Genomic DNA, 57671 nt, shown 5'->3' with positions numbered 1-57671 from the left:
TGCTGCAAAACTTTATGTTTAAAAAAGTGGTTTACTTTTACATCATCAATAGTTTCTAATACTTTTAAAGTATCTTTTACTTTTTTATTTATTTGTTCTTGCGATTTCATCTTATAATTTTGATAAAATATTTTATTTATTTAGATGCTTTATTTTTTAAAAACTTGCGTTAAAATTTTAAAAAGCTAAATTTGATCATTTATATTGTTTTTACGACGTGTTATTTTTATAAAAATCGGCTAACTTCTTTTTTAAAGTTTTCTTAGCTCTAAATAGTACAGATTCTACAGACGACAAACTTTTACCTGTAATTTCTACAATTTCTTGATAACTTTTTCCATCAATCTTTGCCAAGGTAAAAATTACGCGTTGAGTTTCTGGCAAGGTGTTAATCGCCTTAAAAATAATAGCCGATTTTTCTTTGTTTTCTAAAACTACACCTGGATGATTAAATTCTGTAAAATAACTCGTTTTATCTATAGGAATTTCAGTACCCATAATAGCTTGCATAAATGCAAATCTTTTTTTGGTGTTTTTTTTTCTGATAAATTCTAAACATTTATTGGTAGCTATCCTGTAAATCCATGTAGAGAGTTTAGAGTTTCCTTTAAATTTAGCAATAGATTTAAACACCTCTAAAAACACATCTTGTGCAATATCTTCGGCATCTTCTTTATTAGGCACAAAAGAAATGCATGTACTAAAAACGCGCTGCTGATAATCATCTAATAGTTTGCTAAACGCAGCTTGTTTACCCTGTTGTAATTGATGTATGAATTCTTTATCGGTCAAATTAATTTTTCAAAAACAGTAAACATACAAAAACTTAGAAAGAAGCTTATATAATAATAGAGAGATTTTACTATTTCTACTATAATTTGTACATTTGTATTATGAAATTACTTTTTATTACTTTAGGGTTGCTAGCGCTTGGTTTTGCTGGAATTGCCATAAAAATTTGGGCAAAAAAAGATGGTGAATTTGCAGGTACTTGTGCAAGTCAGAATCCGGCATTAAATAAAACAGGAGAAGCATGTGGTTTTTGTGGCAAAACACCAGATCAGTTTGACTCTTGTGCAGAACCAGAACATAAATAAAATTGATGATTTTACCTGTAGTTTTCTACATTTTTGTAGCCCTTACAGCCATACAAATCATTTATTACATTAGTTTTTCGTTACCACTGTTCAATAAAAAAAATAAAAAGCAAACTTCAGAGCAGCATCCTATATCCGTAATTATTTTTGCAAAAAATTGTGCAACTGCTTTAGAGAAAAACTTGCCTTTTATTTTAGCTCAAAATTACCCTAATTTTGAAATTGTTCTTATTAACAATGCCTCTACAGATCATACTCTGGAGGTTATCGAAAAATTTAGAGCCAATAACAATAATATTAAAATTTTAGACGTTGAAAATAATGAAGCCTTTTGGGGTAACAAAAAATACCCACTAACTTTAGGTATTAAAGCTGCAAAACACGAACGCTTGTTATTTACCTCTGCTGATACTGAACCTGTTTCGGAATTTTGGATTGCTGAAATGAGCAAACAATTTAGAGGAAAAAGAACAATTACTTTAGGGTACACAAAGTTTAAAAGTAAAAACACTCTAGCAAATTTTTTTATTCGTTTTCATAATTTAGTAACTGCTTTACAATGCTTTTCTTTTGCAAAATTAGGCAGTCCGTTTATGGCTTTCGGAGACAATTTTGGTTATCAAAAAAAAACATTTTTTAAAGTAAAAGGCTTTATTAACCATATAAAGTTAAAGTATGGCGAAAATGACTTATTCTTAAAAGATGCTGCCACTAAAAAAAACACTTCTTTTACCATTAGTAAAGAAAGTTTTATAGAAAAAAACCCACCTTCATCTTTTAGAAATTGGTTTCAGCAACAACGTAAAAAACGTATTTTAAAAAAACAATATAAATTAAAACATCGTTTTTTGCTATCATTTTTCACAGTCTCGAAGTTATTATTTTATGTGTGTGCATCTCTTTTAGCATTCTTTTATCCTTGGCAAATGATCTTACCAATTGTACTAACTTACTTTTTAGTGCAATATATAATTGTAGGCATAGCTGCAAATAAATTAAAAGAACCTTATCTTATTTTTGTATTACCTTTTTTAGAAATTGGATTATTATTGATTCAAATTAGTATATTTAGTGCTAATTTGATTTCAAAACCTAACGATTGGAAATAAAGGATAAAATTCAATTTAATATCGCAAAAGCAAAAAAAGGCAACCAAACTGCTTTTCGATTTTTATTGGACACTTTTTGGGGAGACGTATTTAACTATCAACTTAAACGCACAAAAAGCGAAAATGATGCAGAAGATATTGCTATGCAAACATTTGCTAAGGCTTTTGATAAAATTCATACTTTTGATGATACTTATGTTTTTAAAACTTGGTTAATTGCCATTTCTAAAAATGTTCATATCGATTTACTCCGTAAAAAGAAAATATCGATTACAACAACTACTACCAAAGAACAACAAGAAAAAGTATATTTGGTAGTTGATGAAAACCCAACGCCAGAAGATAAAATAATCCGAGAGCAAAATTTAGCTAAATTATTAAGAGATATTAAACAATTAAAACCTAAATATCAAGAGGTAATTCAATTGCGTTATTTTCAAGAATTAAGTTACAAAGAAATTGCTTTGCAAATTAACGAACCCATAAACAATGTAAAAGTTAAATTATTGCGTGCAAAAAAGTTATTGGCAGCGATTATTAAAAAGCATTAAAATGAATAAAAAATCATTCTTACAATCTTTAGGACCTGGTTTACTATTTGCAGGTGCAGCTATTGGGGTTTCGCATTTAGTACAATCTACAAAAGCAGGTGCCGAGTTTGGTTTTGGATTACTTTGGGCATTATTGTTAGTACATGTTTTTAAATATCCTTTTTTTCAATTTGGCCCAAGGTATGCGGCTGCTACTGGAGAAACTTTATTAGATGGTTACCAAAAATTAGGAAAAAGTGTTTTAGCCATTTATTTTATCATCAATTTTGCAACAATGTTTACCATTCAAGCTGCAGTAACAATTGTTACAGCTGGTTTGGCTGCTCAGCTGTTTGGTTTTACTAGCAACTTGGTTACTTGGAGTACCATTTTAATGTGTATTAGTTTAATTTTTTTAATAATAGGCAAATACAAGTTACTAGATAACTTAATGAAATACATTATCATTATTTTATCAGTTAGCACTATTATTGCTGTTGCTGTGGCCTTATTTAGTTCTACAGAAGCTTTTGATGTTTCACAAATTTTACCTTCTGGAACCATAGAAATTACCTTTTTAATTGCTTTTTTAGGTTGGATGCCTGCTCCTTTAGATGTTTCTATTTGGCATTCTATTTGGTCTGTAGAAAAAAGCAAAAGCACTTTTATAAAAATAGAACCTAAAGATGCCATTTTCGATTTTAATGTTGGTTATATTGGCACGTTAATTCTGGGTATTTGCTTTGTGCTTTTAGGGGCATTGGTAATGTATAAATCTGGCGAAACCTTTTCAAATAAAGGTGGTGTTTTTGCAAGTCAGCTGATAAATTTATACACCAAAAACTTAGGCAATTTCTCTTATATTTTTATTGCAATTGCTGCATTTACAACCATGTTTAGCACTACACTTACAACTCTAGATGCCTCACCTAGAGCAATGAATAAAACCTCTAAATTGTTATTCAACAAAGCCTTTAAGCTTGGGTATTGGTTTTGGATTATATTTTTGTTTGCGGGTACGTTTATTATCTTACAATTTTATTTAGACAATATGGGTAGTTTGGTTAAGATAGCCACAATCTTATCATTTTTAACAGCACCTTTTTATGCTATTCTTAACTTTGTTTTGGTTACGGGTAAACACATGCCAAAAGAACATCAACCAAATTTATTTACCAGAGTTTTAAGTATTGTAGGAATCGTTTTTTTAATTGGTTTTAGTTTTTGGTTTTTATTCAATATTTAAAAACTACTATTGTTTTTATTAGAATTTATTTTACCGATATTTTATATGATGATTTCTTAAAGTTGATAAAATATGTAGTAATTTTAAATCATTTTACAGCTAGTGTATTTAAATTTTAAATTCCTTAACTTTAGAATAATTTAAAAATCGAACAAAAAATGTAACAAAACTTATAAATTAGTCGTCTAAAATAAAGAATCATTTTAGCCAAAAACCATGAAAAAACTGTTATCTCTTACCGTACTTTTACTAGTTTTAGTGAGTTGCACATCACAAAAAAATTCTGAAGAATTTATAAAAGCCACTTCTGGGCGCTACTTATTTAATGCTAATGAAATTTTAGAAATTTATTTTGAAGACGCAGAAATGCATGCAAAATGGCGTGGAAATGATAATATTGAACTGCTAAAAATAAATGACAGTTCTTTTTACATGAAAGAGTTAAACGAAAAAATGTTATTTGTTAGCAAACCAAAAATGCATATAGAACTTGCACCTAAAACCGAACATAAAGGTATAGTGTACCACTTTAAAAAATTAAAAGTTGATGAAAAAACGGCTGGTGAATATTTTAAGGCAAAAGAATATGACAAAGCTTTAGCCGCTTTTAAAGACATTCAAGCAAAAGATTCTACAAACATCAACATTCGTCAACGAAATTTAAACAGACAAGGTTATGATTTTATCAGAAATAAAGATTATGACTCTGCTTTAGAAATATTTAAAATAAACACGCATTTATATCCAAAAAGTTCTAATGTTTTTAATAGTTTGGGAGAAGCTTATTTTTTAAAAAAAGATACTACAAATGCTACTTTAAACTTTAAAAAATCTTTAAACATCAACCCTGAAAATAGAAATTCTAAGCGATTTCTAAAACGATTAACAAAAAAGTAAAATGACTTTAGAAGAATTAAAATATCCTATAGGTTTAGCCAATATTCCTGAAAACATCACCAAAAAAAATATTGAAATTTGGATTTCTGACATCGAAAGGTTTCCTCACGAATTAGAATTTTTGGTTAGAGATTTATCAGAAAATCAATTAGAAACTAAATACAGAGAAGGTGGCTGGACAATTAGGCAAGTAATACATCATTGTTATGACAGTCATCACAATTCTTACATCCGTTTTAAATGGGCTTTAACTGAAAATCAACCCATTATAAAAGCCTACAATGAAAAAAGTTGGGCAGAATTATTAGATGCTAAATCTAGCCCAATACTATTAACTATTGATGCTTTAAAAGGGTTACACGCAAAATGGGTGTATTTATTAAGAATGTTAACAGATAAAGATTTAGAGAAGTCTTTTATTCATCCTGATGGAAATAAAAATGTTAGTTTGAAAAAAAATATTGGCATGTATGCCTGGCATTGTCAACACCATTATGCGCATATAGAGCAGTTAATGATTCGTAAAGGTTGGAAATAGTAGTATAAATGCTATTGGTATTTTTTTATTTAAAAATATGTTATCTTTAAAGGTCTAATATATAGGATAATGAAAACTGCACAAGAATATTTTGATGAGTATGCTTTAAGCCATCAGCATAAAACCAACCAAACCATACACTATATTTGTGTACCCATAATATTTTTTAGCGTTATTGGTTTGTTGATGAGCATACCAACATCATTTTTAGAAAATACTTTAGGTTTGTACAATCCGCTTATAGAAAATTGGGCCATTGTAGTTACCCTTTTGGTTTCTCTTTTTTATTTAAAACTTGGCTTTTGGCATTTTATAAATATGCTTTTTGTAATTCTACTATGTGTGATTGGTAATTTTTGGATTGGCAACAACTTCCACCTACTTTACGCTTCTATAATTATTTTTGTTTTGGGTTGGATGGGTCAGTTTTACGGTCATAAAATAGAAGGCGCAAAACCATCTTTTTTAAAAGATTTAGAATTCTTATTGATTGGCCCTCTTTGGGTGATTGAAAAATTAGGGAAGAAAAAAAACAGTAAATAGCTTTTTTATAGTGGAAATGAAATACTGCAAGCTTTATTCAAAAGATGATGTTATACTCTAAAAATAGCTTAAAATAAAATATGAAAGCAGAAATTACCTTCGATGATTTTTTAAAAGTTGATATTAGAGTAGGCACTATTATTGAGGTTAACGATTTTCCAAAAGCAAGAAAACCTGCGTACCAATTAAAAGTTGATTTTGGTAATTTAGGCATTAAAAAATCGAGTGCGCAAATCAAAGATTTATACACAAAAGAAGCGCTTTTACAAAAGCAAGTTACTGCAATTGTAAATTTTAAACCCAGACAAATTGCTAATTTTTTAAGTGAAATCTTAGTTTTAGGTATTTACAATGCTGATGGAAATGTGGTTTTACTTCAACCTTCTCAGCCCATTAAAAACGGAGCACAGATAAGTTAACTTTTAGGATTATTTAAAATTACTAAAGCTCCTATAATACCCGGAATCCAGCCACAAAGCGTTAATAAAAAAATGATAATAAAAGAGCCACAACCTTTGTCTATCACAGCAAGTGGAGGAAAGATTATGGCAAATAATACTCTAAAAAAACTCATTTATATGTTCAATTGGTTACATAAATAAGACGTTTATCTGTTGATTTTGTTACAGATTCTTTAAAAACAGCTGTTTTTAATGCTATAGAATTTTAAATCGTAACCCAGCATAAATTGATCTTCCAAAAATAGGTGCATACACAATAGTACTATCAAAATTAGGTCCAAAAGGGGCGTCGTTGCCCAAAATAGGATTATTCTGTTGTACATTGGTTAGGTTTTCACCTCCAAAATACACTTCTAAAGTATCAGAAAAAACTTTAGTTACTTGTGCATTTAATAACTGAAATGGGTTAGAAAACTCAGGCAATTGATATTGAGCAGGATTAGCACTTGTATTTGGTAAACGCTGTTTTCCTATATGATTAAATGTCAAATCAAACTTCCATTGTGCTAATTTTTCTGACGCTGTTGTTTCGTAAGAAATATTGGCAAAAAATCGATCTTTAGGTTGAATAGGTTTTTGCAAATTTCCACTTTTGTAATCTGTAGCAATGTCAAAATACTTATAGGCTGTTCTTACATTTAAATTTTTAGCTAAACTGTAATTCAGCTCTACTTGAAAACTATTGGCAATACTTTTACCTTCTAAATCGTAAAAAGAAATGGCTCTTGGATTTTCCCAATCTACCACTACTTGATTTTGAAAATTGGTTTGATAAAAATCAATAGTAACATCACCTTTTTTATCAAATACATTAAATTTTTGCAAGTAAGAAACGCCATAGTTCCATGCAATTTCAGGGTTTAAATCATAAATATTTCCTCCATTATTATCAACTTGAATTTGTCTTGAGCTGGCAAATACTTGCTGATTTTCTGCAAAGATATTCGCACTTCGTTTTCCTCTACCAATTGATGCTCTAAACACTCCTTTTTCCCAAGCTGCATAGCGTAAATGCAATCTTGGTGTTATAAAGGTTCCTAATAAATTATGGGTATCAATTCGCAATCCTGCTGTTAAACTAAAATCATTTAAATTATCAAAAGCGTACTCAAAAAAACCGCCAAAAGAGTTTTCGTTTCTATTGTAATTTAAGGTATTTACCAATTCATTGTATTTGTCATAGGTAAAACTTATGCCTGTTTTAAATTTGTTTCTAGTATCTCCTATAATGGAATTGAATATCAAATTAGAATAGACGCTTTCATGTTGAATATCATAACTATTTACACCAAAGTAAGAATCTTGTTGATGATTGCTATACGCCATTTGAAAACCAATACTTTGATAAGGCAACTCAGGAAAAACATAGCCTAACTTTGCAGATGTATCAAAACGTTTGGTAGCTATTTCACTTCCCCATAACTCATTTCCAACTAAAGTAGTTTCTGGATAAACTCTATCTGTAGAGGGGTTAAAATTAATTTCGCCAGTTTGTTTTTCATCATTTAAAAAACGAACATTTATAAAACTTACCCAGCCTTTTTCGGCATCTGTAAATTGCCATCTATTCATAACATTAATTTGATTCGATAAAGGCATATCTAAAAAACCATCCTCATTTCTATCAAATTTTTGCCCTCTATAATTTCCATGGATGTACAACCCTGTTTGCCATTTTTCAGAAATTTTTTTATTGAAATGTGTATTGGCTTCAAAACGCCCCATTTGAGAACCAAAAAGGTTTACAAATAGTTTATTATCTGTTAAAGGCTTCACCAATTCTGCATTAATTTGCCCAGAAATGCTTTCAAAACCATTAACCACAGAACCTGCTCCTTTGGTAATTTGTATGCTTTCTACCCAAGTTCCTGGTGTAAATGTGAGTCCGAAAACCTGGCTTGCACCCCTAACTGAGGGTATATTTTCTTGTGTAATTAGCAAGTAAGGACTTGTTAAGCCCAGCATTTCTATTTGTTTTGTACCTGTTAAAGCATCTGAAAAACTGATGTCTATTGATGGATTTGTTTCAAAACTTTCTGCCAAATTGCAACATGCTGCTTTTAGCAATTCTTCTTGATTTACGGTAAACACATTTACCGTTGATAAAAATGATCTTTGAATTGGTTTTCGTTCGCTGGTAATGGTTACCTCTTCCAAATTATTTTGAGGAGTAATAAAATGATGAAAAGTTTGTGCACTTGTTATGGTTAACGTATCTGTTTTATACCCTAAATAACTTACCACTAATTTTTTATATGCTGGCTTATACGCAATGGTAAACCAACCTTTTTTGTTGGTTACAGAACTTACATTTGTGTTTAACCAATGTACAGTAACATCAGCAACACCCAAATTATCTTTTGGATTGTCTTTATCCATAATCATCCCTTTTAAACTAGTTTGAGAGAAAATTACAAATGGCATCAATAGCATTATGCTATTTAAAAAATATTTTTTCATGATGATTTTGATTTTATAAATTGAAGTATCTAGTTTCTTTTTTAGAAACCTTGTTTGATTGTCAATTATAAAATCAAATTAAAAAGGATTGATATACTACTTGATAATCAAGTGGAATATCAGGTGGAGAAAAATCTTTATAAAACTTAGTATTTGCTTCTGGTAAAACAAATAAATCTTGATAAGAAATTACAAATGCTGTTAAAAATTGTTGTTTTTGAAAAGTGATACTCTCAACATCTTGCAATTGCAATTCGTCTTGCCCTTCAATTTGGTGCACTTCGTCTTTACAGCAGTTTTTCTTTTGGATTGTTGCGGTTTTGTTCATTACCATTCCACAACCTTCTGTGTTACCTGTAAAAGAAACATCTACTAAAAAATCGCCACAATAATGTTTTTCTACCGTAAACGAAAGGGTAGAAAATAGCATTAAAAACGCCAATAAACTAGATGATATTTTTAAGAAAAGATTATTCATTTACAGCTACAAATTTACATAAATTTGTTTTCACAAAATCTTATAGTCTATAATGTTTAGGTATTTATTAACTTTCTTTTTATTTACACCTTTTTTTTTAAAAGCTCAAACAGAAACATTTTCTGAAAAAAATATTGGAGGTACAGGTGATTTTACTTCACAGCCAGTTAGTTTACAGTCAGAACTTTCACATTCTCAAACCATTTATTATCAAAAAGATTTAGAATTTAAAGGCGAAATAAATGAGATTCGTTTTACATCTGCTTTTTATCAATCTAAATCTGAAAATTCTGGAAATTGGGTGGTAAGAATTGGCCATACCACTAAAGAAGAATTTGCAATTGGTGATCCTTTTATTGACATTAACAACTTAACAGAGGTGTTTAATGCTGGTGTAGATATTGATGGTTATGATGTTATTGTACGTTTTGCTACTCCTTTTTTATATGATGGAATTCAGAATATAATTTTAGATGTAGAAGATATTGATAGTGGATTTACAACAAGCGCAACTGCGGGTTTTAAAGGTGAAGAAAATTTTAACAACCCACCTACTCGATCTAAAATGACTTTTACGCATAAAGGAAGTACAACTGGTGTTTATGAAAATTCTTTTGCAAACACTCGTTTTATTGGAAATTTAGAAAGATGCCCTATTCAATTTTCTATTGATGGAGATGTAATTGGCGAAACGACTGCTTCCTTTATTATAGATAACCCCAATAATACTAATGCATTCGATTATAAAATAGGGCTTTTAAATGCTGATGAACCTTCAGATTACGAAACGACATCAAGTAATTTTTCCATCAACAATTTAATTCCTGGTAAAGATTATATATTGTATTACAAATCTAATTGCGCTATTGTGCCTACATCCTATAAAAAATTATACTTCCATACGCAACCATTAGCATTACAAATTCCGTCAACCATAGATTTTGAAACAGAAAACAACAACTATTACATAGAAAATAATAGTGCTGGTTTTATAACGATTTCTGAGGATGCAGGTTTAAACACATCAAACAAGGGCTTACTTTTAAACGGATCTGACGATTTTTCTGTGTACAATTGGTGGGATAACACCAATGCTCTTTGGAAAGATAATGTTGATTTTATAAGTCGACTTCATTTTGTAGTTGATTTAACTGAAATCCCAAAACAACCCGTTTTTGAATTTGGTTTACAACAAACCATTTATCAATCTAAACTACGATTAAAAATTGATGGGCAAATACAAGAATTTGAATACGATAATACTGATGTTACCTATGATACAAGCAGAACAATTTCGGTTGATTTATCAGATTTTACAGGAAAAAAAGTTGCACTAATCATTGAACATTTAGGAAAAAGTTATTTACATAAATCTTATATTGATAATATTAAATTAAAAGAGGCAAGTTGTAATATTCCTAGTAATATTAATTTTTCTACAACAGAAAATGGCATGACTTTAAATTGGGATGCTACTGCCAATAGTTGGGAGATTGCTATAAGCGAAGATGATAAAGGTTTTAAAAACAGCGGAGAAACTACAACTGCTGCATCCTATACATTTTCAGGTTTAGAGAAAGCAAAACCCTACACGATTTTTTTACGCTCTACATGCGAAGATTCAAATTCACCTTGGCTAAAACTTTACAAATCTACCAAATCCGAAATTTTACAAGTACCTTATGAAAATGATTTTAAAAGATCTGATGCTTTAAACAATTCAAATTTTGTAATCAACCATAGTAGGTATTCAAAAGTTTATCAAGATTTTAATAAATTGCTGTATTTAGATCAAAAATCATCAAGAGAAACTTATGGTTGGAAAGGTAAATTTGAAACTACCGAAAACCAAGCATGGAATGATAATAGAAACTTTATTAGCAGTGTTTCTTTTTATATTGATGCTACGAACCTCAAAGATTTAATAGCGGATATTATTTTTAAACAGCATTACTATTACAATTCCAATACATCTTGGTTTAGAGTTAAAGTTGATGGAGAACAGATAGGTAAGAGTTACAATCCGAATTCTGTTCGATTTGATTCTTATACAGAATTATCTCTAGATTTAACTGAACATGTTGGAAATATAATTGAAGTTACCTTAGAACAAGTTGGATTAAATGGCCCCACTAACAAAAATTCTATTACAAATGCTGGAGATTTTACTATTCTAAGATCAATAGCATTTAAAAGCGCTACATTAGGTGTTAACGAATCTAATCTAGAAGAAAACATTATTTCTCCAAATCCTGTATCTAAAACTTTATATATAAACACGAATCAAAAAGCACAGAAAATATCCATATACGATATAAGTGGAAAGTTACTTATTTCTAAAAAAACCAATACAAACCTTATCGATGTTTCTTATTTAAAAAATGGCATTTATTTTTTGCAGATTTTATTTGAGAATAACTCCATTTTACATCAAAAAATTATCAAAAGATAACGTACTTTTGCAAATCAAAATTTAGATATTTAAATAGCCTTTATCAAATACACAAAAAAGATGAACTTCACATATTTAAAGCAAGAAATTGACAATATAATAGCATCTTCAACTACCATTGAAAAAAAATTACAAACAATTTGTGATTTCTTAGAAAGTGAAATTTCTTACTATGATTGGGTAGGTTTTTATTTTAAAAATGGTGATAAAGAAGAACTAAAGTTAGCCCAATTTACTGGTGAACCGACAGAACACACTATTATTCCGTTTGGAAAAGGAATTTGTGGTCAAGTTGCAGTAAGTAATAAAAACTTTGTGGTACAAGACGTCACCGAACAAGACAATTATATTTCTTGTGGTTGGAAAGTAAAGTCAGAGATTGTAATTCCTATTTTTGTAAATGGCGAAAATATTGGTCAAATTGACATCGATTCGCACACTGCAAATACATTTTCTTCAAAAGATGAGGAGCTTTTAGAGTATATCTGTGAAAAATTATCAGTAATTCTTTAATTTTATTGATTTTTATTTGTTTTTTACTTAAATTTGATGAGATAAACTCAACTACCTAATTATCAAACTTATAAAAATGAGAAAACAAGAGTCTTCAACGGTCATAACAAGTACAAACAGACACCAAAATTACGGCACAAAAAAAGAGTCTATTATTAATCAATTTGTAACTTGGTTTAGAGATTTTTTAGAAAACGCAGAATAAAAGATATTTTTACTAAAATAAATTCAATTCGTTTTTTTTGTTAATTACTCCCTAATTTTGTTACTATCTTTTTATTGTAAATTCTTTTGTGATTGTGTAGTTTTGCACGCTTAACAATACAACACAAAATGAGCACTTCAAAAACAATTAAATCTGCATTAATTTCTGTATTTCACAAAGATGGCTTAGCACCAATTGTTCAGAAATTAAACGAATTAGGCGTAACTATTTATTCAACTGGAGGAACAGAAAAATTTATAAAGGAATTAGGCATAAATGTAGTTCCTGTAGAAGATGTTACCTCTTATCCTTCTATTTTAGGAGGAAGAGTAAAAACTTTACATCCAAAAGTTTTTGGAGGAATCTTAAATAGACAAGATCATGAAGGTGATGTTTCAGAAATGCAAGAATATGAAATTCCTCAAATCGACTTAGTTATTGTAGATTTATATCCGTTTGAAAAAACTGTAGCTTCTGGAGCTGCAGAACAAGACATTGTAGAAAAAATTGATATTGGAGGTATTTCTCTAATAAGGGCATCAGCCAAAAATTTTAAAGATACATTTACAGTTTCTTCTATGGATCAATATGAAGAATTCTTATCGATTTTATCAGAAAATAACGGAGAAACATCAATAGAACAAAGAAAGAAATTTGCTGCAAAATCTTTTAATATTTCTTCACATTATGATACTGCAATTTTTAACTATTTTAATGAAGATGAAGTAGTTTATAAAGCCAGTGAACAAACCTCTAAAGTTTTACGTTATGGAGAAAATCCTCATCAAAAAGGATATTTCTTTGGAGATTTAGACGCAATGTTCGACAAATTGCATGGTAAAGAATTAAGCTACAACAATTTGTTAGACGTTGATGCTGCCGTAAATTTAATGAATGAATTTATTGGCGAAGACCCAACTTTTGCCGTTTTAAAACACAACAATGCTTGTGGTTTTGCACAACGAAGTACAATTAAACAAGCGTATGTTGATGCTTTAGCTGGAGATCCTGTTTCTGCTTTTGGTGGTGTACTAATTGCAAATACCAAGATTGATGCTGAAACTGCAGAAGAAATTCATAAATTATTTTGTGAAGTGGTTATTGCACCAAGTTATTCTGATGAAGCTTTATCAATCTTAAAAGGAAAGAAAAATAGAGTAATTTTAATTCAAAAAATAACGGAATTGCCAATTCAAAATGTGAGAACTGCTTTAAATGGTGTATTGGTTCAAGATAAAGATGCTAAAACAGATACCGTAGAAGATTTAACTTATGTTACCAATTCAAAACCAACTGAAAGTGAGATAAAAGATTTATTATTCGCTTCTAAAATTTGCAAGCATACAAAATCGAATACGATTGTTTTTACAAAAAACAATCAGTTATTGGCAAGTGGAACAGGACAAACATCTAGAGTTGATGCACTAAGACAAGCAATTGAAAAAGCAACAAGTTTTGGTTTCGACTTAAATGGAGCAGTAATGGCAAGTGATGCATTTTTCCCTTTTCCTGACTGTGTAGAAATTGCTGGTAAATCAGGAATTACAAGTGTAATTCAACCTGGTGGTTCTATAAAAGATCAACTTAGTATCGATTATTGTAATGCTAATAATATTGCAATGGTAATGACTGGAACAAGACATTTTAAACATTAATAAAATTAACATTTTTACAGATTAATTTCACTAAATTTGTAGAAGTACACACTTTAAATAATAAAGTAATTTATGGGTTTTTTTGATTTTATGACGGAAGATATTGCGATTGATCTTGGAACCGCAAATACGTTGATAATTCACAATGGAAAAGTGGTTATTGACAGTCCTTCTATAGTTGCTAGAAATAGAATTTCTGGTAAAATAATTGCAATTGGTCAAGAAGCCAATTTAATGCAAGGAAAAACACATGAAAACATTAAAACCATTCGTCCTTTAAAAGACGGTGTTATTGCAGATTTCCAAGCATCCGAAGAAATGATTAAGGAATTTGTAAAGAAAATTCCATCTATTAAAAAGAAATTGTTTCCACCAGCATTGCGTATGGTGATTTGCATACCATCTGGAATTACAGAAGTTGAAAAAAGAGCGGTTCGTGATTCTGCAAAGCACATGAATGCCAAAGAAATTTATTTAATTTACGAACCAATGGCAGCCGCCATTGGTGTTGGCATTGATATTATGGAACCGAAAGGAAATATGATTATAGATATAGGTGGTGGTACTACTGAAATTGCTGTAATAGCTTTAGGTGGTATTGTTTGCGACCAATCTGTAAAAGTGGCTGGAGATTTATTTACGAGTGATATTATGTACTACATGAGAACTCAGCACAACTTACATGTAGGTGAAACTACAGCCGAAAAAATAAAAATTACTATTGGGGCTGCTACTGAAGATTTAGATACGCCTCCAGAAGAAATGTTGGTTCAAGGTAGAGATTTATTAAGTGGTAAACCAAAACAAGTACAGGTTTCTTTTAGAGAAATAGCCAAAGCATTAGACAAATCTATTTTAAGAATTGAAGATGCAGTTATGGAAACTTTATCTAAAACACCACCAGAATTGGCTGCAGATATTTATAATACAGGAATATATTTAGCAGGTGGTGGCTCTATGCTTAGAGGTTTAGACAAACGTTTGTCTCGTAAAACAGATTTACCTGTTTATGTTACTGAAGACCCTTTAAGAGCTGTAGTTCGTGGAACAGGAATTGCTTTAAAAGAATTAAATAAATACAAAAATGTATTAATGAATTAGCATTTTTAAGTTTTAACAATGCAACAACTTATCTACTTTTTTCAGAGGTTTAAAAATTTTCTGTTTTTTCTTTTGTTAGCATTTGTTTCACTTGTATTAACATTTAATAACCTAAATTTTCATAAAAGCAAGTTTGTAAATTCTGCAAACTATATTACAGGAGGATTATATTCTCAAATATCTAACATTTCTGAATACTGGAATTTAAAATCAGAAAACAAACGACTATCTGAAGAAAACACATATTTAAAAAACCTGATAGAAAAAAATAATTCTTTTGTTTTAAATATAGATTCTATACGTATTGACTCTACAAAATACCATCAAAAATATACCTTTACATCTGCCAAAATCATCAACAATAGTTACAGTAAAGATTTTAATTTTTTAACTATAAATAAAGGAGAAAATCAAGGTATTGGTAAAGAAATGGCAGTTATAAATAGTAAAGGTATTATAGGTTTTACTGAGCAAACTTCTAATGAATATGCTAGAGTACAGTCTATCTTAAATAGAAATAGTAAAATTAATGCACGTTTAAAAAACAGCAACTATTTTGGAACGTTAGTTTGGAATGGTAAAGATTATAATACAGTTCAACTTTCTGACATTGCAAGACAAGCACCTCTAAAAGTTGGAGATACTATTGAAACAGGTGGAATGTCAACTATTTTTCCTGAAGGCATTTTAATAGGCACCATTACTAAAATTAACAAAGGCAATACTGCAGATAACACTGTAAATGTTACTTTATTTAACGACATGAGCAACTTGGGTTATGTGAAAGTAATAAAGAATTTAGACAAACTTGAAATAAAATCTCTAGAACTATTAGAAGATGAATAAGCCTTTAAACATACTAACTTCATTTTTTAGTTTGCTTTTACTACAAGTTTTTGTGCTAAACAATGTTCTTTTTCTAGGCTTTATAAATCCATATTTATATATCGTTTTTGTTTTTATATATCCATTAAAAGAAAATAGAATTCCCTTTTTATTTTACTGCTTTCTATTAGGTATTTCTATTGATTTTTTCTCTGATTCTGGAGGTATTCATGCATTTTCTATTCTCTGTATAGCCTATTTGAGATTATTTTTTGTGAAGCTGTACTTTAGAAAAGTAGCTGCTGATTATCCTTTTTTTAAATTAAAATCAGAATCTTTTGGTAAAGTTTTTAACTATACAGCAACTTTAACAGTTATACATCACTTTATTTATTTTTCATTTGCTAATTTTAGTTTTAATAATTTTTCTAATGTATTGCTAAATACACTTTATTCAAGTATTTTTACACTACTACTCTATTTTTTAGGAACAACTATTTTTACTACAAAAGAATAATGCAAAGAAGTTTTTTATTATATTTTTTGATAAGTGCCATTGGAATTATTTTTATTGGGCGTTTGTTTCAATTACAAATAATTAAGCACGAAAGCTATGATCCTATTCATAATGCCGCCGTAAAAATTGTTTACGACTACCCCGAACGTGGTTATGTTTATGATAGAAACGGAAAACTATTAGTTGCAAATCAACTCTCTTATGATGTTATGGTACAACCAAATCAAGTTAAACCATTAGATACCTTAGAGTTTTGTAAACTATTAAAAATAGACAAACAAGATTTTATAAAAAGATTCAAAAAAGCACAGAGATATGCATCTTATCTACCATCCGTTTTTTTAAAACAATTGGCCAAAGAAGACTTTGCATTTTTACAAGAAAAATTATACAAATACAGCGGCTTCTTTATTCAAAAAAGAATCATTAGAGATTACCCAATAAAAGCTGCAGCTAATGTTTTGGGATATATTGGTGAAGTAAATGAAGAAAAGGCACGTAAAAGCTCTTATTACGAACAAGGAGAACTCGAAGGAAAAGACGGTATAGAAAGGCAATATGAAAATGTTTTAAGAGGCCGAAAAGGAAAAAAATACCTGCACAGAAATCGGTTTAATAAAGTTACTGGCTCTTATAAAAATGGTAAATATGACACTTTAGCACAAAACGGAAAAGATTTAATGCTAACTTTAGATATAGATTTACAAGTTTATGCACAAAAGCTAATGAATGGAAAACGAGGTGGTATCGTAGCTATTGAACCTGCTACAGGTGAAATTTTAGCCTTGGTTACAGCACCTTCTTACGATCCTAACATGCTAGTGGGTAGAAAGCGCTCTAAAAATTCAGTTTTATTATTTAATGATACTATAAGCAAACCAAGTTACGATAGAGGTTTATTGGCTGCTTATGCTCCTGGTTCTCCTTTTAAAATGATGAATGCCTTAGTTGCTTTACAAGAAAACGTTATCAATCAACAAACTTCATTTCGTTGTTATGGTGGTTATAGATATGGAAATAGAGCCAATGAATTTATGAAATGTCATTGCGATATTTATGGTGTTCCCATTAAATTAAAAACTGCAATTGCAAAATCTTGCAATAGCTATTTTTCTAATACCTATAAATTAATTGTTGAAAAAAATAATATGCCAACTCAAGGAATGAATGAATGGAACAGGCACGTTACCAGCTTTGGCCTTGGCAATTATTTAGGCTACGACTTACCTGCTGGGCAAAAAGGATTAATACCTGATGGAAACTATTATGATAAAAGATTAAATTATCGTTGGAATGGCTCCTCAATTATCTCTAATGCAATTGGACAAGGAGAAATATTAACAACACCAATTCAATTGGCAAATTTTACAGCTGCAATTGCAAATAGAGGCCATTTTTACACCCCACATATTGTTAAAAAAATCGACTCAAGTTTTATTGATAATCCAAAATACACACAACCTAAAAAAACAACTATAGATAAAAAACACTTTGAACCTGTTGTAGAAGCAATGCACGAGGTATTTAAAACAGGTACAGGAAAATATAGCCAGGTAAAAGGTATCGAAATCTGCGGAAAAACAGGAACCGCAGAAAACTTTGTTATTATTGAAGGTATTAAAAAACAATTAGAAGATCATTCTATTTTAGTTGCTTTTGCACCCAAGGATAATCCTAAAATAGCTTTAGCTGTTTTTGTTGAAAATGGTGGATATGGATCTACAATTGCTGCACCAATAACCAGTTTACTTATAGAAAAGTACATCAATGGAGAAATATCACCAAGAAATAAATACAGAGAATTAAATATGTTAAACAAAAGTCTGCAAGACATTTATGATATTCAATTACAAAAACCGATAGAAATTGCGTCAAGAACGAAATAATATTTTTGCAGGTATAGATTGGCTTTTGGTTTTTCTGTACATTATTTTAGTTGGTTTTGGTTGGGTAAATATTTTTGCTGCTTCTAAAACTGATGAAGATGTTCAGTTATTAAGTTTTTCTACAAAATATGGTAAACAACTTATTTTTATATGCTGTACCATTCCTTTAATCATTAGTATTCTATTTTTCAATTCAAAGTTTTATGAAAAGTATGCTAGTATATTTTACCTACTTTCAATTTTTTCTTTATTATTATTATTCCCTTTTGGAAAACAAATAAATGGTGCTAGGTCTTGGTTTAATTTTGGCGCTTTAGGTTTGCAACCTTCTGAATTTGTAAAAGCTTGTACAGCCTTAGCTGTAGCTAAATTACTAAGTGATAGGCAGTATAACTTTAAACTAATAAAGAATCAAATAAAAGCTTTTATTATTGTATTCTTTCCTGCCTTTTTAATCTTTTTACAACCAGATGCTGGTTCTGCAGTCATCTACTTATCTTTCTTTTTTGTATTAAACAGAGAAGGTTTAACGTTAAATTACATTCTTTTAGGTTCTGGTTTTATTATCCTTTTTATTTTAACTATTTTCTTCGGATTTAAATGGGTATTACTAACTACATTTTTACTAATAACTATTTTAGTTATTTATTTTTTGTATCGAGGAGGAAAACGTTTCTTACGTTTTAACTGGCATAAAGTAATTAGTATCTACCTAGTATTAGGCCTTTTTATATCTGGTACAGGCTATATTTATAAAAATTTATTACCATCTCATCAAAAAGATCGATTTGATATATTATTGGGTAAAAAAGTTGATAATAAAGGTATTGGTTACAATTCTTATCAATCTGAATTAACAATTAGTTCTGGTGGTTTAAAAGGCAAAGGGTTTTTAAAAGGAGATCTTACCCAAGGAGATTTTGTACCTGAACAACATACAGATTATATTTTTAGCACAGTTGGAGAAGAGTGGGGTTTTTTAGGGTCTAGTTTTGTTGTTATTATTTTTATGATTTTACTTTATAGAATAATCTATCTAGCAGAAACTCACACTAACAAATTCGGACGAATTTATGGCTATGGATTAGCTTCCATCCTATTTTTTCATGTAATTGTAAACATTGGTATGGTTATAGGCCTGTTACCAACAGTAGGTATACCTCTACCCTTTTTTAGCTATGGAGGTTCCTCTCTTTGGGGTTTTACCATTTTGCTTTTTATCTTTATAAGACTAGATGCTCATAAAAACTACGATTTTTAATAAAAAACTTAAAAATTGAGCACAAAAAAAACTCTGAAATAAATTATTTCAGAGCCTTTAAATGTTTTAATTTAAAATCTTATATAGCAGCTACGTGCTTCGTTAATTTAGATTTTAAGTTAGAAGCCTTATTCTTATGAATAATATTATTCTTCGCTAATTTATCGATCATAGAAATTACATTTCCTAATTTCCCTTCTGCTTCAGTTTTATCTTCAATAGCACGTAAATCTCTCACAGCATTTCTTGTTGTTTTATGCTGATATTTGTTACGTAATCTCTTAGCTTCGTTACTTCTAATTCTTTTTAATGCTGACTTATGATTTGCCATAATTTTATTTTTCGTTTTTTATTAAAACTTTTGTAGTCCGTACGGGAATCGAACCCGTGTTACCAGGATGAAAACCTGGCGTCCTAACCCCTAGACGAACGGACCATAACAATCAAATATCTCTCAATTGCGGATGCAAATATACAACGTTTTTTAAATTCTGCAACCTTTTTTTATTTTTTTTTCAAAAAATTAATATGCCTTTGCAAAAAGCACTCTTTTTGTTGATGGTTTACCCGTTAAAACACAAGCTCCAATTTCTTCTTTTGCGTCATTTGGTATACATCTAATGGTTGCTTTTGTGTATTCTTTTATTCTGTCTTCTGTTTCTTCTGTTCCATCCCAGTGTGCAGAAACAAAACCTCCTTTTTTAATTGCTTTTTTAAATTCTTTGAAATCGTCTACAACTGTAGTATATTCTTTTCTATACTCAATAGCTTTATTAAACAAGTTTTCTTGAATTTCTTCTAAAAGATTTTCTACGTAAGCAATAACATCATTTTGAGAAACAGTTTTCTTTTCAAATGTATCTCTTCTGGCAATTTCTAATGTTCCATTTTCTAAATCACGGTTACCAATTGCAATTCTAATTGGAACTCCTTTTAATTCATATTCTGCAAATTTAGCTCCTGGTCTAAAAGTATCTCTATCATCAAACTTAACAGAAATCCCTTTTTTTCTTAAATCTTTTACAATTGTCTTTACTTTTTCAGAAATTGCTTCTAACTGCTCATCATTCTTATAAATAGGAACAATTACTACTTGAATTGGAGCTAATTTAGGAGGCAAAACCAAACCATTATCATCTGAATGCGTCATTATTAAACCACCTATTAAACGTGTAGAAACTCCCCAAGAAGTAGCCCAAACATATTCTTGTTTTCCTTCTTTAGATGTATATTTTACATCAAAAGCTTTGGCAAAATTTTGCCCTAAAAAGTGCGATGTTCCTGCTTGTAACGCTTTTCCATCTTGCATTAATGCTTCTATGGTATACGTATCTTCTGCACCTGCAAAACGTTCACTATCCGATTTTACACCTTTTACAACTGGCATAGCCATAAAATTTTCTACAAACTCAGCATAAACATCTTGCATTTGTTTTGCTTCTGTAATTGCTTCAGTTCTTGTTGCGTGTGCTGTATGCCCTTCTTGCCATAAAAACTCTGCTGTTCTTAAAAACAATCGGGTTCTCATTTCCCAACGTACAACATTTGCCCACTGATTTATTAATAAAGGTAAATCTCTGTAAGATTGAATCCATCCTTTATAGGTATTCCAAATAATTGCTTCAGAAGTTGGCCTTACTACTAATTCTTCTTCTAATTTAGCTTCAGGATCTACTCTTAATTTACCTTCATTATCAGGATCATTTTGCAAACGATAATGTGTTACAACTGCACATTCTTTAGCAAAACCTTCTGCATTTTTTTCTTCTGCCTCGAACAAACTTTTAGGAACAAATAATGGAAAATAGGCATTTTCGTGCCCAGTTTCTTTAAACATTCTATCTAATTCAGCCTGCATTTTTTCCCAAATCGCAAAACCATAAGGTTTAATCACCATACAACCTCGTACTGCAGAGTTTTCTGCTAGATTTGCCTTTACTACTAATTCATTATACCATTTAGAATAATCGTCAGTTCGTTTTGTTAAATGTTTACCCATAATCTATACTTTGGCACAAATATTGTTATCTTTAAAGTGAAATTTGTGTTAAATGATTTATTTTATAAAAACAGATACAAAACTACTATAATTTAACGTTTATAAAGCAAAATTTCATCAATAAAAAGAACCGCAAAAACATAAGATTATGAAACTACAATATAAAAACACAAACTTTACACAATTGATTTTATTTGTAATGGCTAATGTTCTATTAGTTTCTTGCGGAACATATCAAAGTGTATATAATAATGATGGAATTTATGGTGATACACTTCCTCCAAGACAAGAAGAAAAAGTAGTAATTGTAAACGATAGTGAATACAATGATTATGAAGATAATTATTTTTCTAAAAGATTAGACGAGCTTCAAAATATAGAAAGTGATGAAATTTTTACGGATATTGATTCTTACAACCCAAATGAAGTTGCTATTGATGATGAAAACGTAACCTATGATGAAAACCAACCTTGGGGATACGAAGATAATGATGTTGTTGTAAATCTTAATTTGTATAACGATCCTTTTTGGGGTGGTGGTTTTAATAATTGGGGTTGGGGCTTTAACAATGGTTGGGCTTTTGGCGGCTGGAATGCGTGGGGAGATCCTTTTTGGGGTAGTCCTTTTTGGGGAAATGGATGGGGACCTAATCGTTTTTGGAGAGGCAATCCTTTATGGTGGCATCCTTACCATAATAACTGGGCTTGGAATGTTGGTTTTTTTGGAAATCGTTGGAACAATAGATTTTGGAATAACAACAGATTTTACAGAAACAACAGAGGCCTTGTTTATAATAGCAGAGGAACTGGTTTAAGCACAAGAAGAAGCTTTAATACAAGTAGACGAAATAGCAGTATAAGCAGAAGATCTTCGTCTATAGCAAGAAGAAGCAGCTCTACTATTAATAGAAGAGTATCAACAACAAATAGAAGAAGTAGCGTTACAACTAACCCATCAAGAAGAAGTGCTACTTCAACTCGAAATTCATCTACTGTAAGAAGAAGTACACCAACCTCAAGGAGAAGTTCTTCAACCAGAAGTAGTAGTACTAGGTCTAGAAATAGTAGCTCTAATGCCAGAAGGTCATCATCTTCATCTGCAAGAAGAAGTAGTTCATCAACAAGAAGAAGTGCCATACCTTCAAGAAGCTCTTCAAGTTCTAGTAGAAGTTCTAAATCTTCATCAACAAGAAGAAGTAGTACATCTAGAAGTTCTGGTTCTACAAACAGAAGAGGAAACTAAAAATATATTCTTCAGAAAAATTTTAACAATATGAAAAAATTATTTATCACAGCGATTCTATTCGCAGTAACGTTTACATCTTTTTCTCAAAATTTAAGATACCAAGATTTGGGAATTTTATTTTCTCAAGACGATAACAATGGAACAGCGCGTTTTACTGCAATGAGCGGAGCATTTGGAGCTTTAGGAGGCGATATTTCTTCAATGAACATAAATCCTGCTGGTTTATCTGTTTTTAATTACAGTATGCTTACAGGTACTATTAATTCAAGAAGTCAAGATATTGCAACTTCTTTTGGTGATGCCGCTTTTAATGATAGAAGAACTTTAATAACAAATAATGAAAATTTAAACCTATCTCAAGCTGGTGCTGTATTGATTTTTGACAGTGCGTTTAGTAAAGAGTGGAGCAAATTTGCAATAGGTTTTAACTATAGAATAACAAAAGATTTTTCTAGAAGCTTTTCTGCTGGTGGAAACGAAGCTGTAACTAGATTTGACAGTAATCCAAGAGATGAAAATGTTTATAATTTTACCGAAGGTCAATTTTTTGATAACACCTATGATGGAGAAATTTCAGAATTAAACTTTGCGTTTTCTGCTGTGCATCAAAAAAAATTACATGTAGGGCTAGGTTTAAATTTTTATGAATTAAATTTTTCTCAACAATCTGTATTAACCGAATTAAATAGTGATATTGATTTTAATATTTTAGATGTTGAATTATTTCAAGATAATATTACAACAGGTACTGGTTTTTCTGCAAATTTAGGTTTTATCTATAAATTGCATCCGGCATTTAGATTCGGTGTATCTTACCAAACACCAACTTGGTTTACAGAAATTCTTCAAGATTCAAACTATAATCAAGATAGTAATGTAGATATTGGAGAAACCACTTTTTTTCCTGGAAATGGTGGTACTTTCTCTGAGTTTAATGATTTTCAATTGATATCTTACAGATTAAGAACACCAAGTAAGCTAACAGGTAGTGCTGCATTTGTGTTTGGCAAAAACGGATTATTAAGTATAGATTACATCAATAGAAATTACAGTGGTATTAGATTATCAGATGGTGTATTTACCAACGAAAACCAATTCTATCAGCAAAACTTAAGGAACACACATAGCTACAACATAGGTACTGAATGGCGTTTTGATAATATTAGCATAAGAGGTGGTTACAGCTTTGAACAATCTCCGTTTATAAACAACAACTTAAATACTACTACAATCTCTAACTTTTCAGATGTTGAAGGGTATTCATTGGGTGCTGGTTATAATTTTGGGAACTTTAAAGTAGATTTTGCTTTTACCGATAATAATAGAACCGCAGGTTATAACTTTTACCCAGGTCTTAATGTAAACCCAGCAAACTTAAACATCGATAATCGAGTTTTTACAGCAACTGTTTCGTTAAGTTTGTAATCGAAAATATTTATAGTAAGGGCCTTGTATTTGCAAAACATACAAGGTCTTTTTTGTTGCAATTCAGTTTTTTGCCGTAATTTTGCATCTCATTTTAAGAATATGCAAGAGACAATAATTACCATTCAAGAAACAACTAATAATACCATATTAAAATTCAATAGCACAAAAATTTTAATTAATGGTGGAAGTTATGAATTTTCAAATATAGACGAAGCTAAAAACTCACCTTTAGCGCAACAATTGTTTTATTTACCATTTGTAAAAAAGATATTTATTACAGCTAACTTTATTGCCATTCAACGTTTTGACATTGTAGAATGGTCAGACGTTCAAGATGAAGTTGCCGAACAAATTCAGGCCTATATTACTGACGGTAACGTGGTTGTAAACGAGCAGGTTTCATCAACAAAAAAAGAAGCTATAGAAGTTTATGCAGAAGTTACACCAAACCCAGCTGTTATGAAATTTGGCACTAACAAAGCATTAACTCAAACTGATGTTGAGTATAAAAACATAGAGGAAGCCAGCAAATCATCGCCTTTAGCACAAGCTATTTTTAATTTTCCTTTTGTAAAAGAAGTTTTTATTTCTGATAATTATATTTCTGTAACAAAATATGATATGGTAGATTGGAATGAGGTTTTCTCTGAAGTTCGATCTTTTATTCGTGAATATTTAGTTGATGGAAAAACAATTATTGCAGCATTACCGAATCAAACATCAACAGAAACAAAAACAGAAAATACAGCTCCAAAAGTAGCGTTAGAAGGCGTACCTGCACAAATTGCAGATATTTTAGATGAATATATAAAACCTGCTGTTGCTGGTGATGGAGGTAATATTGCATTTCGTTCTTATGATGAGCAAAACAAAGTTGTAAGTGTTGTTTTACAAGGCGCTTGTAGTGGTTGCCCTTCTTCTACTGCCACTTTAAAAAACGGAATAGAAACTTTATTAAAAGAAATGTTACCCAATCAAATTAACGAAGTTGTAGCAATTAACGGATAAGAATGTCAGCAGAAAAAATAAATCCATATAAAGATTCTAAACTCGGTAAAAAAGAACAAGTTGCCCAAATGTTCGATACTATTTCTGGAAATTACGATGGTTTAAATCGTGTAATTTCTTTAGGAATTGATGTGAAATGGCGTAAAAAGGTTGTTGAAATTGTTGGTAAAAACAACCCGAAACAAATTTTAGATATTGCAACTGGAACTGGTGATTTGGCTTTAATGATGGCCGACTTAAATCCTGATAGAATTGTGGGTTTAGATATTTCTGCAGGAATGTTAGAAGTTGGTAAGCAAAAAATTGCAAAAGCCAATTTGTCTGATAAAATAGAAATGATAGTAGGCGACTCTGAAGCCATGCCTTTTGATGACGCTACTTTCGATGCTATTACAGTTTCTTTTGGGGTACGTAATTTTGCAAATTTAAATAAGGGATTAAAAGAAATTGCAAGAGTTTTAAAACCTACAGGAGTTTTGGTGATTTTAGAAACCTCTAATCCTGTAAAATTTCCTTTTAAACAGGGCTATAAATTATACACTAACTTATTCTTACCAACAGTTGGTAAACTTTTTTCTAAAGACAAAGCTGCCTATTCTTATTTATCAGAATCTGCAAATTCTTTTCCTTTTGGAGAAGCTTTCAACAATATTTTACAAAATAATGGGTTTACATATACAAAAGCCAATCCTGTAACTTTTGGAGTGGCTACAATTTATACTGCAAGAAAATAAAAATGATAAAAAAAACACTTCTTTTTGGTTTTTTGTTGATGATTTCTGCAACGTTTTTTGCACAGAGAGAACGTGTTGAAAATCTACCCACTTTTGATGATAGAAAAATTCATTATGGTTTTTATTTAGGTTTGAATCAAAATGATTTTAAATTAAATATCAGAAATAGCAACGTTTTTGATGCTGGTTACACTGTAGAACCAACCTACGGTTTTAATGTTGGTTTAATTGCTGAACTGCGTTTACATAAAAATTTAAGTTTTCGTTTTGAGCCTGGTTTAATGACCAATTCTAAGAACATCATTTTTAATCATCTTACAAACGCAAGTAACCCTAGAGATAGTATTCGTGAGGTTGGCTCTACATACTTGCATGTTCCTGTAGTCTTAAAATTTAGTACAGATCGTTATAAAAATATTCGTCCTTATGTGTTGGCTGGTATTTCTTACGATCATAACTTTTCGAGTAATGAAGCCAATCAAGATGACAATTCTGCAGGGCAGTTTCGTATGAAAACTAGCAATTTTATGTACGAAGTTGGTATGGGAATCGATATTTATTTATCATTTTTTAAATTCTCGCCTTCAATTCGTGGTGTTTTTGCAATTAATAATGAAATAAAATACGATGACGACCCTAATAGTCAATGGACTTCTCCTGTAAATTTTATGGGAACTCGTGGTTTATTCCTAAACTTAGCTTTTGAGTAAAAATTAGTCGCAAAGTTATTTGTTAACTGAGAAAACTAATACTACCCACTAAAAACTTCGTTTAAATTCACTCAATAAAACTGCAGTAGCTGTAGCAACATTTAGGCTTTCTGTTTCTTGAATTTCACCAAATCTTGGAATGCAAATCTTATTTTTTATCATACTTTTCACTTTATCAGAAACACCATTTGCCTCATTGCCCATAATTAAAATGGCTTCTTTTGGTAATTCAGATTTGTAAACATTTTTACCATCCATATCAGCAATAAAGGTTGGCAAAGTAGTTTCATTTAAATACGTTTCTAAATCTAAATATTTTATAGAAACTCTGGTTAAAGAACCCATACTTGCTTGCACAACTTTTTGGTTATAACAATCTACAGTGTTTTTAGAGCAAATTAATTGCGATACTCCAAACCAATCGCACAAACGAATAATTGTACCTAAATTTCCAGGATCGTTAATGGCATCTAAAGCAATGGTTAATCCATTATTTTGAAGCGGTTTTTCATCCGGAATTTTAAATAATCCTAAAACTTTATTGGGCGATTTTAACTTGCTTATTTTTTGTAATTCAGTATCGGAAATTCGGATAATTGTATCATTATAAATCGAAGTTTCAAAATCATCAGTAGCAAATAAAACATCAACCTTAAAAGAAGAGTTTAGCAATTCGTTTACCACTTTTACACCTTCAGCTACAAATAATTGCTGCTTTTGTCTATACTTTTTTTGCGATAAACTTGTTATAACTTTTAGTTGATTTTTTGAGATGCTCATTAATTGCTGCTAAATGAAAATAAACCGTTGAAAAATACTATTTTTGATTTCCTTTGGAGTGCTAAAATAATGAAAAAATTTTCTTACTTATTTTTATTCATTGTATTTTTGGCTGCATGTAATTCTACAAAACATGTAGCCGAAGGCGAACATCTGCTGACCAAAAATTACATTTTTATTGATAGTACAAAAACCAATAGCCCCGATTTACAAAAATATATTCTTCAAAAACCAAACCCTCGTTTTATAGGAATGCCTTTAGGGTTATATTTTCATAATTTAGGAAATCACAACAAACCCAAAACCCCTAGTGAGTGGGCAGAAAAAAACCCAAATTCTTACAACACAGTAAAAAAAATATTTTCAGAAAAACAAAGCATTGCTTTTGCAAATTCTTTTATAAACTTAAATAAATGGTTTTTAAATTTTCAAACTCCAGAGATTGTTAAAGAGCTTAAAGTTAAAAGAACTGCTAATAATTTATCTGCGTTTTACAAAACGCAAGGTTTTTTTAAATCTTCTGTTACATCAAAAATAAAAAGAGACTCAACACATAAAAAAGCTACAGTAACCTATTACATCAACAAAGGAAAGCCAACCATTTTAGACACCATAAATATAAAAATAGAATCTAAAGTTTTAGACTCTATTTATAAAAATTCAGACTTACAAAGTGTATTAAAAACAGGTAAACAATACAAAGAACAGGTTTTTAGAAATGAAGCTGCAAATGTGGTTAAACTTTTTAGAAATAGCGGAATTGATAATTTTACAGAATCTGCTTTAGGCTTTTATGTTGATTCTACTCGTGCAGATTACAAGGCAAATATAGATTTTATAATCTCTGGAAATAGATTGATTGAAGATAATGGCCAATACAAAGAAAAGCCCTATAAAATTAGAAAAATTAAAGAAGTAAATGTATATACAGATTACTCTTTTACCAAAAAAGGTGAGGCTATTAAAGACACCTTAACCTATGGTGGTATTAACTTTTTGGCACACGACAAAGTAAAATACAGTACCAAGTATTTATCACAATCTTTATTTTTAAAGCCTAATGATATTTATAGAGACACCTTAATAAGTTTAACTAGAAAACATTTAAAATCTTTACAGAATTTTAAATCTACCAATATCAATTTTTCTTTGATTAATGGTTCTGATGATGCGTTAAAAATGGATATATTACTATCTCCTTTAGAAAAATACACATTAGGCTTTGAAACAGAGTTAACACACTCTAATATTAGAAATATTGGAACTTCTGCAAAATTTTCTCTTACAAATCGAAATACTTTTAAAGGAACTGAGCTTTTAAAACTATCGTTTTTAGGTTCTTGGTTTAATTCTAACACTGGCCCAGGTTGGGAAATTGGGGCAGATGCTTCTGTAGAAATTCCAAGGTTTGTGGCTCCTTTTGGCTTAAGTAAACTTGTTCCTAAAGAAATGTCTCCAAGAACCTATTTTTCTTTAGGTTCGAGTTTTCAAAAAAATATTGGTTTAGATAGGCAAACCTTTACTTTTTTAACAGATTACAAATGGCAATACAACCCACAAAAAACCATTCAATTAGAAGTACTAAACACGCAATACGTACAAAATCTTAATGTAAGTAGTTACTTTAACATATACAACTCAGAATATCAAAGTCTGAATGAAGTGGCTCAAATTTTTGATAATTTCAATTACAACAACTCTAACAGAGAGTTAGATGTGCCAAATGAAGCATTGCGTTTTATGAATGCTGTTGCAAACGATACTAACTTTAGAACCTCTAATCCAGAAGAATTTAATAATACTTTAAACATTTTAGACAGGTATAATATCATTACATCAGATTTCTTAATCCCTACAATTGCTTATACATACACTTATAATGGGCAAACAGATTTTAGAGATAACGACTTTTCTTTTTTTAGAGTAAGACTAGCCAATTCTGGAAATATTTTAGGATTGCTCTCAAACAAAATAAACAATAAAAACAAAAAAACTTTTCTAAAAATACCTTTAGCTCAGTATTTTAAAACTGATATTGAATACAAGAAATTTTGGACTCTTGGCTCAGGAAATTCTGTTTTTGGATTTCGATCTTCTATAGGTGCAATTTTTACGTATGATAATTCCGATATTCCTTTTACCAAAAGTTATTTTGCAGGTGGTTCTAATGATATTAGAGCTTGGCAGACTTACGAATTAGGCCCAGGAAGCAGAAATACTGGCCTAGAATTTAATATTGGTAGTTTTAAGTTTTTAACAAGTGCAGAGTATCGCTTTGATGTAGTAAGCATGCTTAAAGGCGCTTTGTTTATCGATGCTGGAAATATTTGGGACATCTCTAGCTCTAGTTTTATAGAAGATGATGCAAAATTTACAGGTTTTTCATCCTTAAAAAACATCGCTGTAGGCTCTGGTATTGGTGCAAGACTCGACTTTAATTTTCTAATTGTTCGTTTAGATATTGGCTTTAAAACCTACGAACCCTATTTAAATGGCAATAAATGGTTTAAAAACTATAATTTTAATAGTGCTGTTTACAATATAGGTATTAACTATCCTTTTTAAAATAGACAACGTTTTCGTTATTTTTAATTTCTATTTACCGTTAAAACTACATTTTTTATTATTTTTACATCATATAAATAATTATTAAATACAACATAATGGGTCATAATATTAAACCTGGTGTAGCAACTGGAAAAGAAGTTCAAGAAATTTTTAATTACGCAAAAGAAAAAGGATTTGCTTTACCAGCAGTTAATGTAATTGGTTCTAATACAATTAATAGTGTTTTAGAAACAGCTAAAGAATTAAATTCGCCTGTAATTATTCAATTTTCTAATGGTGGGGCGCAGTTTAATGCTGGAAAAGGTTTATCTAACGAAAATCAAAAAGCTGCTATTGCTGGCGGTGTTGCTGGTGCAAAACACGTTAATGAATTAGCAGTAGCTTACGGAGTTCCTGTAATTTTACATACAGATCACTGTGCTAAGAAATTATTACCTTGGATTGATGGATTATTAGATGCATCAGAAAAACACTTCGAAGAAACAGGAAAACCTCTATACAGTTCTCATATGATTGATTTATCTGAAGAACCTATAGAAGAAAATATGGAAATTTGTAAAACATACTTAGCTAGAATGAGCAAAATGGGTATGACTTTAGAAATTGAATTAGGTATTACTGGTGGTGAAGAAGATGGAGTAGATAATTCTGATGTAGATGCTTCTAAATTATATACACAACCAGAAGAAGTAGCTTATGCTTACGAAGAGTTAATGAAAGTATCTCCACAATTTACTATTGCAGCTGCATTTGGTAACGTGCATGGAGTTTACAAACCAGGTAATGTAAAATTAACACCAAAAATCTTAAAGAATTCTCAAGAATTTATTACTAAAAAATACGGTGTAGAAGAAAATCATATCGATTTTGTTTTTCATGGTGGTTCTGGTTCTACTTTAGAAGAAATTAGAGAAGCTATTGGTTATGGTGTAATTAAAATGAATATAGATACTGATTTACAATTCGCTTTTACAGAAGGTATTAGAGATTATATGCAAGGTAAAGCAGATTATTTAGCAACTCAAATTGGTAATCCAGAAGGTGCAGACCAACCAAACAAAAAATATTACGACCCAAGAAAATGGTTACGTTTAGGTGAAGAAACTTTTAAAGCTCGTTTAAAGCAAGCTTTTGCAGACTTAAATAACGTAGATACACTATAATATTTTATAAATAAAATTATTAAAAAAGCATTTTGATTAAATCAAAATGCTTTTTTTTTATTTGCTATAAATACTTCATAAAAAATCTTTTACATTTGTAATCCGTTTCTTTTAAAAAAGAAACCATTAAACAAATATAATTTTAAACAAACAAATCTATGAGCGCTTGGTTTAAAAGAACTGATAAAGGAATACAAACTGCTACAGAAGATAAAAAAGACACACCCAAAGGTCTTTGGTACAAAACACCTAGTGGTAAAATTATAGATACAGAAGAATTAAAAAAGAACTTATATGTTAGTCCAGAAGATGGTTACCATGTAAGAATTGGCAGTAAAGAATATTTCGAATTATTTTTTGATGATAATAAGTTTGAAGAATTAAACGAAAAATTGACTTCTAAAGACCCTTTAAAATTCGAAGACACTCAAAAATATCCAGACAGATTAAAAGCGGCACAAGAAAAAACAAAATTAAAAGACGCTGTAAGAACTGCAGTTGGTAAATCTTTAGGAAAAGATATTGTTATTGCTGCTATGGATTTTGCTTTTATTGGTGGTTCTATGGGTTCTGTTGTTGGAGAAAAAATTGCACGTGCAATTAATTACTCTATAGAAAATAGAATTCCTTTTTTAATGATATCTAAATCTGGTGGAGCAAGAATGATGGAAGCATCGCTTTCTCTAATGCAGTTGGTAAAAACATCAGCAAAACTAGCACAATTAGCAGAAGTAAAAATACCTTATATTTCTTTATGTACAGACCCAACAACAGGTGGTACAACTGCTTCTTATGCAATGTTAGGCGATATTAATATAGCAGAACCAAATGCATTAATTGCATTTGCTGGGCCAAGAGTGGTAAAAGATACAACAGGTAAAGAATTACCAGAAGGTTTCCAAAAATCTGAATTTGTTTTAGAACATGGTTTTTTAGATGCAATTTACGAACGCAAACACCTAAAGAAACAAGTAAATCTATATATCGATTTAATACAAAATTTACCAATAAGAAAAGAAGTAGAAGCTTAAAAACATAGAATTTAGAACACACCAAAACCAATAAAAGAATATTCTTTTATTGGTTTTTTCTTGAAAAATAATTCTATATTTGCACCTTCAATGAAAAATATCATTGATATACATAAAAATCATTTAAATAATATTGGCATGTACTTAACAAAAGAAATTAAAGAAGGTATCTTCGAAAAACACGGTAAAGGAAAAAATGATACTGGTTCTTCAGAAGGTCAAATTGCATTATTCACTCACAGAATCAACCATTTAACTGAACATTTAAAGAGAAATCGTAAAGATTTTAACACAGAGCGTTCGTTAGTAATGATGGTAGGTAAACGTAGAAGTTTATTGGATTATTTAAAGAAAACAGATATTGCAAGATATCGTGCAATTATTAAAGAACTAGGAATTAGAAAATAATTTCTTAAAAAGAGGCACTATAAACGTGCCTCTTTTTTATTTGTTTTTGTATGAATTTGCAAAGCAAACATTTTTATTTCGAGCGAAATGTAATGAAGTCGAGAAATCTTAAGATCTCTCCACAAGGTAGAGATGACATCAAGTAGAATTATTTTTGCACAAACAGAAATCTACAAATTAAATGAGTTACGCTTCACAAACGTAATTCAAAAAAAATCAAAAGAACTAACAACCCTTTTGAATTTCCATTGGAAAAAACACACAACAGCTATTTTTACTGAACTTGTTTCAGAACAACACAACAACAAACAAATTAAACATTAAGAATTTTAAAAATTTATGATTCCAAAAGTATTTAGAGAGGTCATTGACCTTGGAGATGGAAGAACCATCTCATTAGAAACCGGTAAATTAGCAAAACAAGCGCACGGTTCAGTTGTTGTTCAATCAGGTAAATGTATGTTGTTATGTACAGTAGTATCAAATTATCATCAAGCAGATGTAGATTTTTTACCCTTAACTGTAGACTATAGAGAAAAATTTGCTGCTGCAGGTCGTTACCCTGGAGGTTTCTTTAAAAGAGAAGCAAGACCAAGTGATGGTGAAGTATTAACCATGCGTTTAGTAGACCGTGTTTTACGTCCATTGTTCCCAAAAGATTACCATTCAGAAACACAAGTTATGATTCAGATGATGTCTCATGATGATGATGTTATGCCAGACGCAATGGCTGGTTTAGCTGCATCTGCTGCTATTCAATTATCAGATTTACCATTTGAATGCCCAATCTCTGAAGTGAGAGTTGCAAGAGTAAATGGTGAATTTGTAATCAATCCAACAAGAGCTCAATTAGAAGAAGCTGATATTGACATGATGGTTGGTGCTTCTGCAGATTCAGTGATGATGGTAGAAGGTGAAATGGATGAATGTTCTGAAGAAGAAATGGCAGAAGCTATTAAAGTGGCACACGAAGCAATTAAAGTACAATGTGCTGCTCAAGTTGCTTTAGCTGAAGCTTTCGGGAAGAAAGAAGTTCGTGAATACGAACCAGCTGTTGAAAATGAAGAATTAGAAGCTAAAATTAAAGAATTAGTATACGATAAAACGTATGCTATTGCTAAAGCGGGTTCTGCAAAACACGAAAGAAGTGCTGCATTTAGCGAAATTAAAGAAGAAGTCGTAAACTCTTTTTCTGAAGAAGAGCAAGAGGAATTCGGAAAGTTAATTTCTAAATATGTTGCTAAGGCACAAAAAACAGCCATTCGCGATTTAACCTTGAAAGAAGGTTTACGTTTAGATGGCCGTAAAACTACAGATATTAGACCAATTTGGTGTGAGGTAGACTATTTACCATCAACACATGGTTCATCAATTTTTACAAGAGGAGAAACACAAGCATTGGCAACTGTAACTTTAGGTACTTCTAGAGAAGCAAACCAAATAGATATGCCTTCTTTTGAAGGTGAAGAAACTTTCTATTTACACTATAACTTCCCTCCTTTTTCAACTGGAGAAGCACGTCCAATTAGAGGAACGTCTAGAAGAGAAGTTGGTCATGGTAATTTAGCGCAAAGAGCATTAAAAGGAATGATTCCTGCTGATTGCCCTTATACAGTAAGAGTTGTAAGTGAAGTTTTAGAATCTAATGGTTCTTCTTCTATGGCAACTGTTTGTTCTGGAACAATGGCATTAATGGATGCTGGTGTACAATTAAAGAAACCTGTTTCTGGTATTGCTATGGGATTAATTTCTGATGGTGAAAACTACGCAGTTTTATCTGATATTTTAGGTGATGAAGATCACTTAGGTGATATGGACTTTAAAGTTACAGGTACTGCAGATGGTATTACAGCTTGCCAAATGGATATTAAAATCAAAGGATTAAGTTATGAGATTTTAGTAAACGCGTTAAAACAAGCTAGAGAGGGTCGTTTACATATCTTAGAAAAACTAACAGATACTATAGAAAAACCAAATAGCGATGTTAAAGCTCACGCTCCAAAAATGATTACCAGAAGAATCCCTAACGATTTAATTGGTGCATTTATTGGTCCTGGAGGAAAAAATATTCAAGAATTACAAAAAGAAACAGAAACAACCATCGTAATTAACGAAGATCCTGTAACTGAAGAAGGTATTGTTGAAATTTTAGGCACTAATCCAGCAGGAATGGATGCTGTAATTGCTAAAATAGAATCAATGTTATTTAAACCAGAAAAAGGTTCTGTTTACGAGGTTAAAGTAATTAAAATGTTAGATTTTGGTGCAGTTGTAGAATATACAGAAGCTCCAGGAAACGAAGTTTTATTACACGTAAGCGAATTAGCTTGGGAACGTACAGATAATGTAAGCGATGTTGTTAATTTAGGTGATGTTTTAGATGTAAAATATTTTGGAATAGACCCAAGAACACGTAAAGAAAAAGTTTCTAGAAAAGCAATTTTACCAAAACCAGAAGGTTTTAAAGAAAGACCACCTAGAGATAACAATCGTGGAAGAGATAACAACAGAGGTAGAGATAATCGCGGGCGTGATAACAGAAGACCTAGACAAGAGAAAAAAGAAGATTAAGTAAATACTGAAATTGTTTCAGTACCTAAATCAAAATGTTTATAAATCGCCAATTAATTTTGGCGATTTTTTTATGCTTTTTTGTTTCTTTGTAAAACATACAGACCTCACAGAATTTTAAACCTGTGAGGTCTTTTAAACTCATTTTTGAAGAATCAAACCACAACATATCTCTCATTAGGTACAAATCAAGGTAATAAACTTGATAATCTGCAAAATGCAATTCATAAAATAGCTGATGAAATTGGTACTATTTTAAAAATTTCATCAGTTTACAAAACAGCTTCTTGGGGTTTTGATAGCAATGATTTTTTTAATATTTGCATAGAACTTACCACAAATCTTTCTGCCGAAAAATTAATTACAACGCTACTAAATATTGAGTATAAGTTAGGAAGAGAGAGAAAAGACACCCAAAGTTATACTGATAGAAATATAGATATTGACATTTTATTATATGACAATGACATTATTGTTTCTAAAACTTTAACTGTTCCACACCCAAAAATGTTAGAACGTAAATTTGTGCTAGTTCCTTTAGCCGAGATTGCAAGCACCGCTATTCATCCTATAACAAAAACAGCTATTGCAATTTGCTTACAAAATTGTAACGATAATTCTGCAATTGCTGCGATACATGAACAATTAAAACTACCAATTCCTATTTCAGAGAAATACAATTATATTGCTATTGAAGGTAATATTGGTGCTGGTAAAACATCTTTAGCCAAAATGATGTCTGAAGATTTTAATACAAAACTGGTCTTAGAACGTTTTGCAGACAATCCTTTTTTACCAAAATTTTATACAGATAAAGAACGTTATGCGTTTCCTTTAGAAATGAGTTTTTTGGCTGATAGATATCAACAATTATCTGATGATTTAGCACAATTAGATTTGTTTAAAAACTTTGTTATATCAGATTATTACATTTTCAAATCTTTGATTTTTGCACAAATTACTTTACAGCAAGATGAATATAAATTGTACAGAAAAATGTTTGATTTGATGTACAAAGAAATTACAAAACCCGATTTGTATGTGTATTTATATCAAAATACAGATCGCCTTTTAGAAAATATCAAAAAAAGAGGTAGAGTTTATGAACAAAATATTGAAGCCAATTATTTACAAAAAATTCACGACGGCTATAAAAGTTTTATAAGTACACAACAAAACTTAAATACTCTTGTTATTGATGTATCTGACATTGACTTTGTAAATCATCCAGAAGATTACCAATCAATCATTCATCAAATTAAAAAAGCTTAACAATTTATTTTTTCAATTCTAATTTATCAGCAAAATATTCGCAAAAGTCTCGCATTGTAGCACTCATTTTTGTATCATCGGTTGCTCTTTCAAATGTATCTGCCATAGATACTAGGGTTTGATGAAAAAATTGTTTCATCTCGTCTACAGGCATATCTTTTGTCCATAAATCCATACGTAATGTATCTTTTTGCTTATGATCCCAAACAGATATCATTACCGCTTTTGAGGGATCGTTATCAATACCACCATCTTTTGCAGACCAAGAAATTACTTCAGGAACTTTATTTTCATCTAAACCTACTTTAAATTTTATTTCAGAATTGTGTTTAACTGCCATTACTTTTTGGGTTTGTATTTCGATTTTGTGAAGATTTCACCTTCATCCGTTTTTAATAATTCTTGCAAAGATACATCATTATGTTGCATATAGGCTTTAACAATTTGCCAACCCAACCAAACTCCAATTCGGCCAGGAGATAAATTATCCTCTGCCATATAAAACTTAGAGAAAGGTGCATTTTCTAAAAATCGTTTATTTAATTTTGTATCAGTACTAAACAGTATTTTTTTATCAATAAAATACATCCAAACTTGTTCTTCATTTGCAATTGCCCAGTTGTATTTTTCTGATGTATAGCCTATCTTTTCTTGATCTGACAAAGCTGGTAAATACCTATCTAATAAGTACATTTTTTTACCTTCGTAAATCATCTTATCAATAAATCTTCTTTTATGTAAAGGTGGGTTTTGTTGGTTTATTATGGCTTCTGCAACAGCTACTATTAAATGTTCTTTGGTATTATTTTCTTTGATGTACTTTGGATAATCTGCATAAAAAGGGTGATTTTTACCCAAATAAACATCTAAAGAAACAAGCAACAAACTGTCGGCATAAATTACCCTACTTTCATAATCTATATTAGTTAATATGGTTACTACATTTGGAGCCGTAAAATTTGAATTGTAATATTTTATATGTTTAAAAAGTAATTGCAACCGATTTTCTTGTTCTGTAAAGTCTTTGAAAATTTTTTGGGTTTCAGCAAACAACTCTTGCTCTTCATTGTTATTAATTTTTGACAAAGACAAGCTATCCGTAAATTGTTTGGGAAATAAGTACGGATATTTTTCTTTTACTATAGGTAAGGTTTCTTTGTTGGCTTTATAAAAATCTACATCATATCTTTTTATAGAAAAATCAACTTTTATCTCAGAAACATCTATTTGAGGTTGTTTTTTATCAATACATGAAAAAAACAGACACAAAACCGTTAAAACTGCAAAAAAAAATCTCATATTCTTCGTATCTTAGTAACTCAATTTAAGAACGTTAAAAATACTAAAATAGTTTATCAATGAATACCGAAAAAGTAGCTGAATATATTATAAATTGGTTAAAAGATTATGCCATTAAAGCTAAAGTAAATGGATTTGTTGTAGGAGTATCTGGAGGAATAGATTCTGCATTAACATCTACATTATGTGCTAAAACTGGCTTACCAACATTATGTGTAGAAATGCCAATTCATCAAGCTCCTAGTCAAGTATCTAGAGCAGAAGAGCATATTAAACAACTAAAAGAAAGGTTTGATAACGTTTCTGAAGTTAGAGTAGATTTAACCTCAACTTTCGAAGATTTTAAAAATGCTACACCCACTATTGAAGATCAAGATAAGGTAAATTTAACTTTAGGAAACACAAGAGCGCGCTTACGAATGACAACCTTATATTATTTGGCTGGTATAAATAGTGCTTTGGTGGCTGGTACAGGCAATAAAGTGGAAGATTTTGGTGTTGGTTTTTATACCAAATATGGTGATGGTGGCGTAGATATAAGTCCGATTGCAGATTTAATGAAATCTGAAGTTTATGCACTAGCAACTCATTTAGGTGTACCCAACTCTATACAAGTGGCACAACCAACTGATGGTTTGTGGGGTGATAATAGAACAGATGAAGATCAGCTAGGTGCTTCTTACGACGAATTAGAATGGGCAATGCAAATGCAAGATGCTGGTAAAACTGCCGCTGATTTTTCTGGAAGACAGCAAGATGTTTTTAAAATTTATGTTCGCTTAAATACCATTAATCAACATAAAATGCAACCAATTCCTGTTTGTAAAATTCCAGTAGCCTTAAAATAAGGTTTACATAATGAAACGTATTTTTAAAAATCATTTATTATATAAGCAAAAAAATACCTTAACTTGATTTAGTTAAGGTATTTTTTTTAGTTTTAGGTTAATGTTTTTACAACAGATTTGCAGCAATCATCATTTTCTTTATTCTTTGTTGCGCTCTTCTTTTTGATCCTTTAGAGATTTCAAATGGAAGAGAAATAAACATCATAATGATTTTTAAAATTTGTAATAATTTTTTCATAATCTACCTTTTTTGTTCTTTTTCTTGCACCAAATGTACATAAAAAGAATTTAATCTTTCAAATTAATTTACAGGAAAAACCCTTTTTATGAAATTTTAAAAAAAGACAAACAATTGAAAACCAGTTTTTTTTACTCGTTTAACCTATAAAAAAAGGGTTTTTAATGATTAAAATTTGTGGTAAACATTTTATATTTTTATGAATTTCATAAAAAAACTAAAAAAAAATTAAAATTTAATATCAGTATTTTAACCCAATCCTATTCTTATTTTATTAAACTACTCTATTTAACTTTTCAAAAAGTCTCATCTTTAAATCTGTGTAGTTTTTAATAACTTCTAAATCTATGGTTTTAGAGTTATTTTCTGAAGCTTCTCTCATTAAATCAGTAATTTTTTCACCTATTAAAATTCTTCTTAAATTAAAAATCGAATCATTTACTGCTTTTTTTAGCACCTCTACAGCTTGGGTAACAAAAATATTTTTGCTTTCCCAATTACTCAATTGATGTTTTTCTTCGTCCATTAAAATAGAGGTAACTGTTTTTGAAATTTCGTTATTACTGTGATTAATTAGTTGTTCTATTTCAACTTTTTCTGATTGATTTAACTGATGAATGATTTCTGTATATATTTCTTGAAAAATTGTATTCGAAAACTCAATTTCATCATCTTGTAAATGCAAGTAAATTTCTGCAGAAACTGTATTTTGGTATTTTCTTACCTCAATTGTTTCTTTACCATCTTCATTAACCGAAATTATTTCTTCAGAAAACTCTACCTCTTCATTACCATACAATAATAAGATTCTAATAATTTCATTTTCTAAAATAGACAACTGGTTTACTTTTTGAGACGAAACATTTGCGGCTTTTACCACCCCCATTTGTGCTTGCTCTTGCGCTATAAAGTACTCTGGTGGTGGTTGATTTGGATCTTGTTGTGGTGCGTTTTGTCTTTTATTTGTTTTACTTTTTTCTTGACTATTTTTCTTTAACAATTGCGCCAATTCACTAAACAAAACTCGTTCAGAAATTTCCATAATTCTAGAACATTCTTGCACATATACTTCTCGCTGAATAGAATCTGGAATCTTAGAGATACTGGTTACGATATCTCTTATAACACTTGCTTTTTTTACAGGATCTTTATCTGATTCTTTTAATAAAAGTGATACTTTAAAGTTGATAAAATCTTGAGCTGAATTTTCTAAATACGCTTTTAACTCAGTATCTGAATGTGATTTGGCAAAACTATCTGGGTCTTCTCCATCAGGAAATTGAACCACTTTTACGTTCATTCCTTGTTCTAAAATTAAATCTATACCTCGAATTGATGCTCTAACTCCAGCAGCATCACCATCAAATAATACCGTTATATTTTTAGTAAGTCTATTTATTAAACGAATTTGATCTGATGTTAATGCAGTACCAGAAGAAGCCACCACATTTTCAATACCAGATTGATGAAAAGAAATTACATCTGTATAGCCTTCTACCAAAAAACAATTGTCTTGCTTGGCAATTTCTTTTTTAGCTTGATAAATTCCGTAAAGGATTTTACTCTTATGATAAATTTCACTTTCTGGAGAGTTTAAATACTTCGCTGCTTTTTTATCTGCTGTTAAAATTCGACCACCAAAACCCAATACTCGTCCAGACATGGAATGAATAGGAAACATTACACGCCCTTTAAAACGATCGAATTGTTTGTTTTCTTTAACAATGGTTAACCCTGTACTTGCTAAATATTTAATATCGTAACCTTTTGTTAAAGCTGCATTTGTAAAGTTGTCCCATTCATCAATACAATATCCTAAATCAAACTTTTTAATGGTATCGTTTCTAAAACCTCGTTCTTTAAAATAACTCAACCCTATTGCCTTACCTTTATTAGTATTTAACAGAAGGTCATGGAAGTATTCTTTGGCAAAATTAGACACCAAAAACATACTTTCTCTTTCATTCATTTGTGCTTTTTCTTCTGATGTTTGCTCAGTTTCTTCAATTTCTATATTGTATTTTTTGGCCAACCATCTTAAAGCTTCTGGATAAGTATAGTGTTCATGCTCCATTAAAAAAGAGATGGCATTACCTCCTTTTCCTGTAGAAAAGTCTTTCCAGATTTGCTTTACAGGAGACACCATAAAAGAGGGTGACTTTTCATCTGCAAACGGACTTAATCCTTTAAAGTTGCTACCTGCTTTTTTTAGTTGTACAAATTCGCCAATTACCTCCTCTACTCTTGCAGCTTCAAAAACTCGGTCTATAGTACTTCTTGATATCATTATTTAAATTATTGGAAAGTGCCACAAATATAAGGAAGATGTAAACTTTATTAAAAGAAAGACCTCTTCTGTTTTTAAAAAGCTATTGGTAAATTTTTATAACATAATTACTGATTTTGCCATATGCGTTAGGGATTGGAACGGCATCCTTTTTTGCTTTTTTCTGCAAAAAAGATATAGTGGAAAGCCCGTTAAAACGCCCAAATAAAAATTATCGTGTAAATAGTAGTTCTCTATATTTTGTTAACGGCCATAAATTATCATCTACCATAGTTTCTAATTTATCGCAATGATATCTAATCTCGTCAAAAAACGGCTTTACTTTATTACAATAAACTTGTGCAGATTTTAGGCCTTGCAATGCATTTGCTTTTCTTCTTTCATCAATCATTTTATGAGATAAAGCATTAATTTCTTTAATATGATTAGAAATTACCATAATTAGTTCTATCTGTTCTTTTGCAATATCTTTATAGGCATCACCAAAAATTTCTTTTAGGTTTTTGGTGTTTTCTAACAATGTATTTTGATAATTTATAGCTGTTGGTACAATATGATTTCTAGCCATATCTCCTAGAACCCTACTTTCTATTTGTATACGCTTGGTATATTCTTGTAAGCTAATTTCATACCTTGCTTCTAGCTCTACATTATTCATAACATTCATTTCTTCGAACAAATCAATTGTTTTCTTAGAAATGTTTACTTGTAAAGCTTCTGGAGTTGTTTTATTATTGCTAAGCTTTCTTTTTTTTGCTTCTTTTTCCCAAGCTTCTCCATAACCATCGCCTTCAAAACGTATATTTTTTGAAGCTTTAATATACTCTCTAAGCACGTTAAAAATCGCTTCATCTTTTTTAAGGTTTTTTTCTTCTATCAATACGTCTACTTCTTTTTTAAATTCTTTTAATTGCTTGGCTACAATAGTATTTAAAATGGTCATTGGTTTTGCGCAATTGGCCCAAGAACCTACAGCTCTAAACTCGAATTTATTGCCTGTAAATGCAAAAGCTGATGTTCTGTTTCTATCTGTATTGTCTAATAAAATTTCTGGAATTTTACCAATAATATTCAGTTTTAAATCTGTTTTTTCTTTAGGTGATAACTTTCCTTTGGTAACATTTTCTAATTCGTCTAAAACTCTAGATAATTGACTGCCAATAAATACTGATATAATTGCAGGTGGTGCTTCATTGGCTCCTAACCTGTGATCGTTACTTGCAGATGCAATTGATGCTCTTAACAATTCTTCATTTTCATGAACTGCTTTTATAGTGTTTACAAAAAAGGTTAAAAATTGTAAGTTTTTCATTGGTGTTTTACCAGGACTTAGCAAGTTTGTGCCTTCAATTGTAGACAAAGACCAATTGTTGTGTTTGCCAGAACCATTGATACCTACAAATGGTTTTTCGTGAAATAGAACTTTGAAATGATGTCGTTTCGAGACCTTTTCCATAACATCCATTAATAAAGAATTATGATCTACTGCCAGGTTGGCTTCTTCAAAAATAGGTGCTAATTCAAATTGATTAGGAGCCACTTCATTATGTCTTGTTTTTACAGGAATACCTAATAACATACATTCTTGCTCTAAATCTTGCATAAAACTCATGGCTCTAGCAGGAATACTTCCAAAATAATGGTCGTCTAATTGCTGTCCTTTTGCAGGTATATGACCAACTAATGTTCTACCCGTCATTAAAATATCTGGTCTAGACAATGCAAGTGCATCATCAATTAAAAAATATTCTTGCTCCCAGCCCAAAGTTGCATTTACTTTTGTGGCATTTTTATCAAAATACCTACAAACCGCAGTTGCGTGTGTATCTATAGCTTGTAAAGCTCTTAATAAAGGAGTTTTATTATCTAAAGCTTCGCCAGTGTAAGACACAAAAATAGTAGGTATGCACAAAGTTGTTTCGTAAATAAAGGCTGGTGATGTAGGATCCCAAGCTGTGTAACCTCTGGCTTCAAAAGTATTTCTGATGCCTCCGTTAGGAAAACTAGATGCGTCTGGCTCTTGTTGCACAAGCTGCTCTCCATCAAATTTTTCCATTGCTAAACTACCGTTAATAGATTCAAAAAAAGCATCATGTTTTTCTGCAGTGGCTCCAGTTAATGGTTGAAACCAGTGTGTATAATGTGTTGCACCTTTAGCAATTGCCCAATCTTTCATACTTACAGCAACCTGATCTGCAATTTTTCGGTCTATTTTGGTACCTTTTTCGATAGCATTCATAACACTTTGATAAGCGGTTCTTGTAAGATATTGTTGCATAGCACGCGTGTTAAATACATTTTTACCGAATAAAACTGATCTTTTTTCATCTTCGTTTACTTTTATGGCTGTTCTATGTTGGGTTTCTTGTAAAGCAGAAAATCTAATTGTTGACATAATATGATTTTTTACGGTTTTTTTTTATTTTTTAAACAAATATACCCTATAAAAAATAGGGATAAAATTATTTTTTATTGATTTTCAATTTTTTACCCCCATTTTTTTTGATATCTATTTAAAATATTTCATTTTTGTGTAATTAACATTTCACATTATAATAACAATTATGGCAAAAATTAAATTAGAATACATTTGGTTAGATGGATATTTTCCAACTCAAAACATGAGAAGTAAAACCAAAGTTGAAGAGCATGAAGATTTTAAAGGAACTGTTGAAGAATTAGGGATGTGGTCTTTTGATGGCTCATCAACAAAACAAGCCTCAGGAGGTTCTTCTGACTGTTTATTAAAACCAGTTGCTATTTATCCAGATCCTGCAAGAATTAATGGTTACTTAGTAATGACAGAGGTTTTAAATGCAGATGGTACTCCTCACGTTTCTAATGGTAGAGCTACTATTGATGATGATGATAATGATTTCTGGTTTGGTTTTGAGCAAGAATACTTCATTATGGATAAAGCTACTCAATTACCTTTAGGTTTCCCTGTAGGTGGTTATCCTGCTCCACAAGGAATGTATTACTGTTCTGTAGGTGGTAGAAATACTCATGGTAGAGGCTTAGTAGAAGAGCATGCAGATTTATGTATTGATGCTGGTTTAAACTTTGAAGGTATTAATCAAGAAGTTGCATCTGGACAATGGGAATTCCAATTGTTTGCAAAAGGAGCTAAAAAAGCTGGAGATGAAATTTGGATTGCGCGTTATTTATTAGATAGACTAACTGAAAAATACGGTTACTACATAGATTATCATCCAAAACCATTAGGTAAAGATATGGACTGGAATGGTTCTGGTATGCACGCAAACTTCTCTAACTCTATTTTAAGAGAATGTGGTTCTGCAGAGAAGTATGCTGAAATTTGTGAAGCGTTTAGACCAGTTGTAGACGAGCATATTGCTGTTTATGGTGAGTTTAACGATCAACGTTTAACTGGTTTACACGAAACTGCTGCAATTACTGATTTCTCTTGGGGAGTTTCAGATAGAGGAGCATCTATCCGTATTCCAATTATCGCTGTAGAAAAAGGATATAAAGGTTGGTTAGAAGATAGAAGACCTGCTTCTAACGCAGATCCATATAAAATTGCTGCAAGAATTATTAAAACGGTTAAGCCAATTAAATAATCTTACGTTTTTTTTTAAAACAAAAGAGGTCGTCTAAAAAGTAATTTTTAGGCGATTTTCTTTTTTGTATATTTTAGTTTCTTGCTTTAATTTTTCTTTTGTTTTTTTTTAAAAGTTTAGTTTAAAAAAAGTAAAAGTGATTTTATATCGCTAAACTGAACTTATTCAAGTTATGTGCTATTGCAATTAACCCTATTTCTACACATAGAGCTTGTTCTATTTTACGTGAGGTGTATAAATTAAGCAAATAGGCATAGATAATTACTTTGAGTAACATTCTTAGATGATAACCTGAGGTGCCTCCTCCTTTATAACTTTGCGTTAAACTACTAATATCAACTTGGTCTATAATTGTATTTACAATTCGAAGGGGAAGATTTTTGGGGACTAAATCATCATAACTGGATGGTAAAAGATTTGGTTGTTCTTGAGTATAGGTTTTAAAAACTACTTTTCTATTGATTATTAAAAATAAGAAATATCAAAAAAACACAAAAAAAAAGACTATCTTTTCAAAAGGCCTCTTTTTTTTGTAAGAATAAATATTATTATTTTAAAACATTTGAACAATGTTTACCATAACCTAGTTCTTTTAAAATCAAATACCACTACTATTATAAAATCATAAATTCTTAAAATATTCATGTTAAATTAAATAAAACGCTTTACTTCCATTCATTTGGGACTATAGCGTTTTTTTTTAGATCAAAAACGCTAAACTTAAAATAGGTTAAAAATTAAATTTGTTTTTCTATTTTGAGCAACTCAAAAAGATAATTTTAGCGTATTTGAACATTTAACTTTAACTTACTACACCTTATGAATAAGTGCATTTGTTTCTTTAGATATTTTTTCCTGATTTTTATTTCTTTTAATGTCTTTTCTCAAGAAAACTTAAATTTTAATAAAATTCTTCATGAAAGAGGTTTGGCTCACTCAGATGTTACTTCTATCATTCAAGACAATCAAGATTTTATCTGGTTTGGTACTTTAGGAGGTTTAAATAGATTTGATGGATATGACTTAAAAACATATTCAAATCAAAACTCACCATTTGAAAGTGTATATAAAAATAGAATCCAAAAAATCATTCAATCCAAAAAACTACTTTGGTTGGTAACAGAAGGAGGTGTAGAATGTTTTAATAAAATTAAAGAAAAATACCTTAATCTCGAGTGGAGGTTTAATGATAATTCATCCTTAGAAAACACAAAATTATCGTCTGTTTATATCTCTAAAAATAATATTTTGTATGTACTTTCAGACAAATACTTCAAGGCATTTCAAATTCAAAAAAAAGAAGATGACTCATTAGTTTTAAATGAAAAATTTTTGAAAGGTGTTCAAGAAAACACCAATTATGTAGACATGCAAGAAGACTCTAATGGATTACTTTGGGTGGTATCTAACAAAGGGTTGTTTAATGTAAATGAAAATAAAGGAAATATTGATATTAAAAAAATTATCGTTCAAGGTATTGTTAAAAACTACCAGCAATTTACAGGTATTTCTACTCAAGAAACAAATTACCTACTTTTAGGTACACAAAACGGATTTATAAAAGCAAACACTTCTGTTTTTGATAAAAAAGAACAGAAATCTGTTTCGGCAACTTACTATCAAATAAATTTTCCTGTTTTAAGCGCAAATATTATTCCAGACGCACCATTTTTTGTAAGTTCTTTTCAAAAAGGATTAAATAAAAATTATTGGATTGGAAGTACTTATGGCTTAGTAAAAGCAACGTTAAAAGGTAATGAATATAATTTTACTTTTTTTAATGAAAACAATTCAAATTTGTCAACAAGTACAGTTGTAGGCTTGTTAAAGGATAAGGCTAATTGCTTGTGGGTTTCTAACTATGAAGGTGGAGTTTATTATCTAGACTTAGGAAAAAAAGGTTTTAAATCTATAGTTCATAACCAGAATTCAGAGAATTCAATTTCAGAAAATTATGTTAGGGCAATAGTAGAAGATAAAAAAGGAAATGTATGGCTAGGCACAGAAAAAACAGGTTTAAATTACTATGATTTTAAAAACAATAAAGTAACTAAATTTAAGCAATCTAGTGATGCTAAATCACTATCGAGTAATAAAGTAAGAAGTTTATTAATTGATCAAAAAGACAGATTGTGGGTGGGTACTTTTGAGGGGATTAACATCTATTCAAAACAACAAAATTCATTCTTTAAAATATCGTCAGATAAACCAGGAAACAAAGGACTTTCGCAAAAAATAATTTTTAGTATGGCCGAAGATAAATTTGGCAATATTTGGGCAGGTTCTTGGGTAAATGGTTTAAATAGAATTCGCTATAACAACCCAAATGATTACGAAGTTGAAAAAATTTACAAAAAAGAAGGCGATTCTTATGGACTATCATCAAGCGTTATTACTTTTATTTATGCAGATGATTTTTACCCAGAAGTTTTAGTTGGCACAAATAATGGGTTAAATCATATTTTTTTAAAGGAAGATGGTAGTATAAAAGAAATTTTACATTACGAAGGAAATGAGTCGTACAATAAATCCATTAGTTCTAATTGGGTTTGGCCAATTGTAAGACAAAATGATTCTATTTTTTGGGTGGGAACTTTAGGTGGTGGCTTAAACAAACTAACTGTAAATTCTAAATTAAAAAATGGTTACTCAGCAAAGCACTATTCTATAAAAGAAGGCGCATCGTCATCAGATATTGAAACCATTTTATTAGATGCAAAGAAAAACGAATTATGGCTTGGAGGTAAGGGTATTTCTAGATTTAACATAGAAAAAGAAACCTTTATCAATTACGATAAAACAGATGGTTTAGTAGGGAATAGCTTTAAAGTTGGGGCTTCTTGTAAAGGCGATAGTGGCCGATTTTATTTTGGTAGCACAGAAGGGGTAAGCTATTTTTATCCTAATGAAATACAAACCAATAATTTTGATACAAATGTAGTTTTAACCAACTTATATGTAAATAACGAATTAGTAGAAATTGGCGATACAGATTCTGATCATCAAATTTTTAATCAAACGTTTAACACATTAGATGAAATAGAATTAAATCATTTAGAAAATAATTTTCAGATACAATTTTCTTCATTGCATTATGCAAACCCAAAGAGAACACAGTTTAAATATAGATTGATAGATTATAATAAAGATTGGATTTTTACAAACTCAACAGATAGAAAAGCTAGCTATTCTAATTTACCTTATGGAGATTATTTGTTTGAAGTTAGTGCTACAAATAATGATGGTGTTTGGTCTAAAAACATTAAGCAATTAAAAATAAAAATATTAGCACCTTGGTGGTTTACAAATTTTGCTCTAGTATGTTATGCACTTTTATTCTTATTAATTTTACTACTAAGCTACTACCTAATAATCAGATGGTTTGGATTAAAGAAAGCGTATGAAGTATCCGTAATTCAAGACCAAGAAAAAGAAAAGCTATATCAATTAACAGGGCAGTTTTTTACAAATATTTCTCACGAATTTAAAACCCCATTAACATTGATTTTAAATCCTTTAGAAAAATTGATAAACGAAAGTGATATCAACAAGTATAAAAAAGAAAAGTACTACCAACTTATGTACAAAAACGCAAAACGTTTGTTACGATTAATTAACGAATTGGTAGATTACAGAAAAGTAAATTCAACTGCATTTAAGTTAAATGCAAAACCTTATCATCTAAATCCTTTCTTTGAAGATATTAGAGAATCTTTTAAATCAGCCATAGAAAAAAAAGAAATTAACTACACTTATATCAACAATTTAGAGTCAGATAAATTACAATTTGACAGAACAGTTTTAGAAAAAATAATTTTCAACATTCTTGGCAATGCTATAAAATTTAGTCCAGAAAACAGTAAAATTACTATTAAATTAAACTCAAAAGACGAAGAGAATCATCATGAGAAGTATTCAAATGTAAAACATATTAAAAATGAATTTGTGGCTAATTCTTACATTTATATGTCTATTGAAGATGAAGGAAAAGGAATTGATGAAGTATCTATAATGCATATTTTTGATCGGTTTTTTCAAGGTGATAACAATGCAGATATCCAAGGCTCTGGTATTGGTTTAACATTAGTAAAAAGTCTGGTAGACATTCATAAAATGAATCTCTCTGTTTATAGTGAAGAAGGTGTAGGAACTAAATTTGTAGTAGAAATTCCAGATATTGATTATAGAGAAATCTTTGGTTATGCTAATAATCATTCATCAGTAAAATTATCTAAAAGTGCTTTGAGTCCTTTAATTCCTAATGATGATGTAGAAATCAATAGCAAAGTAGAATTGTTCGAAAACTTCACAAAACCAAAAGTTTTATTAGTAGAAGACAATGTAGAATTAAGGGGTTTTATTAAAGACGATTTTGATGCTGATTATCATATAATAGAAGCTTCAAACGGAGCAGAAGCTTTAGAATTATTAGATCAACATCAAATTCAGGTAATAATAAGCGATATAATGATGCCTATTATGGATGGTGTTTCATTCTGTGCAGAAGTAAAACAAAGCGAAAAGTACAGAAACATCCCTTTTATTTTACTATCTGCCAAATACAATGTACAAAGTCAAATTGAAGGAGCACAATCTGGAGCAGACATATACTTATCGAAACCTTTTAGTTTAGAAGTACTAAACTTAACAGTACTAAACGTGTTAAAATCTAGAAAGCTAATAAAAGAATCTTCTTTAGAAAAAACTTTCGAAGAAGCTAGAAAAAATGTACAAGGCAATTTAGAAGATGAATTTTTAAAACAAGTAATAGATTGTATAGATGATCATATTGATAATGTAAATTTTGATGTTGTAATGCTATGTAAATTACTAGGTGTTAGTAAAACAAAACTATATGCTAAAGTAAAAGCAGTTACCTCAGAATCTGTGGGAAGCTTAATAAGAAGTATAAGACTAAAAAAAGCTGCTCAAATACTTTCTAGTACAGATTTAAATGTGATTCAAGTAATGGATAAAGTAGGTATTCAAAGTCAATCTCACTTTACCAAAAGCTTCAAAAAACAATTTGGTGTAACTCCAACTGAATTTGTAAAAAATCTTAAAACCAAAGCTTCATAACCCAATTAACTTATTACGTACAGTTTTTTGAGTTGCTCATTTGTATTTTAATTGCAGACCTCATTTTTTTAGGTGTTTTAAACAAAACCACTAAACATGTTGTCAAATGAGCAACTTAAATAGTAGGTCTAAAAGATACATTTGCTTCAGTATTTAAATGTATTAAGATGCCAAACAACTGTACTTTTAAGAGTTATTATTACTTAAACAAGTTTTTTAACATAACTCTAGTATTTCTTTCAGTATCAATCTTTCTTATAAGTTGTGTTACTAAATCTAAAAAAAATAGTGCTAATAATGATAACCTAGTTCTATATCCTGCAGTTAACGGTTTAGAAAAGGTACATGGCTTATCGGAATCAACAAAGTTTGATGTTAAGGTTAACGGCCAAGACGCTTTTGTATATCATACCAAAGAAATAAAAGACAAACACGAACATGTAAAGCAACTCAAAAGCGTTTCTTACAAAGGCGTTTCATACCTGAACTTTACATTTAAAAGAAATGTAACTATAGATATATCTGCTTTAGGAAATACTGTTTCTGATTGGGCAGTTTTACCAGATAAAACCATTCAAAAAAATATAAATAATAATCTTTTAAAAATAAACATCAATAAGCCAGAAAAATTTGTAGTTACTGCAAATATTAATGGTGAAGAACACGCTATAATAATAAGTGCAGAAGCACCAGAAAAATTCATCCCATCAAAAAATGATAATGGTGTTTTATTCTTAGAACCTGGTGTGCACAAATTTGGACAGGCTTGGGACCCTTTTGTAAACGGAATTCATACAGTATATATTGCTGGTGGTGCTGTTTTAGAAGCTACTATAAAATCAAAAAACAAAAAAAACGTAAAATTATTGGGTAGAGGTATTCTCTCTCAATCTTTTGTTACCCACGCAGAAGAATCTTCTGAAGATAAAAATTATCGTGAAGAAGAATGGGATGCAGATTGGTTAGGTGTTGTTTTTATTGATTCTGAAAATATAGAAATAGAAGGAGTTGCCATTACAAGCAGTCCTAGTTATCAATTAGAAATTGCCAACTGTAAAAATGTTTCTATAAAAAATGTAAAACTCTGTGGTTTTGGAGAACACAACAACGACGGTGTTCATACTTATAGCAAAAACGTAGTCTTAGAAGATTCATTTATTGCAAGTAATGATGATAGAATTTGCATCACAGGTTTATATGATGCAGAAAAAGGTAATGATAATATTCTTTGGGATGGTACTAATGAGTTAAAAGGTACTCCAGTGTCTAACATCACTATTAGAAATATGGTGTTCTGGGGATTAGATAATAATGGAGGTGATATTATGCTAACATGGAATGGTGCTGATTATGCTAAAGACATTTTAATAGAAAATGTAGTGAGTTTAGTACCAACCAATAAAGCATTTATAGCGGCAAGACATGGTGGCAGTGCAGATATTAATAACCTTACCATTAAAAATGCAACCTTATATCATGGTAATTTATTCGATATTGAAATTGCAGATTCAAATTATCAAGGCGCAGGTGGCGGAAAATTGAGAAATCTATTATTAGAGAATATTACCATTCAAGCAAATATAGCAGATATAGGAAAACAGTTAATTGGAGAAAGCAAAAGCAGCAATATTGAAGGAATAAAATTTAAAAATATTGTTACAAAAGAAGGGGTTTTAAAAAATGTCTCTCAGCTAAATATTAGTTCTAATGAGTTTGTTTCAGACCTAAAAATTATTGAATAATTCTTATGGAAAATCAAGCATTTGTTTTAGAAAATTTAGATTACGTAGCATTTATAGGATATTTTATTCTTTTAAGTTTTATCGGTTATTGGTTTGGTCGAAAAAAAAGTACAAGTTCAGCTGAATATTTTTTAGCTGGTAGAACCCTTCCTTGGTATGTTGTAGGTAGCTCTTACATAGCCTCAAACATTAGTACAGAACACTTTATTGGTTTAATTGGAGCTGCAGTAATATATGGTATTAGTGTTGCTACAGGAGAATGGAGTACAGTAATTGCATTTACTTTTTTAATATGGTTATTTATACCATACCTTTTAACTTCTAAAGTATACACAACGCCAGAGTTTTTAGAAAAAAGGTTCAGCAAAACCATACGTCGCATTTTTGCAATTGTTTCCATTTTAGCAAACATTTTTGCTTTTATGGGGCCAGTAATTTACGGAGGTAGCTTAATACTTACAGAATTTTTTAATATTAGTCCTGTAAATGCGTGTATTATTATTGGTATCACCACAGGTGGATGGGCTGTATGGGGAGGTTTAAAATCCGTAGCTTTTATGGATGTACTTACCATTTTAATAATGATTTTTGGTGGACTAACAGTTACCTTTTTAGGCTTAGCGTATTTGGGTGAAGGAGAAGGAATAATCAAAGGATTTTCTGTAATGGTTGATGTAAATACAGGTAATGTAGATTGGGCTAAAAACTGGATTTCAGATAATGTTCCTAATATTTTAAAAGGAGCAGAAAAAGGCGATGCGTATAGCAGGTTGTCTGTAATACAACCATTAAATCATTACTCAAATCCTTGGACACACTGGGTATTTAGTTTCTTTTATATTGGTTTGTGGTACACAGTTGTAAATCAAACCATGGTGCAAAAGATATTTGCAGCAAAAGACATGTATCATGCAAGAGGAGGCATGGTTTTAGCAAGTTTTTTAAAATTGTTATTACCAGTAATAGTTGTAATTCCTGGTTTAATATTCTTTGCAATGAAACCAGATTTTTTAACCTCTGGAGATTGGGCCTTACAAAGTGATGCTGCCAATAAAACCTACATTCAAATGATTAGTATTTTAGTACCTACCTTCTTAAAAGGAATATTATTAGCTGCATTATTTGGTGCAATTCAATCTACAGTAAGCTCTGTCTTAAATTCTACATCTACTATGTTTACTATAGATATTTATCAAGAAATCTATAAAAAAGATGCTTCTTCAAATCATTATGTAAAAACAGGTAAAGTTGTTGGGGCAATTTTTTTAGCAATTTCAATTGTGTTCGCTATCATTTTAGCAACTGTAACCAAAGTAAACCTATTTATCTTAATACAAGCATTATATGTGTTTATAGCCCCCCCTTTTTCTGCCTTATTCTTGTTAGGAATGCTATGGAAAAGAGTTGGTGGTAAAGATGCATTAGTTACTGTAATTGCTGGTTTTGCCATGGCAGGTTTTTTAAAATTTTTAGAGTTTGGGATGTTAGCAGATTCCGCTTCAGAATTCGCAAACTTTATCAAACCTTTTGCAAATCAAGGTTTAATAACATGGGTATTTTCAATGATGGTTTGTATTATTTCAAGTTTAATAACACCAAATCCAGATGAAAGTCAAGTCTCAAAAGATTTAACGTTTAATATTAATGGTAGTGCGTTAAAACAAGGTTTAGGCACAAAATGGTATAATAAAATTTTTACTTGGTGGATGTTAAATGTAATTATTTTAATCATCATCATTTTAATCTTCTCTGTTGTTCTTAATTAGAAAAAATATAATTTAATGTTTAGAGAAAAAATAAAAAATAGAGCATTAACACCTCCTATGGGTTGGAATAGTTGGGACTGTTTTGGTACTAATGTTACTGAAGAAGAGGTAAAAGCCAACGCTAAATTTATAGCAGAAAATTTAAAACAATATGGATGGGAATATGTTGTAGTAGATTTAGGTTGGTATGGTCCAGAAATTAACAATCATAATTATAAAAACGAAAACATTCCACAACTAATTGATGCTTATGGACGATTAATTCCAGATACAAAACGTTTTCCTTCTGCAGCAAATGGCAAAGGATTTAAACCTTTATCAGACTATATCCATAGTCTTGGTTTAAAGTTTGGCATTCACATTATGCGTGGAATTCCTATACAAGCTGTAGATGCAAAATCACCTATAAAAGGAACAACCACCACAGCAGATGTTATTTCTTATAATAGAGAAAGATGTCCTTGGTTCAATAGTTTAAGAACCTTAGACTTTACCAAAGAAGGCGCTCAAAAATATTACGATTCCATATTTGAATTGTATGCAAATTGGGGGGTAGATTACATTAAAGCAGACGATATTAATGCATGGTCAGAAGTAAATAGAAGTAATGGATCTCCTACAGGAGAAGGATCTCCTTATAGAATTGATGATATAGAAGCTATGGCAAAGGCCATTGATAATTGTGGTAAAGAAATTGTGTTTAGCATTTCTCCTGGAGGTCCAGAAACTACAATTATTAACCATTTAAGAAATCATACAAATCTTTGGCGTATTTCTGCAGATTTTTGGGACGAATGGGGTTCTCTAAAAGCACAAATGAATCGTTGTTCTATTTGGGCACCTTTTGTATCAGTAGGCCATTGGCCAGATGCAGACATGCTGCCATTAGGCGATTTACCTAGAGGAGAGTCTGGTGAAACAAACAGAGTTTCTAACTTCAATGAACAAGAGCAATACACTTTAATGACTTTATGGTGCATATTCCGTTCACCATTGATGTTCGGAGGTAATTTACCAAACACAAATCAGTTTACCATCGATTTAATTAGCAATAAAGAAGTGCTAGAGGTAAATCAAAATAGTTGGAATAACAAACCTGTTTTTGAAAGTGATAATGAAAAAATATGGACTGCTGAAAATGAAAAAGGAACTTATGTAGCCTTTTTTAACCTTACTGACAAAGACAGAGAAATTAGCATATCTCTAAAAGAATTAGATCTTAAAGGAACCTACTTTATTAGAGACTTGTGGGCAAAAGAAACAGAAAGAAGCTCTTCTGATAGTATTACAACAAAAATAGCACCACATGGTGCAAAAATATATTTGATTTTTAAATAATGAGTAAAATGAACAAAAATATAGATCAACTGTCAGCAGACAACATTAGAGCATTGGCAGTTGCAATGGTAGAAAAAGCAAATTCAGGACATCCTGGAGGACCTATGGGAGGTGCAGATTTTATGCATATCCTGTATTCTGAATTCTTTAATTATGATCCGTCTGATATGTCATGGGCATTCAGAGATCGTTTCTTTATGGATGCAGGACACCTATCAACCTTAATGTATGCTCAATATTATCTTCTAGGAAATTACAAAAAAGAAGACATTGCTAATTTTAGACAATGGGGTTCTATAACACCTGGGCATCCAGAAGTAGATGTGGCAAGAGGAATTGAAAACACATCAGGACCATTAGGACAAGGGCATACCATGGGCGTTGGTGCTGCTATTGCGGCTAAATTTTTACAAGCTCGTTTTGGAGATTGGATGAACCACAAAATTTATGGTTTTATTTCTGATGGAGGTATTCAAGAAGAAATATCGCAAGGAGCAGGAAGAATTGCAGGTCATTTAGGATTAAACAATTTTATCCTATTTTTTGATTCTAATGATATTCAATTATCAACTTCTACAGATGAAGTAACAAGTGAAGATACTGCTATGAAGTATAAAGCTTGGGGTTGGAACGTGGTAACCATAGATGCACATAACCATGATGAAATAAGAAAAGCACTTACAGATGCAAATAACGAAACAGAAAAACCAACTTTAATTATAGGTAAAACTATTATGGGTAAAGGTTGTGTTGCAGCAGACGGAAGTATGTACGAAGGTCATTGTGAATTACATGGTAAGCCAATTGGAGCTACAGGTGCAGATTATAGTAAAACTTTAGAAAATTTAGGAGCTAGCTCTGAAAATCCTTTTGATATTTATTCAGAAGTAAGTGAATATTATCAAAAAGTAATAGCACAAAAAAAAGCAAAGGCAAAGGCAAAAAAAGTAGATATTTCTATATGGAAAGAAGCTAATCCAGAAAAAGCTAAAAAATTAGATTTCTTTTTATCTGGTAACTTACCAAACTTAGACTTTTCTAAGATAGAGCATAAAGCTGGTTTAGCTACTAGAGCAGCATCTTCTGGTGTATTAGGTTATTTAGCAGAGCATGTAGAAAACATGATTGTATCTTCTGCAGATTTATCAAATTCAGATAAAACAGATGGTTTTTTAAAGAAAACACATGCACTAAAAAAAGGAGATTTTTCAGGCTCTTTTTTACAAGCTGGTGTGGCTGAGTTAACTATGGCATGTATTGCAAATGGTATTGCTTTACATGGAGGTGTAATTCCGGTTGTGGCAACATTTTTTGTGTTTTCAGATTATATGAAACCCGCAATTAGATTAAGTGCAATACAAGAATTAGGAGTTAAATACGTTTGGACACACGATGCTTTTAGAGTAGGTGAAGATGGACCAACACATCAACCTATAGAACAAGAAGCGCAAATTCGTTTATTAGAAAAGCTCAAAAATCATAGTGGAAATCCAAGTTTTTTAGCCTTACGTCCTGCAGATTCAGCAGAAACAAGTGTTGCTTGGAAAATGGCTTTAGATAATAAAAACACACCAACAGGTTTAATTTTATCAAGACAAGGTATAAAAGATATTGAGCCAATAGCAAGCTCAAGATATAACGAAGCTTTAGAAGCAGAAAAAGGCGGTTATTTGGTAAAAAAAGTAGATAACCCAGATGTAGTTTTAATTGCAAACGGATCAGAGGTTTCAACCTTAGTAGCAGCTGCTGAATTGTTAGAATCTGAGAATAATTTGAAAGTAAATATAGCTTCAATAATTTCTGAAGGATTATTTAAAAATCAATCAACAACATATAAAGAAAGTGTAATTCCAAGCAACAAACCATTATTTGGTTTAACAGCAGGGTTACCAGTAAACTTAGAAGGTTTGGTTGGTGATAATGGAAAAGTTTTTGGGTTAGACCATTTTGGTTACTCTGCACCTGCATCTGTACTAGATGATAAATTTGGATTTACTGCAGAAAAAGTGAGAAATCAAGTTTTAGAATATTTAAAAACAGTTTAAAAAACAAATTATATGAAATTTTTTATTGATACTGCAAATTTAGAACAGATTAAAGAAGCACAAGACTTAGGTGTTTTAGATGGTGTAACTACAAATCCTTCTTTAATGGCTAAAGAAGGGATTACTGGTCAAGAAAATATAATAAACCATTACAAAGCAATTTGTGATGTAGTTGAAGGTGATGTTTCTGCAGAAGTTATCTCTACAGATTTTGATGGAATGGTAAAAGAAGGTGAAGCTTTAGCAGCCTTAAATCCGCAGATTGTGGTAAAATTACCAATGATAAAAGATGGTGTAAAAGCATGTAAATATTTTTCTTCTAAAGGAATTAAAACAAACGTAACTTTAGTTTTTTCTGTTGGGCAAGCATTATTAGCTGCAAAAGCAGGTGCTACTTATGTATCTCCTTTTTTAGGACGTTTAGATGATATTTCTACAGACGGAATGAACTTAATTTCTGAAATTAGATTGGTTTATGATAACTATAACTTTGATACTGAAATTTTAGCAGCTTCCGTAAGAAATACAATGCATATTGTCAATTGTGCAAAATTAGGATCTGATGTAATGACAGGACCTCTAAGTGCTATAGAAGGATTGTTAAAACACCCTTTAACAGATAGTGGTTTGGCTAAGTTTTTAGAAGATTACAAAAAGGGGAATTAGAAAAATAAAAGATTAAAGGTTATGTCAGAAACAAAATATACTATTGGGATGGATTTTGGTTCAGATTCTGTAAGAGCATTAGTAGTA

Annotated in this window: 51 protein-coding genes and 1 tRNA gene (2 of these 52 running past the window's edge); 37 read left to right on the top strand and 15 right to left on the bottom strand. The window is 30.5% G+C overall.

Annotated elements, in window-relative coordinates:
* Both ACW9UN_RS04980 and ACW9UN_RS04975 read right to left on the bottom strand, forming a co-directional pair.
* Nucleotides 1-110: the beginning of a hypothetical protein gene (locus tag ACW9UN_RS04980; RefSeq protein WP_459484444.1), read on the bottom strand. It extends 211 nt beyond the left edge of the window; only the first 110 of its 321 coding nucleotides appear in the window; its start codon is at nt 108-110; its stop codon lies off the left edge, out of view.
* Between the two features lie 100 nt (nt 111-210).
* The gene (locus ACW9UN_RS04975) at nt 211-792 is read right to left on the bottom strand and encodes an RNA polymerase sigma factor (protein WP_459484443.1); all 582 of its coding nucleotides are present in this window, start codon (nt 790-792) and stop codon (nt 211-213) included.
* Between the two features lie 101 nt (nt 793-893).
* On the opposite strand from ACW9UN_RS04975, the gene ACW9UN_RS04970 reads away from it, so the two are divergent.
* The 8 genes from ACW9UN_RS04970 to ACW9UN_RS04935 all read left to right on the top strand — a co-directional run bounded on the left by ACW9UN_RS04970 (nt 894) and on the right by ACW9UN_RS04935 (nt 6379).
* The gene (locus ACW9UN_RS04970; RefSeq protein WP_459484441.1) at nt 894-1097 is read left to right on the top strand and encodes a membrane or secreted protein; all 204 of its coding nucleotides are present in this window, start codon (nt 894-896) and stop codon (nt 1095-1097) included.
* Between the two features lie 5 nt (nt 1098-1102).
* A complete protein-coding gene (locus ACW9UN_RS04965; RefSeq protein WP_459484439.1) occupies nt 1103-2206 on the top strand; it encodes a glycosyltransferase in 1104 nt (367 codons plus the stop codon).
* On the top strand, nt 2197-2757 hold the full coding sequence (locus tag ACW9UN_RS04960) for an RNA polymerase sigma factor (protein ID WP_459484437.1): 561 nt from the start codon (nt 2197-2199) through the stop codon (nt 2755-2757). Before ACW9UN_RS04965 ends, ACW9UN_RS04960 begins: the two co-directional genes overlap by 10 nt.
* A gap of 1 nt (nt 2758) precedes the next feature.
* Nucleotides 2759-3982: an Nramp family divalent metal transporter gene (locus ACW9UN_RS04955; RefSeq protein WP_459484434.1), complete on the top strand. Its 1224-nt coding sequence runs from the start codon at nt 2759-2761 to the stop codon at nt 3980-3982.
* Nucleotides 3983-4198: 216 nt separating this feature from the next.
* Nucleotides 4199-4879, top strand: coding sequence for a tetratricopeptide repeat protein (locus ACW9UN_RS04950; protein ID WP_459484432.1), 681 nt, complete (start codon nt 4199-4201; stop codon nt 4877-4879).
* A gap of 1 nt (nt 4880) precedes the next feature.
* Nucleotides 4881-5417: a YfiT family bacillithiol transferase gene (locus ACW9UN_RS04945; protein ID WP_459484430.1), complete on the top strand. Its 537-nt coding sequence runs from the start codon at nt 4881-4883 to the stop codon at nt 5415-5417.
* A 69-nt stretch (nt 5418-5486) separates the two neighbouring features.
* Nucleotides 5487-5960, top strand: coding sequence for an Mpo1 family 2-hydroxy fatty acid dioxygenase (locus tag ACW9UN_RS04940; protein WP_459484428.1), 474 nt, complete (start codon nt 5487-5489; stop codon nt 5958-5960).
* Nucleotides 5961-6040: 80 nt separating this feature from the next.
* Nucleotides 6041-6379: a tRNA-binding protein gene (locus tag ACW9UN_RS04935; protein ID WP_459484426.1), complete on the top strand. Its 339-nt coding sequence runs from the start codon at nt 6041-6043 to the stop codon at nt 6377-6379.
* Here ACW9UN_RS04935 and ACW9UN_RS04930 read toward each other — a convergent pair.
* The 3 genes from ACW9UN_RS04930 to ACW9UN_RS04920 form a co-directional block, all read right to left on the bottom strand.
* Nucleotides 6376-6534, bottom strand: coding sequence for a YqaE/Pmp3 family membrane protein (locus tag ACW9UN_RS04930; RefSeq protein ID WP_459484424.1), 159 nt, complete (start codon nt 6532-6534; stop codon nt 6376-6378). The genes ACW9UN_RS04935 and ACW9UN_RS04930 overlap by 4 nt on opposite strands.
* A gap of 82 nt (nt 6535-6616) precedes the next feature.
* Nucleotides 6617-8881: a TonB-dependent receptor gene (locus ACW9UN_RS04925; protein ID WP_459484422.1), complete on the bottom strand. Its 2265-nt coding sequence runs from the start codon at nt 8879-8881 to the stop codon at nt 6617-6619.
* 73 nt (nt 8882-8954) lie between these two features.
* A complete protein-coding gene (locus ACW9UN_RS04920) occupies nt 8955-9359 on the bottom strand; it encodes an HYC_CC_PP family protein (RefSeq protein WP_459484420.1) in 405 nt (134 codons plus the stop codon).
* Nucleotides 9360-9411: 52 nt separating this feature from the next.
* Here ACW9UN_RS04920 and ACW9UN_RS04915 point away from each other — a divergent pair, with 52 nt between their 5' ends.
* The 9 genes from ACW9UN_RS04915 (at nt 9412) to rodA (ending at nt 19774) form a co-directional block, all read left to right on the top strand.
* Nucleotides 9412-11811 (top strand): T9SS type A sorting domain-containing protein, encoded by a 2400-nt coding sequence (locus ACW9UN_RS04915; protein WP_459484419.1) that lies wholly within the window; start codon nt 9412-9414, stop codon nt 11809-11811.
* A 60-nt stretch (nt 11812-11871) separates the two neighbouring features.
* Complete coding sequence (locus ACW9UN_RS04910) at nt 11872-12324, top strand: XrtF-associated fRMsr-like GAF protein (protein ID WP_459484417.1); 453 nt, start codon at nt 11872-11874, stop codon at nt 12322-12324.
* Between the two features lie 76 nt (nt 12325-12400).
* Nucleotides 12401-12529 carry a hypothetical protein gene (locus ACW9UN_RS04905; RefSeq protein WP_459484415.1) on the top strand — a complete coding sequence of 43 codons (129 nt, stop codon included), beginning with the start codon at nt 12401-12403 and terminating at the stop codon, nt 12527-12529.
* Nucleotides 12530-12657: 128 nt separating this feature from the next.
* A complete protein-coding gene (gene purH / locus ACW9UN_RS04900; RefSeq protein WP_459484414.1) occupies nt 12658-14184 on the top strand; it encodes a bifunctional phosphoribosylaminoimidazolecarboxamide formyltransferase/IMP cyclohydrolase in 1527 nt (508 codons plus the stop codon).
* 72 nt (nt 14185-14256) lie between these two features.
* On the top strand, nt 14257-15285 hold the full coding sequence (locus tag ACW9UN_RS04895; protein ID WP_459484412.1) for a rod shape-determining protein: 1029 nt from the start codon (nt 14257-14259) through the stop codon (nt 15283-15285).
* An 18-nt stretch (nt 15286-15303) separates the two neighbouring features.
* Nucleotides 15304-16131, top strand: coding sequence for a rod shape-determining protein MreC (mreC, locus tag ACW9UN_RS04890; protein WP_459484410.1), 828 nt, complete (start codon nt 15304-15306; stop codon nt 16129-16131).
* Nucleotides 16124-16627: a rod shape-determining protein MreD gene (gene mreD / locus ACW9UN_RS04885; protein WP_459484408.1), complete on the top strand. Its 504-nt coding sequence runs from the start codon at nt 16124-16126 to the stop codon at nt 16625-16627. The genes mreC and mreD overlap by 8 nt, the downstream gene beginning before the upstream one ends.
* On the top strand, nt 16627-18513 hold the full coding sequence (gene mrdA, locus ACW9UN_RS04880) for a penicillin-binding protein 2 (RefSeq protein WP_459484405.1): 1887 nt from the start codon (nt 16627-16629) through the stop codon (nt 18511-18513). The genes mreD and mrdA overlap by 1 nt, the downstream gene beginning before the upstream one ends.
* Entirely contained in the window at nt 18494-19774 is a 1281-nt protein-coding gene (rodA, locus tag ACW9UN_RS04875) for a rod shape-determining protein RodA (protein ID WP_459484403.1), read from the top strand. The genes mrdA and rodA overlap by 20 nt, the downstream gene beginning before the upstream one ends.
* 79 nt (nt 19775-19853) lie before the next feature.
* Here rodA and rpsT read toward each other — a convergent pair whose 3' ends face one another.
* From rpsT to proS, 3 genes are all read right to left on the bottom strand, one after another.
* Nucleotides 19854-20105: a 30S ribosomal protein S20 gene (gene rpsT / locus ACW9UN_RS04870; protein ID WP_459484401.1), complete on the bottom strand. Its 252-nt coding sequence runs from the start codon at nt 20103-20105 to the stop codon at nt 19854-19856.
* A 33-nt stretch (nt 20106-20138) separates the two neighbouring features.
* Nucleotides 20139-20210, bottom strand: a tRNA-Glu gene (locus ACW9UN_RS04865).
* A gap of 87 nt (nt 20211-20297) precedes the next feature.
* Nucleotides 20298-21773, bottom strand: coding sequence for a proline--tRNA ligase (gene proS, locus ACW9UN_RS04860; protein WP_459484399.1), 1476 nt, complete (start codon nt 21771-21773; stop codon nt 20298-20300).
* Nucleotides 21774-21921: 148 nt separating this feature from the next.
* On the opposite strand from proS, the gene ACW9UN_RS04855 reads away from it, so the two are divergent.
* From ACW9UN_RS04855 to porT, 5 genes are all read left to right on the top strand, one after another.
* Nucleotides 21922-23016: a hypothetical protein gene (locus ACW9UN_RS04855; RefSeq protein ID WP_459484397.1), complete on the top strand. Its 1095-nt coding sequence runs from the start codon at nt 21922-21924 to the stop codon at nt 23014-23016.
* A 30-nt stretch (nt 23017-23046) separates the two neighbouring features.
* Entirely contained in the window at nt 23047-24444 is a 1398-nt protein-coding gene (locus ACW9UN_RS04850) for an OmpP1/FadL family transporter (RefSeq protein WP_459484395.1), read from the top strand.
* A gap of 102 nt (nt 24445-24546) precedes the next feature.
* Nucleotides 24547-25455: a NifU family protein gene (locus ACW9UN_RS04845; RefSeq protein ID WP_459484393.1), complete on the top strand. Its 909-nt coding sequence runs from the start codon at nt 24547-24549 to the stop codon at nt 25453-25455.
* A 2-nt stretch (nt 25456-25457) separates the two neighbouring features.
* The gene (ubiE, locus tag ACW9UN_RS04840) at nt 25458-26189 is read left to right on the top strand and encodes a bifunctional demethylmenaquinone methyltransferase/2-methoxy-6-polyprenyl-1,4-benzoquinol methylase UbiE (RefSeq protein ID WP_459484391.1); all 732 of its coding nucleotides are present in this window, start codon (nt 25458-25460) and stop codon (nt 26187-26189) included.
* Between the two features lie 2 nt (nt 26190-26191).
* Complete coding sequence (gene porT, locus ACW9UN_RS04835) at nt 26192-26899, top strand: type IX secretion/gliding motility protein PorT/SprT (protein WP_459484390.1); 708 nt, start codon at nt 26192-26194, stop codon at nt 26897-26899.
* 48 nt (nt 26900-26947) lie between these two features.
* Here the strand turns inward: porT and ACW9UN_RS04830 are convergent, their stop codons facing one another.
* Nucleotides 26948-27679, bottom strand: coding sequence for a TrmH family RNA methyltransferase (locus tag ACW9UN_RS04830; protein WP_459484388.1), 732 nt, complete (start codon nt 27677-27679; stop codon nt 26948-26950).
* Nucleotides 27680-27748: 69 nt separating this feature from the next.
* Here ACW9UN_RS04830 and tamL point away from each other — a divergent pair, with 69 nt between their 5' ends.
* From tamL to folK, 6 genes are all read left to right on the top strand, one after another.
* Nucleotides 27749-30244 (top strand): translocation and assembly module lipoprotein TamL, encoded by a 2496-nt coding sequence (gene tamL / locus ACW9UN_RS04825; RefSeq protein ID WP_459484387.1) that lies wholly within the window; start codon nt 27749-27751, stop codon nt 30242-30244.
* Nucleotides 30245-30342: 98 nt separating this feature from the next.
* Nucleotides 30343-31410 carry a class II fructose-bisphosphate aldolase gene (fbaA, locus tag ACW9UN_RS04820; protein ID WP_459484385.1) on the top strand — a complete coding sequence of 356 codons (1068 nt, stop codon included), beginning with the start codon at nt 30343-30345 and terminating at the stop codon, nt 31408-31410.
* A gap of 158 nt (nt 31411-31568) precedes the next feature.
* Nucleotides 31569-32441 (top strand): acetyl-CoA carboxylase, carboxyltransferase subunit beta, encoded by an 873-nt coding sequence (gene accD, locus ACW9UN_RS04815; protein WP_459484384.1) that lies wholly within the window; start codon nt 31569-31571, stop codon nt 32439-32441.
* A gap of 138 nt (nt 32442-32579) precedes the next feature.
* Nucleotides 32580-32849 carry a 30S ribosomal protein S15 gene (gene rpsO, locus ACW9UN_RS04810; RefSeq protein WP_459484478.1) on the top strand — a complete coding sequence of 90 codons (270 nt, stop codon included), beginning with the start codon at nt 32580-32582 and terminating at the stop codon, nt 32847-32849.
* Nucleotides 32850-33188: 339 nt separating this feature from the next.
* A complete protein-coding gene (locus ACW9UN_RS04805) occupies nt 33189-35420 on the top strand; it encodes a polyribonucleotide nucleotidyltransferase (protein ID WP_459484383.1) in 2232 nt (743 codons plus the stop codon).
* 147 nt (nt 35421-35567) lie between these two features.
* Entirely contained in the window at nt 35568-36692 is a 1125-nt protein-coding gene (gene folK / locus ACW9UN_RS04800; RefSeq protein WP_459484382.1) for a 2-amino-4-hydroxy-6-hydroxymethyldihydropteridine diphosphokinase, read from the top strand.
* 4 nt (nt 36693-36696) lie between these two features.
* Here folK and gldC read toward each other — a convergent pair whose 3' ends face one another.
* Both gldC and gldB read right to left on the bottom strand, forming a co-directional pair.
* Nucleotides 36697-37032 carry a gliding motility protein GldC gene (gldC, locus tag ACW9UN_RS04795; RefSeq protein WP_459484379.1) on the bottom strand — a complete coding sequence of 112 codons (336 nt, stop codon included), beginning with the start codon at nt 37030-37032 and terminating at the stop codon, nt 36697-36699.
* A complete protein-coding gene (gldB, locus tag ACW9UN_RS04790) occupies nt 37032-37991 on the bottom strand; it encodes a gliding motility lipoprotein GldB (protein ID WP_459484376.1) in 960 nt (319 codons plus the stop codon). The genes gldC and gldB overlap by 1 nt, the downstream gene beginning before the upstream one ends.
* A 59-nt stretch (nt 37992-38050) precedes the next feature.
* Here gldB and nadE point away from each other — a divergent pair, with 59 nt between their 5' ends.
* Nucleotides 38051-38839, top strand: a complete 789-nt coding sequence (gene nadE / locus ACW9UN_RS04785) for an NAD(+) synthase (RefSeq protein ID WP_459484373.1) — start codon at nt 38051-38053, stop codon at nt 38837-38839.
* Between the two features lie 106 nt (nt 38840-38945).
* Here nadE and ACW9UN_RS04780 read toward each other — a convergent pair whose 3' ends face one another.
* From ACW9UN_RS04780 to ACW9UN_RS04770, 3 genes are all read right to left on the bottom strand, one after another.
* Entirely contained in the window at nt 38946-39077 is a 132-nt protein-coding gene (locus ACW9UN_RS04780) for a hypothetical protein (RefSeq protein ID WP_459484371.1), read from the bottom strand.
* Between the two features lie 274 nt (nt 39078-39351).
* A complete protein-coding gene (dnaG, locus tag ACW9UN_RS04775) occupies nt 39352-41364 on the bottom strand; it encodes a DNA primase (protein WP_459484370.1) in 2013 nt (670 codons plus the stop codon).
* Nucleotides 41365-41575: 211 nt separating this feature from the next.
* Nucleotides 41576-43759, bottom strand: coding sequence for a glutamine synthetase III family protein (locus ACW9UN_RS04770; RefSeq protein WP_459484368.1), 2184 nt, complete (start codon nt 43757-43759; stop codon nt 41576-41578).
* Nucleotides 43760-43928: 169 nt separating this feature from the next.
* Here ACW9UN_RS04770 and ACW9UN_RS04765 point away from each other — a divergent pair, with 169 nt between their 5' ends.
* A complete protein-coding gene (locus ACW9UN_RS04765) occupies nt 43929-44948 on the top strand; it encodes a glutamine synthetase beta-grasp domain-containing protein (RefSeq protein WP_459484366.1) in 1020 nt (339 codons plus the stop codon).
* A 142-nt stretch (nt 44949-45090) separates the two neighbouring features.
* On the opposite strand, the gene ACW9UN_RS17260 is transcribed toward ACW9UN_RS04765, so the two are convergent.
* Nucleotides 45091-45411: a transposase gene (locus tag ACW9UN_RS17260; protein WP_518525015.1), complete on the bottom strand. Its 321-nt coding sequence runs from the start codon at nt 45409-45411 to the stop codon at nt 45091-45093.
* 356 nt (nt 45412-45767) lie between these two features.
* Between ACW9UN_RS17260 and ACW9UN_RS04755 the strand changes: the two genes are divergently transcribed.
* The 7 genes from ACW9UN_RS04755 to ACW9UN_RS04725 form a co-directional block, all read left to right on the top strand.
* Nucleotides 45768-50027, top strand: coding sequence for a hybrid sensor histidine kinase/response regulator transcription factor (locus ACW9UN_RS04755; RefSeq protein ID WP_459484365.1), 4260 nt, complete (start codon nt 45768-45770; stop codon nt 50025-50027).
* Between the two features lie 167 nt (nt 50028-50194).
* Entirely contained in the window at nt 50195-51769 is a 1575-nt protein-coding gene (locus ACW9UN_RS04750; protein ID WP_459484363.1) for a glycosyl hydrolase family 28 protein, read from the top strand.
* Nucleotides 51770-51774: 5 nt separating this feature from the next.
* Complete coding sequence (locus ACW9UN_RS04745; RefSeq protein WP_459484361.1) at nt 51775-53535, top strand: SLC5 family protein; 1761 nt, start codon at nt 51775-51777, stop codon at nt 53533-53535.
* A gap of 15 nt (nt 53536-53550) precedes the next feature.
* Nucleotides 53551-54873: a glycoside hydrolase family 27 protein gene (locus ACW9UN_RS04740; RefSeq protein WP_459484360.1), complete on the top strand. Its 1323-nt coding sequence runs from the start codon at nt 53551-53553 to the stop codon at nt 54871-54873.
* A gap of 8 nt (nt 54874-54881) precedes the next feature.
* Nucleotides 54882-56918 carry a transketolase family protein gene (locus ACW9UN_RS04735; RefSeq protein WP_459484358.1) on the top strand — a complete coding sequence of 679 codons (2037 nt, stop codon included), beginning with the start codon at nt 54882-54884 and terminating at the stop codon, nt 56916-56918.
* Between the two features lie 12 nt (nt 56919-56930).
* Complete coding sequence (gene fsa, locus ACW9UN_RS04730) at nt 56931-57584, top strand: fructose-6-phosphate aldolase (RefSeq protein ID WP_459484357.1); 654 nt, start codon at nt 56931-56933, stop codon at nt 57582-57584.
* 21 nt (nt 57585-57605) lie between these two features.
* Nucleotides 57606-57671, top strand: partial view of a ribulokinase gene (locus ACW9UN_RS04725; protein WP_459484355.1) — the 5' portion only. Its footprint extends 1611 nt past the window's final position; 66 of the gene's 1677 nt are visible here — the first part of the coding sequence; it begins with the start codon at nt 57606-57608; the stop codon falls past the right edge of the window.

The sequence above is a fragment of the Polaribacter litoreus genome, assembly GCF_054584775.1.
This window is presented reverse-complemented; position numbering and strand designations above follow the sequence as displayed.

Coding starts and splice junctions, on each gene's coding strand:
- ACW9UN_RS04970 (WP_459484441.1), top strand. CDS start 894: ATGAAATTACTTTTTATTACTTTAGGGTTGCTAGCGCTTGGTTTTGCT.
- ACW9UN_RS04965 (WP_459484439.1), top strand. CDS start 1,103: ATGATTTTACCTGTAGTTTTCTACATTTTTGTAGCCCTTACAGCCATA.
- ACW9UN_RS04955 (WP_459484434.1), top strand. CDS start 2,759: ATGAATAAAAAATCATTCTTACAATCTTTAGGACCTGGTTTACTATTT.
- ACW9UN_RS04950 (WP_459484432.1), top strand. CDS start 4,199: ATGAAAAAACTGTTATCTCTTACCGTACTTTTACTAGTTTTAGTGAGT.
- ACW9UN_RS04945 (WP_459484430.1), top strand. CDS start 4,881: ATGACTTTAGAAGAATTAAAATATCCTATAGGTTTAGCCAATATTCCT.
- ACW9UN_RS04940 (WP_459484428.1), top strand. CDS start 5,487: ATGAAAACTGCACAAGAATATTTTGATGAGTATGCTTTAAGCCATCAG.
- ACW9UN_RS04935 (WP_459484426.1), top strand. CDS start 6,041: ATGAAAGCAGAAATTACCTTCGATGATTTTTTAAAAGTTGATATTAGA.
- ACW9UN_RS04930 (WP_459484424.1), bottom strand. CDS start 6,534: ATGAGTTTTTTTAGAGTATTATTTGCCATAATCTTTCCTCCACTTGCT.
- ACW9UN_RS04925 (WP_459484422.1), bottom strand. CDS start 8,881: ATGAAAAAATATTTTTTAAATAGCATAATGCTATTGATGCCATTTGTA.
- ACW9UN_RS04920 (WP_459484420.1), bottom strand. CDS start 9,359: ATGAATAATCTTTTCTTAAAAATATCATCTAGTTTATTGGCGTTTTTA.
- ACW9UN_RS04915 (WP_459484419.1), top strand. CDS start 9,412: ATGTTTAGGTATTTATTAACTTTCTTTTTATTTACACCTTTTTTTTTA.
- ACW9UN_RS04910 (WP_459484417.1), top strand. CDS start 11,872: ATGAACTTCACATATTTAAAGCAAGAAATTGACAATATAATAGCATCT.
- ACW9UN_RS04905 (WP_459484415.1), top strand. CDS start 12,401: ATGAGAAAACAAGAGTCTTCAACGGTCATAACAAGTACAAACAGACAC.
- purH (WP_459484414.1), top strand. CDS start 12,658: ATGAGCACTTCAAAAACAATTAAATCTGCATTAATTTCTGTATTTCAC.
- ACW9UN_RS04895 (WP_459484412.1), top strand. CDS start 14,257: ATGGGTTTTTTTGATTTTATGACGGAAGATATTGCGATTGATCTTGGA.
- mreC (WP_459484410.1), top strand. CDS start 15,304: ATGCAACAACTTATCTACTTTTTTCAGAGGTTTAAAAATTTTCTGTTT.
- mreD (WP_459484408.1), top strand. CDS start 16,124: ATGAATAAGCCTTTAAACATACTAACTTCATTTTTTAGTTTGCTTTTA.
- mrdA (WP_459484405.1), top strand. CDS start 16,627: ATGCAAAGAAGTTTTTTATTATATTTTTTGATAAGTGCCATTGGAATT.
- rpsT (WP_459484401.1), bottom strand. CDS start 20,105: ATGGCAAATCATAAGTCAGCATTAAAAAGAATTAGAAGTAACGAAGCT.
- proS (WP_459484399.1), bottom strand. CDS start 21,773: ATGGGTAAACATTTAACAAAACGAACTGACGATTATTCTAAATGGTAT.
- ACW9UN_RS04855 (WP_459484397.1), top strand. CDS start 21,922: ATGAAACTACAATATAAAAACACAAACTTTACACAATTGATTTTATTT.
- ACW9UN_RS04850 (WP_459484395.1), top strand. CDS start 23,047: ATGAAAAAATTATTTATCACAGCGATTCTATTCGCAGTAACGTTTACA.
- ACW9UN_RS04845 (WP_459484393.1), top strand. CDS start 24,547: ATGCAAGAGACAATAATTACCATTCAAGAAACAACTAATAATACCATA.
- ubiE (WP_459484391.1), top strand. CDS start 25,458: ATGTCAGCAGAAAAAATAAATCCATATAAAGATTCTAAACTCGGTAAA.
- porT (WP_459484390.1), top strand. CDS start 26,192: ATGATAAAAAAAACACTTCTTTTTGGTTTTTTGTTGATGATTTCTGCA.
- ACW9UN_RS04830 (WP_459484388.1), bottom strand. CDS start 27,679: ATGAGCATCTCAAAAAATCAACTAAAAGTTATAACAAGTTTATCGCAA.
- tamL (WP_459484387.1), top strand. CDS start 27,749: ATGAAAAAATTTTCTTACTTATTTTTATTCATTGTATTTTTGGCTGCA.
- fbaA (WP_459484385.1), top strand. CDS start 30,343: ATGGGTCATAATATTAAACCTGGTGTAGCAACTGGAAAAGAAGTTCAA.
- accD (WP_459484384.1), top strand. CDS start 31,569: ATGAGCGCTTGGTTTAAAAGAACTGATAAAGGAATACAAACTGCTACA.
- rpsO (WP_459484478.1), top strand. CDS start 32,580: ATGTACTTAACAAAAGAAATTAAAGAAGGTATCTTCGAAAAACACGGT.
- ACW9UN_RS04805 (WP_459484383.1), top strand. CDS start 33,189: ATGATTCCAAAAGTATTTAGAGAGGTCATTGACCTTGGAGATGGAAGA.
- gldC (WP_459484379.1), bottom strand. CDS start 37,032: ATGGCAGTTAAACACAATTCTGAAATAAAATTTAAAGTAGGTTTAGAT.
- gldB (WP_459484376.1), bottom strand. CDS start 37,991: ATGAGATTTTTTTTTGCAGTTTTAACGGTTTTGTGTCTGTTTTTTTCA.
- nadE (WP_459484373.1), top strand. CDS start 38,051: ATGAATACCGAAAAAGTAGCTGAATATATTATAAATTGGTTAAAAGAT.
- ACW9UN_RS04780 (WP_459484371.1), bottom strand. CDS start 39,077: ATGAAAAAATTATTACAAATTTTAAAAATCATTATGATGTTTATTTCT.
- dnaG (WP_459484370.1), bottom strand. CDS start 41,364: ATGATATCAAGAAGTACTATAGACCGAGTTTTTGAAGCTGCAAGAGTA.
- ACW9UN_RS04770 (WP_459484368.1), bottom strand. CDS start 43,759: ATGTCAACAATTAGATTTTCTGCTTTACAAGAAACCCAACATAGAACA.
- ACW9UN_RS04765 (WP_459484366.1), top strand. CDS start 43,929: ATGGCAAAAATTAAATTAGAATACATTTGGTTAGATGGATATTTTCCA.
- ACW9UN_RS04755 (WP_459484365.1), top strand. CDS start 45,768: ATGAATAAGTGCATTTGTTTCTTTAGATATTTTTTCCTGATTTTTATT.
- ACW9UN_RS04750 (WP_459484363.1), top strand. CDS start 50,195: ATGCCAAACAACTGTACTTTTAAGAGTTATTATTACTTAAACAAGTTT.
- ACW9UN_RS04745 (WP_459484361.1), top strand. CDS start 51,775: ATGGAAAATCAAGCATTTGTTTTAGAAAATTTAGATTACGTAGCATTT.
- ACW9UN_RS04740 (WP_459484360.1), top strand. CDS start 53,551: ATGTTTAGAGAAAAAATAAAAAATAGAGCATTAACACCTCCTATGGGT.
- ACW9UN_RS04735 (WP_459484358.1), top strand. CDS start 54,882: ATGAACAAAAATATAGATCAACTGTCAGCAGACAACATTAGAGCATTG.
- fsa (WP_459484357.1), top strand. CDS start 56,931: ATGAAATTTTTTATTGATACTGCAAATTTAGAACAGATTAAAGAAGCA.